This window comes from Sphingopyxis sp., assembly GCF_036261875.1.
Classification (GTDB): domain Bacteria; phylum Pseudomonadota; class Alphaproteobacteria; order Sphingomonadales; family Sphingomonadaceae; genus Sphingopyxis.
This window is the reverse complement of sequence record NZ_DATAJZ010000022.1, coordinates 1-57,671: the sequence shown is the minus strand read 5'-3', so window position 1 is coordinate 57,671 and position 57,671 is coordinate 1. Positions and strand designations below refer to the sequence as shown.

General features: G+C 65.6%; 50 protein-coding genes and 1 pseudogene. 34 read left to right on the top strand and 17 right to left on the bottom strand.

Translation table 11 applies throughout. The features are described from left to right. Positions 1-8: 8 nt before the first annotated feature. Positions 9-599, top strand: coding sequence for a GNAT family N-acetyltransferase (locus VHO04_RS09580; RefSeq protein ID WP_329628108.1), 591 nt, complete (start codon positions 9-11; stop codon positions 597-599). A 141-nt stretch (positions 600-740) separates the two neighbouring features. Here VHO04_RS09580 and VHO04_RS09575 read toward each other — a convergent pair whose 3' ends face one another. The 3 genes from VHO04_RS09575 to murI all read right to left on the bottom strand — a co-directional run bounded on the left by VHO04_RS09575 (position 741) and on the right by murI (position 3,566). Continuing rightward, entirely contained in the window at positions 741-1,430 is a 690-nt protein-coding gene (locus VHO04_RS09575; RefSeq protein ID WP_329628107.1) for a nitroreductase, read from the bottom strand. After that, complete coding sequence (hemA, locus tag VHO04_RS09570) at positions 1,427-2,647, bottom strand: 5-aminolevulinate synthase (protein ID WP_329628106.1); 1,221 nt, start codon at positions 2,645-2,647, stop codon at positions 1,427-1,429. Before hemA ends, VHO04_RS09575 begins: the two co-directional genes overlap by 4 nt. A gap of 112 nt (positions 2,648-2,759) precedes the next feature. Then, positions 2,760-3,566, bottom strand: coding sequence for a glutamate racemase (gene murI / locus VHO04_RS09565; protein ID WP_329628105.1), 807 nt, complete (start codon positions 3,564-3,566; stop codon positions 2,760-2,762). A gap of 288 nt (positions 3,567-3,854) precedes the next feature. Here murI and plsY point away from each other — a divergent pair, with 288 nt between their 5' ends. The 6 genes from plsY to VHO04_RS09535 all read left to right on the top strand — a co-directional run bounded on the left by plsY (position 3,855) and on the right by VHO04_RS09535 (position 12,181). Next, a complete protein-coding gene (gene plsY, locus VHO04_RS09560) occupies positions 3,855-4,454 on the top strand; it encodes a glycerol-3-phosphate 1-O-acyltransferase PlsY (RefSeq protein WP_329628104.1) in 600 nt (199 codons plus the stop codon). Next, the gene (gene dprA / locus VHO04_RS09555) at positions 4,451-5,536 is read left to right on the top strand and encodes a DNA-processing protein DprA (RefSeq protein WP_329628103.1); all 1,086 of its coding nucleotides are present in this window, start codon (positions 4,451-4,453) and stop codon (positions 5,534-5,536) included. Before plsY ends, dprA begins: the two co-directional genes overlap by 4 nt. 115 nt (positions 5,537-5,651) lie before the next feature. After that, positions 5,652-7,190 carry a VWA domain-containing protein gene (locus tag VHO04_RS09550; RefSeq protein WP_329628102.1) on the top strand — a complete coding sequence of 513 codons (1,539 nt, stop codon included), beginning with the start codon at positions 5,652-5,654 and terminating at the stop codon, positions 7,188-7,190. A gap of 114 nt (positions 7,191-7,304) precedes the next feature. After that, positions 7,305-8,297 carry a hypothetical protein gene (locus VHO04_RS09545; RefSeq protein WP_329628101.1) on the top strand — a complete coding sequence of 331 codons (993 nt, stop codon included), beginning with the start codon at positions 7,305-7,307 and terminating at the stop codon, positions 8,295-8,297. A gap of 97 nt (positions 8,298-8,394) precedes the next feature. Continuing rightward, positions 8,395-10,938 (top strand): type I DNA topoisomerase, encoded by a 2,544-nt coding sequence (topA, locus tag VHO04_RS09540; protein WP_329628100.1) that lies wholly within the window; start codon positions 8,395-8,397, stop codon positions 10,936-10,938. Between the two features lie 121 nt (positions 10,939-11,059). Next, positions 11,060-12,181 (top strand): alpha/beta fold hydrolase, encoded by a 1,122-nt coding sequence (locus VHO04_RS09535; RefSeq protein ID WP_329628099.1) that lies wholly within the window; start codon positions 11,060-11,062, stop codon positions 12,179-12,181. Between the two features lie 142 nt (positions 12,182-12,323). Here the strand turns inward: VHO04_RS09535 and VHO04_RS09530 are convergent, their stop codons facing one another. From VHO04_RS09530 to lepB, 4 genes are read right to left on the bottom strand one after another with little or no spacing between them, the layout of a single operon-like run. Next, entirely contained in the window at positions 12,324-12,662 is a 339-nt protein-coding gene (locus tag VHO04_RS09530) for a hypothetical protein (RefSeq protein WP_329628098.1), read from the bottom strand. Between the two features lie 11 nt (positions 12,663-12,673). Continuing rightward, the gene (gene era / locus VHO04_RS09525; protein ID WP_297665362.1) at positions 12,674-13,567 is read right to left on the bottom strand and encodes a GTPase Era; all 894 of its coding nucleotides are present in this window, start codon (positions 13,565-13,567) and stop codon (positions 12,674-12,676) included. Further along, positions 13,564-14,247 carry a ribonuclease III gene (gene rnc / locus VHO04_RS09520; RefSeq protein WP_329628097.1) on the bottom strand — a complete coding sequence of 228 codons (684 nt, stop codon included), beginning with the start codon at positions 14,245-14,247 and terminating at the stop codon, positions 13,564-13,566. The genes era and rnc overlap by 4 nt, the downstream gene beginning before the upstream one ends. Further along, on the bottom strand, positions 14,244-15,137 hold the full coding sequence (gene lepB, locus VHO04_RS09515; protein ID WP_329628096.1) for a signal peptidase I: 894 nt from the start codon (positions 15,135-15,137) through the stop codon (positions 14,244-14,246). The genes rnc and lepB overlap by 4 nt, the downstream gene beginning before the upstream one ends. A gap of 115 nt (positions 15,138-15,252) precedes the next feature. On the opposite strand from lepB, the gene pgi reads away from it, so the two are divergent. The 3 genes from pgi (at position 15,253) to VHO04_RS09500 (ending at position 19,493) form a co-directional block, all read left to right on the top strand. Continuing rightward, entirely contained in the window at positions 15,253-16,758 is a 1,506-nt protein-coding gene (pgi, locus tag VHO04_RS09510) for a glucose-6-phosphate isomerase (RefSeq protein ID WP_329628095.1), read from the top strand. 220 nt (positions 16,759-16,978) lie between these two features. Next, the gene (gor, locus tag VHO04_RS09505; RefSeq protein ID WP_329628094.1) at positions 16,979-18,325 is read left to right on the top strand and encodes a glutathione-disulfide reductase; all 1,347 of its coding nucleotides are present in this window, start codon (positions 16,979-16,981) and stop codon (positions 18,323-18,325) included. Positions 18,326-18,476: 151 nt separating this feature from the next. Further along, entirely contained in the window at positions 18,477-19,493 is a 1,017-nt protein-coding gene (locus VHO04_RS09500; protein ID WP_329628093.1) for an NAD-dependent epimerase/dehydratase family protein, read from the top strand. Positions 19,494-19,522: 29 nt separating this feature from the next. Here the strand turns inward: VHO04_RS09500 and VHO04_RS09495 are convergent, their stop codons facing one another. After that, complete coding sequence (locus VHO04_RS09495) at positions 19,523-20,308, bottom strand: SDR family oxidoreductase (RefSeq protein ID WP_329628092.1); 786 nt, start codon at positions 20,306-20,308, stop codon at positions 19,523-19,525. Between the two features lie 113 nt (positions 20,309-20,421). On the opposite strand from VHO04_RS09495, the gene VHO04_RS09490 reads away from it, so the two are divergent. Beyond that, positions 20,422-21,318: a LysR substrate-binding domain-containing protein gene (locus VHO04_RS09490; protein WP_329628091.1), complete on the top strand. Its 897-nt coding sequence runs from the start codon at positions 20,422-20,424 to the stop codon at positions 21,316-21,318. Here VHO04_RS09490 and VHO04_RS09485 read toward each other — a convergent pair. Next, positions 21,315-22,724 carry a helix-turn-helix domain-containing protein gene (locus tag VHO04_RS09485; protein ID WP_329628090.1) on the bottom strand — a complete coding sequence of 470 codons (1,410 nt, stop codon included), beginning with the start codon at positions 22,722-22,724 and terminating at the stop codon, positions 21,315-21,317. The genes VHO04_RS09490 and VHO04_RS09485 overlap by 4 nt on opposite strands. A gap of 247 nt (positions 22,725-22,971) precedes the next feature. On the opposite strand from VHO04_RS09485, the gene VHO04_RS09480 reads away from it, so the two are divergent. From VHO04_RS09480 to VHO04_RS09425, 12 genes are all read left to right on the top strand, one after another. Then, positions 22,972-24,504 carry an acyl-CoA carboxylase subunit beta gene (locus VHO04_RS09480; protein ID WP_329628089.1) on the top strand — a complete coding sequence of 511 codons (1,533 nt, stop codon included), beginning with the start codon at positions 22,972-22,974 and terminating at the stop codon, positions 24,502-24,504. 223 nt (positions 24,505-24,727) lie between these two features. Then, positions 24,728-25,450, top strand: a complete 723-nt coding sequence (locus VHO04_RS09475; RefSeq protein WP_329628088.1) for a hypothetical protein — start codon at positions 24,728-24,730, stop codon at positions 25,448-25,450. After that, a complete protein-coding gene (locus tag VHO04_RS09470; RefSeq protein WP_329628087.1) occupies positions 25,413-25,814 on the top strand; it encodes a contact-dependent growth inhibition system immunity protein in 402 nt (133 codons plus the stop codon). The genes VHO04_RS09475 and VHO04_RS09470 overlap by 38 nt, the downstream gene beginning before the upstream one ends. Then, positions 25,811-26,248, top strand: coding sequence for a methylmalonyl-CoA epimerase (mce, locus tag VHO04_RS09465; RefSeq protein ID WP_329628086.1), 438 nt, complete (start codon positions 25,811-25,813; stop codon positions 26,246-26,248). The genes VHO04_RS09470 and mce overlap by 4 nt, the downstream gene beginning before the upstream one ends. 192 nt (positions 26,249-26,440) lie before the next feature. Beyond that, a complete protein-coding gene (scpA, locus tag VHO04_RS09460; protein ID WP_329628085.1) occupies positions 26,441-28,588 on the top strand; it encodes a methylmalonyl-CoA mutase in 2,148 nt (715 codons plus the stop codon). Beyond that, the gene (locus VHO04_RS09455; RefSeq protein WP_257549883.1) at positions 28,585-28,950 is read left to right on the top strand and encodes a hypothetical protein; all 366 of its coding nucleotides are present in this window, start codon (positions 28,585-28,587) and stop codon (positions 28,948-28,950) included. Before scpA ends, VHO04_RS09455 begins: the two co-directional genes overlap by 4 nt. Continuing rightward, positions 28,947-30,227 carry an O-acetylhomoserine aminocarboxypropyltransferase gene (locus VHO04_RS09450; RefSeq protein ID WP_329628084.1) on the top strand — a complete coding sequence of 427 codons (1,281 nt, stop codon included), beginning with the start codon at positions 28,947-28,949 and terminating at the stop codon, positions 30,225-30,227. The genes VHO04_RS09455 and VHO04_RS09450 overlap by 4 nt, the downstream gene beginning before the upstream one ends. Next, the gene (locus VHO04_RS09445; protein WP_329628083.1) at positions 30,224-30,667 is read left to right on the top strand and encodes a hypothetical protein; all 444 of its coding nucleotides are present in this window, start codon (positions 30,224-30,226) and stop codon (positions 30,665-30,667) included. Before VHO04_RS09450 ends, VHO04_RS09445 begins: the two co-directional genes overlap by 4 nt. A gap of 14 nt (positions 30,668-30,681) precedes the next feature. Next, positions 30,682-31,698: a biotin synthase BioB gene (gene bioB, locus VHO04_RS09440; RefSeq protein ID WP_329628082.1), complete on the top strand. Its 1,017-nt coding sequence runs from the start codon at positions 30,682-30,684 to the stop codon at positions 31,696-31,698. Further along, positions 31,695-31,928: a hypothetical protein gene (locus VHO04_RS09435; protein WP_329628081.1), complete on the top strand. Its 234-nt coding sequence runs from the start codon at positions 31,695-31,697 to the stop codon at positions 31,926-31,928. Before bioB ends, VHO04_RS09435 begins: the two co-directional genes overlap by 4 nt. Next, the gene (locus VHO04_RS09430; RefSeq protein ID WP_329628080.1) at positions 31,921-33,942 is read left to right on the top strand and encodes an acetyl/propionyl/methylcrotonyl-CoA carboxylase subunit alpha; all 2,022 of its coding nucleotides are present in this window, start codon (positions 31,921-31,923) and stop codon (positions 33,940-33,942) included. The genes VHO04_RS09435 and VHO04_RS09430 overlap by 8 nt, the downstream gene beginning before the upstream one ends. 94 nt (positions 33,943-34,036) lie before the next feature. Next, complete coding sequence (locus VHO04_RS09425) at positions 34,037-34,408, top strand: tRNA-binding protein (RefSeq protein ID WP_329628079.1); 372 nt, start codon at positions 34,037-34,039, stop codon at positions 34,406-34,408. Positions 34,409-34,497: 89 nt separating this feature from the next. On the opposite strand, the gene VHO04_RS09420 is transcribed toward VHO04_RS09425, so the two are convergent. Both VHO04_RS09420 and VHO04_RS09415 read right to left on the bottom strand, forming a co-directional pair. Next, entirely contained in the window at positions 34,498-35,880 is a 1,383-nt protein-coding gene (locus VHO04_RS09420) for a peptide MFS transporter (protein WP_329628078.1), read from the bottom strand. 244 nt (positions 35,881-36,124) lie between these two features. Beyond that, positions 36,125-36,889 carry a cyclase family protein gene (locus VHO04_RS09415; RefSeq protein ID WP_329628077.1) on the bottom strand — a complete coding sequence of 255 codons (765 nt, stop codon included), beginning with the start codon at positions 36,887-36,889 and terminating at the stop codon, positions 36,125-36,127. A gap of 104 nt (positions 36,890-36,993) precedes the next feature. Between VHO04_RS09415 and VHO04_RS09410 the strand changes: the two genes are divergently transcribed. Together VHO04_RS09410 and alr are read left to right on the top strand one after the other, a co-directional pair. Continuing rightward, positions 36,994-38,622 (top strand): MFS transporter, encoded by a 1,629-nt coding sequence (locus VHO04_RS09410; RefSeq protein WP_329628076.1) that lies wholly within the window; start codon positions 36,994-36,996, stop codon positions 38,620-38,622. Positions 38,623-38,660: 38 nt separating this feature from the next. Beyond that, positions 38,661-39,716 carry an alanine racemase gene (gene alr / locus VHO04_RS09405; protein ID WP_329628075.1) on the top strand — a complete coding sequence of 352 codons (1,056 nt, stop codon included), beginning with the start codon at positions 38,661-38,663 and terminating at the stop codon, positions 39,714-39,716. A gap of 58 nt (positions 39,717-39,774) precedes the next feature. Here alr and VHO04_RS09400 read toward each other — a convergent pair whose 3' ends face one another. Beyond that, a complete protein-coding gene (locus VHO04_RS09400) occupies positions 39,775-42,915 on the bottom strand; it encodes a TonB-dependent receptor plug domain-containing protein (RefSeq protein WP_329628074.1) in 3,141 nt (1,046 codons plus the stop codon). A gap of 500 nt (positions 42,916-43,415) precedes the next feature. Between VHO04_RS09400 and phaR the strand changes: the two genes are divergently transcribed. The 3 genes from phaR to VHO04_RS09385 all read left to right on the top strand — a co-directional run bounded on the left by phaR (position 43,416) and on the right by VHO04_RS09385 (position 47,988). After that, entirely contained in the window at positions 43,416-43,955 is a 540-nt protein-coding gene (gene phaR, locus VHO04_RS09395) for a polyhydroxyalkanoate synthesis repressor PhaR (protein ID WP_329628073.1), read from the top strand. Positions 43,956-43,997: 42 nt separating this feature from the next. Next, positions 43,998-45,524 (top strand): proline--tRNA ligase, encoded by a 1,527-nt coding sequence (gene proS, locus VHO04_RS09390; protein WP_329628072.1) that lies wholly within the window; start codon positions 43,998-44,000, stop codon positions 45,522-45,524. 172 nt (positions 45,525-45,696) lie between these two features. Continuing rightward, positions 45,697-47,988 (top strand): VacB/RNase II family 3'-5' exoribonuclease, encoded by a 2,292-nt coding sequence (locus tag VHO04_RS09385; RefSeq protein WP_329628071.1) that lies wholly within the window; start codon positions 45,697-45,699, stop codon positions 47,986-47,988. 22 nt (positions 47,989-48,010) lie between these two features. Here VHO04_RS09385 and VHO04_RS09380 read toward each other — a convergent pair whose 3' ends face one another. Next, entirely contained in the window at positions 48,011-48,466 is a 456-nt protein-coding gene (locus VHO04_RS09380; protein ID WP_329628070.1) for a universal stress protein, read from the bottom strand. A 162-nt stretch (positions 48,467-48,628) separates the two neighbouring features. Here VHO04_RS09380 and VHO04_RS09375 point away from each other — a divergent pair, with 162 nt between their 5' ends. The 6 genes from VHO04_RS09375 to VHO04_RS09350 all read left to right on the top strand — a co-directional run bounded on the left by VHO04_RS09375 (position 48,629) and on the right by VHO04_RS09350 (position 54,434). Beyond that, positions 48,629-49,951 carry a pyruvate dehydrogenase complex dihydrolipoamide acetyltransferase gene (locus VHO04_RS09375; RefSeq protein ID WP_329628069.1) on the top strand — a complete coding sequence of 441 codons (1,323 nt, stop codon included), beginning with the start codon at positions 48,629-48,631 and terminating at the stop codon, positions 49,949-49,951. 91 nt (positions 49,952-50,042) lie between these two features. Then, a complete protein-coding gene (locus VHO04_RS09370; RefSeq protein WP_329628068.1) occupies positions 50,043-50,417 on the top strand; it encodes an endonuclease domain-containing protein in 375 nt (124 codons plus the stop codon). Beyond that, positions 50,410-51,807, top strand: a complete 1,398-nt coding sequence (gene lpdA, locus VHO04_RS09365) for a dihydrolipoyl dehydrogenase (RefSeq protein WP_329628067.1) — start codon at positions 50,410-50,412, stop codon at positions 51,805-51,807. The genes VHO04_RS09370 and lpdA overlap by 8 nt, the downstream gene beginning before the upstream one ends. Positions 51,808-51,813: 6 nt before the next feature. Further along, positions 51,814-52,407, top strand: a complete 594-nt coding sequence (locus tag VHO04_RS09360; RefSeq protein ID WP_329628066.1) for a hypothetical protein — start codon at positions 51,814-51,816, stop codon at positions 52,405-52,407. After that, positions 52,404-53,045 (top strand): phosphatase PAP2 family protein, encoded by a 642-nt coding sequence (locus VHO04_RS09355; protein WP_329628065.1) that lies wholly within the window; start codon positions 52,404-52,406, stop codon positions 53,043-53,045. Before VHO04_RS09360 ends, VHO04_RS09355 begins: the two co-directional genes overlap by 4 nt. A 54-nt stretch (positions 53,046-53,099) precedes the next feature. Next, complete coding sequence (locus tag VHO04_RS09350; protein WP_329628064.1) at positions 53,100-54,434, top strand: metal-dependent hydrolase family protein; 1,335 nt, start codon at positions 53,100-53,102, stop codon at positions 54,432-54,434. A gap of 104 nt (positions 54,435-54,538) precedes the next feature. Here the strand turns inward: VHO04_RS09350 and VHO04_RS09345 are convergent, their stop codons facing one another. From VHO04_RS09345 to VHO04_RS09330, 4 genes and pseudogenes are all read right to left on the bottom strand, one after another. Then, positions 54,539-55,324, bottom strand: coding sequence for a tyrosine-protein phosphatase (locus tag VHO04_RS09345; RefSeq protein WP_329628063.1), 786 nt, complete (start codon positions 55,322-55,324; stop codon positions 54,539-54,541). Positions 55,325-55,326: 2 nt separating this feature from the next. After that, positions 55,327-56,130 carry a crotonase/enoyl-CoA hydratase family protein gene (locus tag VHO04_RS09340; protein WP_329628062.1) on the bottom strand — a complete coding sequence of 268 codons (804 nt, stop codon included), beginning with the start codon at positions 56,128-56,130 and terminating at the stop codon, positions 55,327-55,329. A 102-nt stretch (positions 56,131-56,232) separates the two neighbouring features. Next, on the bottom strand, positions 56,233-57,363 hold the full coding sequence (locus tag VHO04_RS09335) for a CaiB/BaiF CoA-transferase family protein (RefSeq protein ID WP_329628061.1): 1,131 nt from the start codon (positions 57,361-57,363) through the stop codon (positions 56,233-56,235). Positions 57,364-57,439: 76 nt separating this feature from the next. Further along, positions 57,440-57,671, bottom strand: a pseudogene (locus VHO04_RS09330) (acetyl-CoA C-acyltransferase); the annotation flags it as partial.

Below are 57,671 nucleotides of genomic sequence, written 5' to 3'. Positions count from 1 at the left end.
GAAAGGGCATGAGCGGCATCGTAAAAGCGGAAGACGCCCATCAATCGGCGCTGATCGAGACGTTGGCGCAGGCGTTCCAGACCGATCCCGCGCTGTCGTGGATATTGCCCGACCCGGACCATCGCGCGCGTGCCTTGCGGAGCCTGTTCCGGGTGCTGGTGCCGGGTGACAGGCGCGCCGGTGTCGCGCTACGGTCTGAGGGCGATGAGGCGGCATCGCTGTGGCGGGCGCCAGGGCAGGCGCACAGCGGCACGCTCGAATTTCTGCGCACCGTCGTTCCGCTGGTCGCGACCTTCGGCACCGCCTTGCCGCGCGGGCTGAAGGTACAGGGCGGGATCGACGCGCACCGGCCGAAAGGGCGGTTCTGGTATCTCCACTATGTCGGGGTGCGGCCCGAACATCAGGGCAAGGGGCATGGCGGGCGGATCATCCGCGCGCAGACGGCTGTGGCCGACAGCGAAGGTATGCCATGCTGGCTGGAGACCGCGACGCCCGCGAACGTGCCGCTCTACGAACGGCTGGGGTTCGTGACGCAAGTCGAATGGGATGCGCCAGGCGGCGGGCCGCACTTCTGGGGGATGATGCGGCCGGCGCGTTGAAAGCTGGGCTATTCTTGATGGAATCGTCATCCCGGCGAAGGCCGGGATCTCGCCGGTGCGTCAGGCCGAGGCGGTGAGATCCCGGCCTTCGCTAGGATGACGAGAAGGAGGGGCAGCGTTTCGGTCGAACCTGATGACGCTCTAATCGCCGAACCCCACGAACCGCACCGCCTCGTCGACGCGTTTGCGGTTCGACACCACCGCATTCGCCGGAAACGCCTCATCGGGCCAACCCATCGCGACGCAGATCATGATGACCTGATCGTCGGGGATGTGCGCCTGTTCGCGCACGACCGGGCTTTGCATGATGCCCTGGCTGTTGATCACGCAGCCGAGCCCGCGCGACCATGCGGCGTTGACGAGCGCGTTGGTCACCGCGCCGCAGTCGAACGGCGCGATGTCGCCGCCGAGCAGGACGCGGTCATAGGTGACGACGATGCTGACCGGCGCGTCGAACTGGCGGAACCCGCGCAGCACCCAGTCCTGCCGCGCGTCCTTGTCGTCGCGCGCAATCCCCATCGCGCCGAACAATTGCTTCGCGATCTCGATCTGCCGGGCGCGATGGTCGTCGGCGATGCCGTCGAAGCGGCGGAATTCGCGGCTGTCGGGCTTGCCCGCCAATATGCCTTCGGTGTTCCCCTTGCGAATCGCCTCCAGCGGCGCGCCGGTGACGACCGAGAAATTCCAGCACTGGTTGTTGAAGGAGGAGGGCGCGCGCATCGCGACCCCGATCACCTCGGCGATCAGCTCCTTCGGAACGGGCTTGTCGAGGAAGCCGCGGATCGAGCGGCGCCCCAGAACGACCTCGTCGTAACGCGGTGCTTCGCTCACGCCGCTTTCTGGAGCTCCAGTTCGAGCCGGTCCCAAATCTCGACGAGCGCTTCGGTGAGCTCGCGCATCATTGCCTCGTCGTGCGTCGGGCCGGGGGTGAAGCGCAGGCGTTCGGTGCCGCGCGGCACGGTCGGGAAATTGATCGGCTGGACGTAAACGCCATATTCGGCGAGCAAAATGTCGCTGATCTTCTTTGCGCGCACCGGGTCGCCGACCATCAGCGGGACGATGTGCGTCGTCGAATCCATCACCGGCAGGCCCGCATCCCGGAAGCTCTGCTTGAGATAGGCCGCCGCCGCCTGCTGTGCGTCGCGCTCGACGCTCGACTGCTTGAGGTGGCGCACGCTGGCAAGCACGCCCGCGACGAGCACCGGCGACAGGCTGGTCGTGAAGATGAAGCCGGGCGCATAGCTGCGGATCACGTCGATGATATTCTTGTCGGCGGCGATGTAACCGCCCATCACGCCGAACGCCTTGCCGAGCGTGCCTTCGATGATGTCGACGCGGTGCGCCGCCTCATCGCGGTCGGTGATGCCGCCGCCGCGCGGGCCGTACATGCCGACGGCGTGAACCTCGTCGCAATAGGTCAGCGCGTTATATTTCTCGGCAAGGTCGCAGACCGCGTGGATCGGGGCGATGTCGCCGTCCATCGAATAGACGCTCTCGAACGCGATGACCTTCGCCGCCTGCGGATCGTCGGCGGCGAGCAGTTCTTCCAGATGGTCGAGGTCGTTGTGCCGCCACACGCGCTTTTCGCAGCCCGAATTGCGGATGCCCGCGATCATCGAGGCGTGGTTGAGTTCGTCCGAATAGATGATGCAGCCGGGCAGCAGCTTGCCGAGCGTGCCGAGCGTCGCCTCGTTCGAGATATAGCCCGAGGTGAAGAGCAGCGCGCCCTCCTTGCCGTGCAGGTCGGCGAGTTCGGCCTCGAGGTCGATGTGATAATGGGTGTTGCCCGCGATGTTGCGCGTGCCGCCGGCGCCCGCGCCGACGTCGTGCAGCGCCTCTTCCATCGCGGCGACGACCTTGGGGTGCTGGCCCATCGACAGATAGTCGTTCGAACACCAGACGGTGATCGGCTTCGGCCCGTTGTGGCCCGCGAAGCAGCGCGCGTTCGGAAAGGCGCCCTTGTTGCGCAGGATGTCGATGAAGACGCGATAGCGTCCCTCTTCGTGCAGCCGGTCGATCGCGCGCGCGAAAATATCGTTATAGTTCACGTCTCAGCCCCGCATGTTGGCTTTTGGCGTCGCTCCCTCCGGCGACGCAGTGGGGGACGCAATACCGCCGAAAAACCGCGAAGGCCAGTGCGAACGATTCGCAGCAGATAGGTCAAATTGTCTCAATGCGGCCGATGCCATAGGGCGCGAGCGCGGCGATCGGCGGCGGCGGATGGACGTCGCTGCGCGTAAAGACCGCAATGCCGGGCGCGGCTTCGGCGGGCCAGGGCTGGCCTTCGGTGAGGTGTGCGATGCGCCGCGCGATGCCCGCCGCCCCGTCGATCAGGCGCACGTCCGGCCCCGCCGCGGCCTGCAATTCGGCCGACAATAGCGGGAAATGGGTGCAGGCGAGGACGATCACGTCCATCGCTTCGCCGCCGGGCTGGCTGCGCAGCCCCGCGATGGCGCGCTCCGCCGCGGCCGCATCGACCGGGCGCCCATTGAGCTTGTTTTCGGCCGCGGCGACGAGCGCGGGGCTGCCGTGGCGGAGCACGGACTTGCCCCCGGCGAATTTCGCGCTGAGGTCGTCGACATAGGGCTGGCGCACCGTCGCTTCGGTGCCGAGGACGCCGATCACGCCGGTTTTCGTCATCTCGGCGGCGGGCTTGATCGCTGGGACGGTGCCGACGATCGGCAGATCGAGCGCGGCGCGGACATGGGCGAGGGCGATCGTCGAGGCGGTGTTGCACGCGATCACCGCGAGCCGCGGCTGATAGCGCTCGACGAGCCGCCCGAGCAGCGCGGGAACGCGCGCCGCGAGTTCGTCGTCGCTCTTCTCGCCATAGGGCAGGCCGGCATAATCGGCGGCGTAGACGATCGGCGCGGTCGGCAGCAACGCGCGCGTCGGACCGAGGACGGTGAGGCCACCGAGGCCGCTGTCGAAGAAGAGAATGGGGGCATCGGGAGCGGGGATGGTCATCCGCGCCGGTTAGCAGGCGGCGGGGCGGTGCTCAATCGCTCGCGTCATCTTCATGGAATCGTCATTGCGAGCGCAGCGAAGCAATCCAGAGTAGCGTAAACCGCTCTGGATTGCTTCGCGTAGTTTATCCTGAGCGCCTGCAAGGCAGTCGAAGGGTTCGCAATGACGGCGTGTGGGTGACGCGGTTAAATACAGATGGTTGATCCATTCTGGCGATCATCCATCTCGAACCCGTTGATTGCATCGCCCAACATCGCCACACTGTGCCCGAACGGAGCAGGGGGTTTCATGACGATAATTTTGCTGGTCCTCGGGGGCTATCTGCTCGGCTCGATCCCGTTCGGCGTCATCCTGACGCGCCTGTCCGGCGCGGGCGACCTCCGGCAGATCGGGTCGGGCAATATCGGCGCGACCAATGTGCTGCGCACCGGGCGCAAGGGGCTGGCCGCGGCGACGCTGATCCTCGACGGGGCGAAGGGCGCGGCCGCGGTGCTGCTTGCGCGGCATTTCGTGCCCGGGCTCGGCGCCGACGCCGCGATGATTGCGGGCGCGGCGGCGATGATCGGTCATTGCTATCCGGTGTGGCTGACATTCCGCGGCGGCAAGGGGGTCGCGACCCTGCTCGGCCTGTCGCTGGCGCTCGCCTGGCCGATCGGGGTGATCTTCGCGCTCGTCTGGCTTGGCACCGCGCTGCTCAGCCGCATCTCGTCGCTCGGCGGGATGGCGGGGGCGGTCGCGGCGCCGATCGCCGCGTTCGCGCTGGGGCAGCAGACTTATGCGGTCGGGCTTGCCGCGCTCGCGGTCGTGGTGCTGTGGCGGCATCGCGAGAATATCGCGCGTCTGCGCGCGGGGACCGAGCCGCGGATCGGCGGAAAGAAGGACGCATGACCCACGCCGAGCGGATCGCGCGGCTGCGCCTGATCCGCACGCCGAATATCGGCCCGGTGAGCTGGCGCCAACTCCTGCAGCGCTTCGGTTCGGGTGAGGCGGCGCTCGACGCGCTGCCTGACCTGGCGCTACGCGGCGGCCGCGCGACGCTGCGGATCGCGTCGGCCGAGGCAGCCGAGTGCGAATGCGATCGCGTCGCTGAGCTCGGCGCCCGGTATCTCTTCATCGACGACGCCGATTATTCGCCGCTGCTGCGCGCGGCCGAGGGCGCGCCGCCGGTGCTGATCGTGCGCGGCGATAGCGCGATGCTCGCGCGTCCGTGCGTTGCGATCGTCGGCGCGCGCAACGCCTCGGCCATCGCCTGCCGTTTCGCGCGCCAGCTCGCCGCCGACCTCGCGGCGCGCGGCGTCACCGTGGTCAGCGGGCTGGCGCGCGGGGTCGATACGGCGGCGCATGTCGGCGCGCTCGGCGGCGCGACGGCGGGCGTGATCGCGAGCGGGATCGACATCGCCTTTCCGCCTGAAAATGCGGCCTTGCAGGAAAAGCTGGCCAGCGATCATCTGCTGATCGCCGAACAGCCGCCGGGCACCGAGCCGCTCGCGCGGCATTTCCCCGCGCGCAACCGCATCATTGCCGGGCTCGCGCACGGCACGGTGGTGATCGAGGCGGCGCCGAAATCGGGATCGCTGATCACGGCGCGGCGCGCGGGCGATTATGGGCGCGAAGTGATGGCGGTGCCGGGCTCGCCGCTCGACCCGCGCGCGCAGGGTTGCAATCTGCTGATCCGTGAAGGCGCGACATTGATCCAGACTGTCGACGATGTGCTGGAGGCGGTCGGGCCGATCGACACGCGGATGGCAAGAGAGCCGCGGCGCGATTTCGTTCCGGCGGTCGCGGCCGAACCGATGGGCGACGGCGATCGCGACGCGGTGGCGGGTCTGCTCGGCCCGACGCCGGTGGCGGTCGACGAACTCGTCCGGCAGTCGGGCCGGCCCGCCGCCGCGGTGCAGCTCGTCCTGCTCGAACTCGAACTGGCGGGGCGGATCGAGCGGCACGCGGGCGCGCGGATTTCGCTGCTGTGATCGCCCGCACTGCCTGCCAAGCCCCGGTAATATAACGACTCGTCCCGGTTCAGCCATCGTTCAGCGGTGCGCCGACAGGTTGATGATATTGTATCTCATGCCGGGGAGATAGACGATGCGAAGCCGATATTTGACGGGTGTGACGATGGTCGCGGTGCTGGCCTCGGCGCCCGCTCCGCTGCCGGTGGCGATCGCGCAGGCGCGGGCCGCCGATGGCCAGCAGGGCTTTTGCCGCAACGCCGCCCCGCTGCCGCGCCTTGGCCCGGAAGTGGCGCCACGTCCGCAGCAGGACGACAGGCGATATGCGAGTGATCGCGTCGAGCGCGACCGCGCCGAGGTGGAGATCGATGCACCGCCTCCGCCGCCCCCTCCGCCGCCAGCGCCGCCTCCACCGCCGGTGATGGCGGCGCCCGTCGAAGCCGTTGCCGATGTCGCGGTCAGCGGATCGGCGGTCGGTGCAAGCGAACGCTCGGTCGTGCGCCCCGGTCCCTATCCGCCGCCGGTGCCGGGCCCCTATCCGCGCCCGCGGCCGCAATCGGGCATCCTCACCGCGGGCGAGCATGACGATCTGCTCAATCCCGAACTCTATGCCGCCTATGTGAACCGCAGCGGCGATCTGGGGCAGGAGGTTCGTGACCTGCCGCGCGTCGACACGATGCGTGTCGTCACCGTCAAGGTGAACGACCGCAGCGGCCAGCCGATCCCCTTCGCCGATGTCATCGTGACGTGCAGCGACGGCAACAGCATCACCATGGCGACGCAGGCCGACGGCAGCGCGGTCTTCTTTCCCGGCCTCGACCGGCTGAGCGATCGGATCACCGTGTCGGCGAAGCAGGCCGGGCGCACCATCGCCGATGCGCGGCCCGTGCTCGTCGCCGACGCGCCGGGCGGCCAGACGGTCGGGCTGACCGCGAACCAGACGGCCACGAAAGCGACGAAGCTCGACCTGATGCTCGTCGTCGACACCACGGGCAGCATGGGCGACGAGATCCGCTATCTTCAGTCCGAACTGCGCTCGATCATTTCGTCGATCACCGCCAAGCATCGCGACCTCGACATCCGCGTCGGCTTCGTCTTCTACCGCGACCTCGGCGACGACTATGTCACGCGCACCGTCGCTTTCGACCGCGATATCGGGCGCGCGCAGGGCGTGCTCGCGCAGCAGGACGCGAACGGCGGCGGCGACTATCCGGAAGCGATGGACCAGGCGATGATCCGCGCTGTCGGGCAGGACTGGCGCCCCGATGCGGTGAAATCGCTGCTGCTCGTCGCCGACGCGCCGCCGCACGACGACCTGTTCGGGCAGACGTGGGCGGCGGCCGAAGCGGCGCGCGCGAAACGCATCCACATCACCCCGGTCGCCGCGTCGGGCGTCGCCGACAAGGCCGAATATGCGATGCGCGCGATGGCGGCGGCGACCCAGTCGCGCTATCTGTTCCTGACCGACGACAGCGGCGTCGGCAATCCGCACGCGCCGCCGGCGATCGACTGCTACCTCGTCACCCGCCTCGACGCGCTCGTCCGCCGGGTGATCGACAGCCAGATCAGTGGCCGCCGTATCGAGCCGAACGATAAGGAGATCATCCGCAGCGTCGGCAAATATGACGCGGGCAAATGCATCCTGCCCGCTGATTTCCGGTGGCAGAACCAGTAGGGAATTGACTCGCCCCCGCATCTGACCGATGCGGGGGCGTGGGTTGCTTCGATTAACCTCTCGCTTCGGTTGGTAGGGTCGGCTGACAGGGGGAGGGGTCGGAGGATATGACCCATGAGAAAATTGCTGTCGGCCGCCGCCGCGCTGGCGCTGCTGGCCCAGCCCGCCATCACCTTCGCCAAGGACCGGGAGCCGGTCAAGATATCGGGCCCGGCGAACGCGAAGGGCGTCACCAGCGTCGCCATCGGCGCCTTCAACGTCGGCTTCATCTTCGAATCGATCGACCAGACCGCAGCGTCGGGTGGCCTGATGGGCGCGTTCGGTGGCACGACCAAGGCCAAGAGCGAACTGGTCGGCGTGACGCCCGAAATGATGCAGATGATCACCGACGCCGCCTATGCCGATTTCGTGTCGCAACTAACCGCGGGCGGCTATGCGGTGCAGCCCGCTGCCGACCTGTTCGGCCATGCGGCGCTCGCCAAGACCAAGTCGCAGGACGTGCCGCTCGACATCAACATCGCGCTCGAAAAGGGCAGCAAGGGCAAGGCGACCTATTTCAAGCCGACCGAACTGCCCTCGCTGTTGATGGTGCCAGGCGACTTCCTCGGATCGGGGATGAGCAGCATGGGGATCAACATGGCCGCGGGGCAGGCGAGCTATGCGCTGTCCAGCTATGCCAAGGACGCCGGGGTCGGGGTGATCGACGTCGTCTATCTGATCGATTTTTCGCAGCAGAAGCACCCCGGCGCGTTCAGTTTCGGCGGGTTGCAGGTCAACAGCGCGCTGTCGGTCAGCGCCGACTATTCGCGCATGACGCTGATCGCGCCGAGCGGCAAGCAGGCGGTGATCACCGTGAAGGCGCCGGTCGCGGTCGAAGGCGAATTCATCGAAAAGAGCGATGCGTCGAGCGGCACCGACAAGGCATTGCAGTCGGGCGCGAACGTCGCGGGCGGCGTCGCCGCGGCGATGGGCTTCGGCGGGCTCCGCTTCGGCAAGACGCGCAAGTTCGCCTTCACCGCCAAGCCCGGCAATTACGAGGAGGGCGCCGCGAAGGCCGCCAGCCTTGCGAGCGAGATGCTGTTGGGGCGGCTGAGCGCGCTGCGTTGACCTCGACGCGGGCGCTCCCTAAATCCGCTTGACGGAGGGCTGGAGCGCCCGCCACCCTCGCGCGTGTACGTGAGAGTAATCGGGGAACGAATTTTCAATGCAATTGGTGATTGTGGAATCGCCCGCCAAGGCGAAGACGATCGAGAAATATCTCGGCCGTGATTTCAAGGTGCTGGCAAGCTATGGCCACGTCCGTGACCTGCCGCCCAAGGACGGCTCGGTCGACCCGGACGACGGCTTTGCGATGCAGTGGCAGCTTTACCCCGACAAGGCGAAGCGGCTGAAGGATATTCAGGACGCGGCGAAGCAGGCCGACCGCCTGATCCTCGCGACCGACCCCGATCGCGAGGGTGAGGCGATCAGCTGGCATGTGCAGGAATTGCTGCGCAGCAAAAAGGCGCTGCCGCAAACCGTCGATCGCGTGACCTTCAACGCGATCACCAAGCAGGCGGTGACCGATGCGATGGCGCATCCGCGCGCGCTCGACGACGATCTGATCGACGCCTATCGCGCGCGCCGCGCGCTCGACTATCTCGTCGGTTTCACGCTGTCGCCGGTGTTGTGGCGCAAGCTGCCCGGCGCGAAATCGGCGGGCCGCGTCCAGTCGGTGACGCTGCGCATGATCGTCGAGCGCGAGCGCGAGATCGAGGCTTTTGTTGCGCAGCAATATTGGTCGGTGACCGGGCTGTTCGAGATGAGCGGCACCCCCTTCAAGGCGCGGCTCGCGCGCTGGCGCGGCGACAAGATCGAGCGGCTGTCGATCGGCACCGAGGCCGATGCGCGCGCCGCCGAAGCCGATGTGAAGGCCGGCCATTTCACCGTCGACACGGTCGAGACCAAGCCGCTGACGCGCAACCCGCCGCCACCGTTCACCACCTCGACCCTGCAACAGGAGGCCGCGCGCAAGCTCGGCTTCTCGGCCAGCCACACGATGCGCGTCGCGCAGGACCTCTATGAGGACGGCGCGATCACCTATATGCGAACCGATGGCGTCCAGATGGACGGCAGCGCGATCAGCGCCGCGCGCCGTGCGATCGCCGATCGCTACGACGGCGGCTATGTCCCCGACAAGCCGCGGCAATATCAGACCAAGGCGAAGAATGCGCAGGAAGCGCACGAGGCGATCCGCCCGACCGATTTCGGCAAGGACAAGGTCGGCGGCGGCGATCATGCGCGGCTCTACGAGCTGATCTGGAAGCGCGCGCTGGCGAGCCAGATGGCGTCGGCGCGGCTCGAACGCACCAGCGTCGACCTGTCGGACGGCACCGGCAAGACGGTGCTGCGCGCGACGGGGCAGGTGGTGAAATTCCCCGGCTTCCTCGCGCTCTACGACGAAGGCCGCGACGACGCTGAGGATGAGGATGCGCGCCTGCTTCCCGCGATGAGCAAGGGCGACGCGCCCGCGAAGACCGGCGTCGAGGTCGAAAAGCACGAAACCCAGCCGCCGCCGCGCTATTCGGAAGCGAGCCTCGTCAAGAAGATGGAGGAGCTCGGCATCGGGCGCCCGTCGACCTATGCCTCCATCCTGCAGGTTCTCAAGGACCGCGCCTATGTGCGCGTCGAGAAGAACCGCTTTCTTCCCGAGGAGAGCGGACGGCTGCTGACTGCGTTTCTCGAACGCTTCTTCAATCGCTACGTCGAATATGATTTCACCGCCGGGCTCGAGGAAGAGCTCGACGACGTATCGGGTGGCCGTGCGCAATGGCAGGCGGTACTCGAGAGCTTCTGGCGCGACTTCAAGCCGCGCACCGGCGAGGTGATGGAGCAGAAGCCGTCGGAGATCACCGCGGCGCTCGATGAGTTCCTTGGCCCTTATCTCTTCCCGGACAAGGGCGACGGCAGCGACCCCAGGCTCTGCCCCAATTGCGGCACCGGGCGGCTCGCGCTGCGCGGCGGCAAGTTCGGGCCGTTCATCGCGTGCAGCAATTATCCCGAGTGCAAATATACGCGCAAATTCGCGCAGCCGGGCGGCAATGGCGAGGCCGACACCGGGCCGGAGACGATGGGCACCGACCCCGAAAGCGGGCTGGAGGTGACAAAGCGCAGCGGCCGTTTCGGGCCCTATATCCAGCTCGGCGAGGGCAAGGAGGCGAAGCGCTCGTCGATCCCCAAGGACATTCCGGCCGAGGATTTCGATCTCGATTATGCGCTGCGGCTGCTGAGCCTGCCGCGCGAGGTCGGGGTGCATCCCGAAAGCGGCAAGCCGATCCTCGCGGGACTGGGGCGCTATGGCCCCTATCTGTTGCATGACGGCAAATATGGCAAGCTGACGGGCACCGCCGAAATCTTCGACATCGGGATGAATGCCGCGGTCGTCCGCATCGCCGAAGCGGCAAACGGCGGCGGGCGCGGGCGGGCCAAGGTCGAACCGCTCAAGACCTTCGGCGCGCATCCGACGAGCGGCGGCGAGATGAAGCTGATGGCCGGGCGCTTCGGCCCCTATGTGACCGACGGCACGACCAATGCGACGCTGCCCAAGACGATCGAACCCGATGCGCTGACCGAAGAGGAAGCGGTCGCGCTGATCGACGCGCGCGCGGCCAAGGGGCCGGCCAAGGGCAAGAAGAAGGCGGCGCCGAAGAAGAAGGCCGCCGCCAAGAAGGCGCCGGCGAAGAAGAAGGCGGCGGCAAAGAAGGAATAGGTCATCCCGGCGAAGGCCGGGATCTCGATGCGGCATTGTGACGCACCGGCGAGATCCCGGCCTTCGCCGGGATGACGATTATATCTTGGCATGTTAGGGTGACGCACCGGGAGGTATTTCGATGCGTCATCTGCTTGCCTTGTCGCTCGCCCTTCTTTCAAGTCCCGCCGCCGCGCAGCAGGTCGGGACGCTCGTTTCCGCAGATCCCGTCGCCGAGACGCCGCCCGGCACGCAGGCGTGGCGTATCCGCTACTGGACCGCGAACCAGGACGGCCAGCGGCAGGAGGTGACCGGCATGATCGTCGCACCGCGCGAGGCGGTGCCCGCGCAGCCGCGCCGCGTTATCGCCTGGGCGCATGGCACCTCGGGGGTAGCGCAGAAATGCGCGCCGTCGAACAATCCCGCTTTCTTCGCTTCGAACCCGATGGTCGAGGCGATGGCGCGGCGCGGCTATGTCGTCGCGGCGCCCGACTATCCGGGGCTCGGCAGCGCGATGCCGCATCCCTATCTGGTCGGCGCCGATACCGCCCATTCGGTGCTCGATGCGGTGCGTGCGGCGCGGGCGATTCCGGGCGCGGCGGCGGGCACGCGCTTCGCGGTCTGGGGCGAATCGCAGGGCGGTCATGCCGCGCTGTGGACCGCGATTTCGGCGCGCGACTATGCGCCCGACCTGACGCTGATCGGCACCGCGGCCGCCGTTCCGCCGACCGATCTCGCCGCCAATATGCGGCAGGCGAGCGATCCCAATGCGCGCGCCCTGCTGCTCGCCTTCACGCTGCATAGCTGGTCCGAGCGCTTCGGCTACTCGCTCGATGCTTTCACCAATAAGGCGACGCAGGGCGTCATCCACCGCCTTGCCGAAAACAACTGTATCGATGTCGATAATAAGCCGAAACTTGGTACGATCCTCGGCATGTTGGCGGTGCGACAGGCGGTCCAGAAGAAGGATGTGACCCGGATGGAGCCGTTCGCCAGGGCGATGCGCGCGAACAGCATCGACCCGGCGCGCGTTCCGGGGCCGCTGCTGATCTCGCAGGGAAGCAAGGATACGCTGGTCGCGCCGGCGGTGACGCGCGCCTTCGCGAAGGCGGTGTGCAAGCGCCGCACGGCCGTCCGCTGGATCGAGATTCCCGGTGGCAGCCACATCGACGGCGCGCGTGGTCCGCGAACCGACGAGACGCTCGACTGGATCGACGCCCGCTTTGCAGGACAGGCGCCGCCGGACGATTGCCGGCGGATTTAGAGCGACGAGCCTTTAATCTGACCCAACGTCCCGTTCGTGTCGAGCGTAGTCGAGACACCCATCGGTGTAACGCAAGGTCGATGGGTGTCTCGACTACGCTCGACACGAACGGAATTGAGGCTGTGCTATTTCGCCCGGTATCCTATCCCGCGCAGGGCGGATCGGCGGGGCGGAAATCATGCTGGCTCACATTGTCGTGGCGGACGAGGCGGATTTTCGAACCGGGGTGGCAGGGCGTGCCGCTCGGCAGCACGACCACGGCCTCCTGCGCTTCGCCAAGGCGCACGGTCGCGCGCGGCTTGCCGTTCGCGGTGTCGATGCGCTCGACCTCGCCGCTCACCAGATGGTCCTTGTTTTCGCGCGCGATCAGATTGCGTTCGGTGAGGACGATCAGCACCGCGGCGATCGCCAGATACCACATCCAATATTTGAGGACGCCGCGCAGGCGGTCGGCGGGGGTGTTGAACGGATCGTGCGCCATCTTGCTTCCCCTCAATCGACCCAGTCGAGACCCATGTCGCGATAAACGCCGCGGTCCTCGTCCCAGTTTTCCTTGACCTTCACGTGCAGGAACAGGTGGACCTTGCGACCCATCAGCTCGGTCAGCTCGGCGCGCGCGCGGGCGCCGATTTCCTTGATCCGGCTGCCGCCCTTGCCAAGCACGATCGCGCGCTGGTTGTCGCGCGCGACGAATATCTGCTGGTGGATTTCGGCGCTGCCGTCGGGGCGCGTCTTGAACAGCTCGGTCTCGACCGTCGACTGATAGGGGAGTTCCTCGTGAAGCTGGCGGTAAAGCTGCTCGCGGGTGATCTCGGCCGCGAGCATCCGCTCGGGCGCGTCGCTGACCTCGTCCTCGGGGAAATGCCACGGCCCCTCGGGCATCAGCGCGGCGAGATGCGCCTTGAGTTCGGGCACCCCGTCGCCGCTGCTCGCGGCGATGAAGAAGGTCTCGTCGAACGCCAGCCGCGCGTTGAGCTCGGTCGCGATGGTGAGCAGTTTGTCCTTGCGGGTCAGGTCGACCTTGTTGAGGACGAGGAATTTCTTCTCGGGCCGGTTCGCGACGCCTTCGAGCACGCGCTCGACGCGGCCCGTCAGCTTTGCCGCGGCGTCGACCATGACGAGGATCGCCTCGGCCTCCTCGAGGCTCCCCCACGCGGCGGCGACCATCGCGCGGTCGAGGCGGCGCGTCGGTGCGAAGATGCCCGGCGTGTCGATCAGGACGATCTGTGCGTCGTCCGCCATCGCGACGCCCATCAGCCGGGTGCGCGTCGTTTGCGCCTTGGGGCTGACGATCGCGACCTTTTGGCCGACGAGCGCGTTGACGAGCGTCGACTTGCCCGCGTTGGGGGCGCCGACGACGGCCACGAAACCGCAGCGCTGGGTCATTTCGCTTCTTCCTGTATCAATCGTTCGAGCAGCGCGGTCGCGGCGGCCTTTTCGGCCGCTTGCTTCGACGCGCCTTCGCCTTCGGCCTCGGCGAGCTTGCCCACCGCCACCGCGACGCGAAAGCGCGGGGCATGGTCGGGGCCTTCGCGGCGGACGAGGCGATATTCGGGGGGCTTGCGCTTGCGAGCGAGCGCCCATTCCTGAAGCGCCGCCTTGGGATGCTTGGGTGCGGCGACCTGGCCGTCGATCATGTCGCCCCATTTGGCGACGATGAAAGCCCGCGCGGCTTCCTCGCCGAGATCGAGCCAGATCGCGCCAAGCAACGCCTCCAGAACATCGGCGGCGATATTGTCGCTGTGCCGCCCGCCGTCGCCGATCGCCTGGCTGCCGAAATGGACGTGCGCGTTGAGGTCGAGCCGCTGCGCGATCGCCGCGCAGGTTTCCCCCGACGCCAGTGCATGCAGCCGCGACGACAGTTCGCCTTCGGCGGCTTTCGGGAAGCGGCGGAAGAGTTCGGACGCGATCACCAGCCCGAGCACGCGGTCGCCGAGGAATTCGAGCCGCTGATAATCGCCCGCGCCGCTGCTGCCGTGGGTCAGCGCCTCATGGTAAAGCGCGAGGTTGCGGGGGTCGGCGCCGGTCAGGGCCGCGATCGTCGCCGCGGACGGCCGTTCGCTCAAAAGCCGTCCCCGATCCGGCTCCACCGCGCGGCGGTGAACCAGCTTATCGGATTGAACCAGCTTGCCGACCCGTCGGTCGAAAACATGCCGACAAGCGCGTGGCCGACGAGATTCTTTTCGGGGACGAGACCGATGCCGCCATTTTCCTCCGCGGGGAAACGGCTGTCGGCGCTGCGGTCGCGGTTGTCGCCCATCAGGAACAGATGCCCCTCGGGCACGGTGACCAGGGGGGTGTTGTCCTGCGCGATCGACGTGATGTCGAGGATCGCATAGCTTTTGCCGCTGGGCAGCGTTTCCTTGAACTGCGGGTAGCGGCATTCGCGCTGGCCAGCCGCGGTGACTTCCTCGAACTGCGGGGCGTAGCAGGGCAGGGTGCCGGTGGTGCGCGACGCGTCGATCATATTCTGCGTCACCGGGATGACGAAATCGGCCATCGGCTCGCGCTTCAGCGGCTTGCCGTTCAGCCAGACGATGCCGTCGCGGACCTGGACCGTGTCGCCGGGAAGCCCGATCACGCGCTTGATATAGTCGTTGTCGTTGACCGGCGGCGCCTTGAACACGACGACGTCGCCGCGATCGGGCGTGCGCGCGAAAATGCGGCCCGGAATCAGCGGAACGCTGAACGGCAGGCTGTATTTCGAATAGCCATAGGCCATCTTGTTCACGAGCAGATAGTCGCCGATGAGCAGGCGCGGCTGCATCGATTCCGACGGAATGTTGAAGGGCGACAGGAAAAAGCTGCGGAAAATCAGCACCGCAACCGCGAGCAGCGCAAGAAAGCGGATCGTGTCGACCGCCTCTTCCTTGGCCGAGAGGGGCGTGGGTTCGGGCTTGGCCGGGCTGGGGTCGGCCGCGGGCGAATTATCGGCGGTAAAGCTGGCGTCGGTCATGCCGCGCATTGGCGACGAATAGGTCTGCACGTCAAGCGAATATCGGCGGATGGCGCTGGCGCGGGGACCGCGGCGGGCTTATGAAAGTCCCGATCAAGGACATAAGGAAGCACCGATGACCACCCCATCCGAAGCGTGGCAAGCGCTCGCCGACTGGCAGCCGCAAACCCTCTCCGATCTCGTCGCCGCCGATCCCGAGGCGCGGCTCGATGCACTGGTGCGGAGCGTCGCCGACATCCGGTTCGACTTCGCCAAGACCCATCTCGACGATCGCGCGGTTGCGATTCTGGCTGGCCTTGCGGTGGCGCAGGATTTCGCGGGCCGCCGCAAGACGCTGTTTTCGGGCGGCATCGCCAATCCGACCGAAGATCGCGCCGCCGAACATAGCGCCGAGCGCGGCGAAGGGGCGCCTGAATCCGTCCATATCGCGCAGGCGCTGCACCAGCGGATGCGGATGATGATCGACGCGATCGAGGCGGGTGCTTTCGGCGAAATCCGCCACCTGCTGCATATCGGCATCGGCGGCTCGGCGCTCGGCCCCGACCTGCTCGTCGATGCGCTGGGGCGGCACAGCGGGCGCTATGACGTCGCAGTCGTCTCCAACGTCGATGGCGCGGCGCTGGCCGAAGCCTTCGCGAAGTTCGACCCCCAATATACGCTCGTCGCGGTCGCGTCGAAGACCTTCACCACCACCGAGACCTTGCTCAACGCCAATTCGGCGCTGCAATGGCTGGACGAGGCGGGCGTCGACGATCCGCTCGGCCGCTTCGTCGCGCTCACCGCCAATCCCGACAAGGCGATGGAGTGGGGGATCGACGAGACGCGTATCCTGCCGTTCAGCGAGACGGTCGGCGGGCGCTATTCGCTCTGGTCGTCGATCGGCTTTCCCGCGGCGCTCGCGCTCGGCTGGGACGCCTTCGCCGACCTGCTCGAGGGGGCGGCCGAGATGGACCGGCATTTCCGGCTGACCGATGGCGCGGACAATATCTGCCTGCTCGCGGCCTTCGCCGATCAGCTTTATGCCAACCGGCTCGGTTGTCAGACGCGCGCGGTCTTCGCCTATGACGAACGGCTGCGGCTGCTGCCCGCCTATCTGCAACAGCTCGAAATGGAATCGAACGGCAAGTCGGTGACGCTGGATGGCGCGCCGCTCGGCCGCCTGAGCGCCGCGATCACCTGGGGCGGGGTCGGCACCGACGCGCAACACGCGGTGTTCCAGCTGCTCCATCAGGGCACGCACCTGACCCCGGTCGAATTCGTCGTCGCGCGCGAGCCTGACCATTTGCTCGACGATGCGCATCATGAAACGCTCGTCGCCAACTGCATCGCGCAGGGCGCGGCGCTGATGACGGGCCGCGCGAGCGACGACGGCGCGCGCGCCTATCCGGGAAATCGTCCCTCGACGACGATCCTGCTCGATCAGGTCAGCCCACGCAGCCTGGGCGCGCTGATCGCCTTCTACGAGCATCGCGTCTTTGCCAACGCCGTGCTGCTCGGCATCAACCCGTTCGACCAGTTCGGCGTCGAGCTGGGCAAGGAGATGGCGAAAGGGCTGGCCGAGGGAACGGTGGAGTTCGACCCCGCGACGCAGGCGCTGATGCAGGCGGCGCTGGGGGAATAGCCCTACATCCGTCATTGCGAGGAGCCGAAGGCGACGCGGCAATCTCCAGCCATCGGCCTTGCGCAAGACCGATGGCTGGAGATTGCTTCCCCCGGCTTTCGCCGGGGTCGCAATGACGCTGTGGTTCACGCTGAACGCAAAATTCGATTGGCAAGCTGCCGCCGCGTAACCACATAGGCGACCGTCGCGAATAGCGGCCTGTCCATGTCAGGGGTAATCCATGAGCGATTTCGACTACGACCTTTTCGTCATCGGCGCCGGATCTGGCGGCGTCCGCGCCTCGCGCGTCGCGGCATCGCACGGCGCGCGTGTCGCGGTGGCGGAGGAGTATCGGGTCGGCGGCACCTGCGTCATCCGCGGCTGCGTGCCCAAGAAATTGCTCGTCTATGGCGCGCATTTCGCCGAGGATATCCACGACGCGCGCAAGTTCGGCTGGGACGTGTCCGACTGCACCTTCGACTGGCGGGTTCTGCGCGACAATGTGCTCGCCGAGGTCAACCGGCTCGAAGGGCTTTACGGCCAGACGCTCGACAACCACAAGGTCACGCTGTTCCGCACGCGCGCGACCGTGATCGGCCCGCAAAAGGTGCGGCTCGCCGACGGGCAAGAACTGACCGCCGAGCGCATATTGATTGCGACCGGTGGCTGGCCGCACGTTCCTGAATTTCCGGGCAGCGACCATGCGATCACCTCGAACGAGGTCTTTCACCTCGACACGCTGCCGAAGCGGATCGTGATCGCGGGGGGCGGCTATATCGCCAACGAGTTCGCGGGCATCTTCAACGAATTCGGCAGCAAGGTCACGATCGTCAATCGCGGCGACACCATCCTGCGCGGCTATGACGAGCAGATCCGCGACCGCCTGCTCCAGATTTCGATGACCAAGGGCATCGACTTCAAATTCAACGCGCCGTTCCGGTCGATCGAAAAGAGTGAGGACGGTTCGCTCACCGTTCACCTCGACAATTGCGAGCCGATCGAGGCCGATGCGGTGCTGATGGCGACCGGCCGCGTGCCGAACACGAACGGGCTCGGACTGGAAGCGATCGGCGTGGAGCTCGACGCACAGGGCGCGATCAAGGTCGATGCGGCGAACCAGTCGTCGGTGCCGAGCCTCTATGCGGTCGGCGACGTCACCAACCGCATCCAGCTCACCCCGGTGGCAATCCGTGAGGGACAGGCCTTTGCGGACTCGGTGTTCGGCGGCAAGCCGACGCGCGTCGATTACGCGAACGTCCCGAGCGCGGTGTTCAGCCATCCGCCGATCGGCGCTGTGGGCATGACCGAAGCGCAGGCGCGCAATGAGCTGGGCTCGGTGCGCATCTACACCAGCGATTTTCGCGCGATGAAGAATGTCCTCGCCGGGCGCAACGAGCGTGCACTCTACAAGATGGTGGTCAATGAAGCGACCGATCAGGTCGTCGGCCTCCACATGATCGGCCCCGACGCGCCCGAGATATTGCAGGCGGCCGCAATCGCGGTGAAGGCCGGGCTGACCAAGGCCGATTTCGATGCGACGGTCGCGCTGCATCCCAGCATGGCCGAAGAACTGGTGCTGATGAAGTAAAGCCACAGGTACGTCATCCCGGCGAAGGCCGGGATCTCGCCGTCGCGTCGTTCCGCAAGGGTGGGATCCCGGCCTTCGCCGGGATGACGAATGGAGCGTGTGGGTGAGCAATCCATCTGCTATGCTGCTCCCATTGCAGGGGAGCGGACAGATGGCAGGCACGGCACTGGTCACCGGCGGCAGCGGCTATATCGCAGGCTTCCTGATCCGGCAGTTGGTCGAGAATGGCTGGACGGTCCACATGACCGTCCGCAGCCTTATGCGCGAAAGCGAGGTTCGCGGGTGGCTGAACGTCCCCGCCGATAAACTCCGCTTCTTCGCTGCCGATCTCGAACAGGATGCCGGCTGGGCCGAGGCGATGGCGGGGTGCAGCCATGTCGCGCATGTCGCGTCGCCCTTTCCGCTCGGGGTGCCGAAGCACGCCGACGAGCTGATCGTGCCCGCGCGCGAGGGAGCGCTCCGCGCGCTGCGCTTCGCCAAGGCGGCAGGGGTGACGCGGTTCGTCCTCACCTCCTCGATGGCGGCGATCGCTTATGGTCACGGCGACGGCGGCGGCATCTATAGCGAAGTCGACTGGACCAACCTCGATAACCCCGGCGTCATGCCCTATCCGCGCTCGAAGACGGTCGCCGAGCGCGCCGCGCGCGACTGGGTGGCGACCGAGGGCGGCGCTATGGAATTCGCCTCGGTCAACCCCGCCGCGGTGTTCGGACCGCTGCTGTCGGACGATCTGTCGACCTCGATCGAGCTGGTGAAGCAGCTTCTGGAAGGCAAGGTGCCGATGTGCCCCGACATCGGTTTCGGCATCATCGACGTGCGCGACGTCGCCGACCTTCACTATCGCGCGCTGACCGCGCCTGGCATCCGCGACGAGCGCTATGTCTGCTCGGGCCCGTTCCTGAAGATGATCGACGTCGCGAACATCCTCAGCGCGAACCTCGGCGAACAGGCAAGGAAGGTGCCGACGCGCCGGATGCCCGATTGGCTGCTCAAGCTGTTCGCGCTGGTGCGCCCCGAACTCAAGCAGCTCGTCGCCGAACTCGGCAATGTCCGCGGCGGCGACAGCCGCCATGCGATGGATACGCTCGGCTGGACGATGCGTCCGCCCGAGGAGGCGATCCTCGCGACGGCGCACAGTCTGATCGAGCGGGGGATCGTGAAAGGGTGATTTCCCTCCCGCGAGCGGGAGGGAAAACGTTATGCGATCGTCGGAATAATGCCGCCTTCGGCGCGGATCGCGGCGCCGTTGGTGACCGCGGCCAGCGGGCTCGCGAGGTAGGTCACCAGCGCCCCGATCTCGTCGGCCTCGATCAGGCGGCGGATCAGAGACAGCGGACGCATTTCGTCAAAGAACGCCTTTTCGCGTTCGGCTTCGGAGGCATCGGGGTTCGACACGACCGACCGAATGAAATCGACGATCCCTTCGGAGCGCGTCGGGCCGGGCATCACGGTGTTGACGGTGACGTCCGTCCCGCGCGTCTGTTCGGCAAGACCGCGCGCGATCGCGAGCTGGGCGGTCTTGGTCGTCCCGTAATGCACCATCTCGGCAGGCGGCAGCAGACCGCTCTCGCTGGCAATGAAGATCACGCGGCCCCAGTTGTTCTCGAGCATCTTGGGAAAATAGTGGCGTGCCAGACGCGCGCCGCTCACGACATTGACCTCGAAAATATGGTGCCAGTCGGCGTCGCTGATCTCGGTGAAAGGCTTGGCTTCATAGATGCCGAGATTGTTGACGAGAATATCGACTGCGGGAACCGCAGCGATCAGCGTTTCGGCGCCTTCTGCGGTGGCCGGATCGGCAAGGACGGCGCTAATTTTACCCGAAGCGGCCAGTTCGGCGGCCGCTTCGTCGAGTTTCTGTCGATTGCGTCCGGTGATGACGACCTCCACGCCTTCCTCGGCGAGGTGCCTGGCGATCGCGAAACCGATACCGGCGGTCGATCCGGTAACGAGAGCGGTCTTGCCCTTGAGTTTCAGATCCATGGGAAATCCTTTCGTGTCTGCTGCTGTTCGATGGGCCGAAGATAGCGTTGCGCGCCATTGTTGATTAGAATGTGCGTCATCATTTCAGTGATGATCCAAAATCAGGAATGGCGATGGACAACCGATTCGGCGATATCGAGACCTTTCTGGCGGTAGCGAACGGCGGCAGCCTTGCCGCGGCGGCGAAGGCGCTGCGGTTAACCCCATCGGCGGTCAGCCGCAGCATCGCGCGGCTTGAACAGCGCCTCGGCATCACGCTGATGCGCCGGACCACGCGATCGCTGGCGCTGACCACCGAAGGACAGGTATATCGCGAGCGGATGAGCGTGTTGCTCGCCGACATGGCGTCGGTCGAGGCGGGGCTGGGGCAGGAGGGGCAGGGGCCGCGCGGACTGCTGCGGATCAATGCCTCGCCATCGATCGGTGCGATGGGGTTGCTGCCGATCCTGCCGCGCTTTGCCGAGCGCTATCCCGCCATCGTCATCGATCTCACCCTGTCCGACGCGATCGTCGACCTGGTCGAGGAACGCGCCGATGTTGCGATCCGTATCGGCCCCTTGCGCGATACGCGGCTGCGCGCGAAGAAGCTCGGACACAGCCGGATGCTGCTGGTCGCAAGCCCCGACTATCTCGCGCGGCGCGGAACCCCGCAAACGCCCGACGATCTCGACAGGCACGATTGCTTGCGGTTCAGCTTTCGCCGTTCGATCGACACTTGGCCCTTTCGGATCGCCGGCAGGATCGTGCATCGACCCGTTCATGGCAGCTTCTTCGGCAATTCTGGCGAGGTCGTGCGGCAGATGGCGGTCGCCGGCGGCGGGATCGCCCGACACGGGCATTTTCACGTCGCGCCGGACATCGCCGCTGGGCGGCTCGTCGAGGTGCTGCCCGGCTACAGCTCCGGCGATGGCGAGGATATACACGCGCTCTACGCGCCGGAGGACCGCGCCGCCGCGCGTATCCGCGCCTTCCTCGATTTCCTCGATACCGAGCTGGTGATCGCGCCCTAACCGATGCGGTAAGGCACCACCCCGCGCCGGTCGGGGTCGACCAGGATCGGGCGGTCGCTCGGCGGGAAAGCGCGCTGGTCGCAATCGTCGCGCGGGCAAATGCGGCACGACAGGCCGATGCGCGCCGCTGCCTGCGGCGCATCGACATCGACCCCATCGGCATAGACGAAATCACCGGCATATTGCGCCTCGCACCCCAAGGCGACGGCATAGCGGCGCGGGCTCCGCGCATAGCTGCCCGACGGCTTCACCAGCCCCTTCGCCATTGACACATAGCGCAGGCCGTCGGGCGTTTCGGCAAGCTGGAACAGGATGCGGTCGGGGATCGCCGCCGCCTCGTGGACGACCCACAAGGGGCAGGCGCCGCCGAAGCGCGCGAATTGCAGGCGCGTGGCGCTGTGGCGCTTGGTGATGTTGCCCGCCATGTCGACGCGGCAGAAGAACATCGGGATGCCGCGCGCGCCGGGACGCTGGAGCGTCGAGAGGCGATGACACGCCTGTTCGAAGCTGACGCCATATTCGAGCCGCAGCCGGTCGATATCGTGGCGCACCGCGCGCGCACTGGCGCGGAACGGGCCATAGGGCATCAGCACCGCGCCCGCGGCATAGTTGGCGAGCCCGACATGCAGGAGCTGCCTTGCCGCCGCGGTGCGCAGCGGCGACGCCTCGACCACCGTCGCGATCTCGCCCGCGAGCGCGAGCGCCGCGAGTTGGTGCGCGAGCTGGAAGCGGCGGCTTTCGGATGGCTGCGACGGATCGATGACGAGGTGGCGCATCGTCGCGTCATAGTCGCGCAAGGCCTGCGCCTGATTATAGACGATCGAGATGCCGAGCGCATCGCGCAGCCGCCGTTCGATCGTTTCGATCGCGGGCGAGGATGCGCCGCCGCGCAGGCCCTTTGCCAGCGTTTCTGCAGCGCGGTCGATGCTGTCGACATAATTGCCCGCATCGTGGAACCAGTCGCGCACCTCCTCCCACGGCAGGCGGCTGCCTTCGGCGGTGCCGCCGGTCAGCGCTTCGTCGATGATCTGGAGCCGCTGTCCCGCGCGGCGGTAGGCGGCGTGGAGCGCGACGAACTGGTCGGCAAGATGCGGCTGCTGCAGTGCCGCGCGTTCGAGCTGCTCGGGCGCCAGCGGCGATGCCGCGAACAGCGGATCGGCCGCGGCCTCGCGCAGCGCCCCGGCGCGGCGGTCGCCGGCGTCGGCGGCGACCTCCTCCCATTCAAGGGGGAAAAGCTTTTGCAAGCGGTCGAGCAGCGCCGGGGTCAGCGGGCGGTCGTCATGCTCGATCTGGCTGAGATAGGAAGTCGAGATGCCGAGCGTCACGGCGAAATCGGCCTGGCGGAGGCCGCGGTCGTGGCGAAGCTGGCGCAAGCGGCTTCCGGCAAAGATGCGTTGGCGGGTCAAAACCTTCTCCTCTCTCCTTGCGGGAGAGGATATGGAGGCTTGGCGGCGAAGCCGCCTAGCCGGAGTTGGAGAGGGGAGCCCCCTCTCAAGACTTGCTAGGCGACAAGTCGCCAAGCCAAGCCTTTCTCTCCCGCAAGGGGAGAGAGCTATTAATTTGCAAACTTATACTTTGCAACTTTGCAAATTCACATTTGCATCGGCGGCATAATGCGGGCAGGCGACGGTCGAATATCTGTTGGAGAGCCGCATGTCCGCCAATATCACCGAAATGGAAGCCCGCCGCGCCGCCGCTGCCCTTGGGGGCGGACAAAAGCGCATCGACGCGCAGCACGCCAAGGGCAAGCTGACCGCGCGCGAGCGGCTCGATGTGCTGCTCGATCATGGCTCGTTCGAGGAACTCGACACCTATGTCGAGCATGATTGCGTCGATTTCGGGATGCAGGATCAGAAAATTCCGGGCGATGGCGTCGTCACCGGATCGGGGACGATCAACGGCCGCCTCGTCTATGTCTTCAGTCAGGATTTCACCGTCTTCGGCGGCTCGCTGTCGAAGCGCCATGCCGAGAAAATCTGCAAGGTGATGGAAAAGGCGATGCTGGTCGGCGCGCCGGTGATCGGCCTCAACGACAGCGGCGGCGCGCGCATCCAGGAAGGCGTCGCGTCGCTCGGCGGCTATGCCGACGTGTTCCAGCGCAACGTGCTCGCGAGCGGCGTCGTGCCGCAGATCAGCCTGATCATGGGGCCGTGCGCGGGCGGTGCGGTCTATTCGCCCGCGATGACCGACTTCATCTTCATGGTGAAGGATAGCAGCTATATGTTCGTCACCGGCCCCGATGTCGTGAAGACCGTGACCAACGAGGTGGTGACGCAGGAGGAACTCGGCGGCGCGATCACCCACACGACGAAAAGCTCGGTCGCCGATCTGGCGTTCGAGAACGATATCGAGGCGCTGCTCGCGGCGCGCGATTTCTTCGATTATCTGCCCGAGAACAACCGCAGCGGCGTCCCGGCCCGACCGACGAGCGATCCTTACGACCGCGCCGAAATGAGTCTCGACACGCTGATCCCGCCGAACGCGAACCAGCCCTATGACATGCACGAGCTGATCCGCAAGACGGTCGACGAGGGCGATTTCTTCGAGGTGCAGCCGGCGCACGCGGGCAACATCATCTGTGGTTTCGGGCGCATCGAGGGGCGCACGGTCGGCATCGTCGCCAACCAGCCGCTGGTGCTCGCGGGCGTGCTCGACATCAATTCGTCGAAGAAGGCGGCGCGCTTCGTCCGCTTCTGTGACGCGTTCGAGATTCCGATCATCACCTTCGTCGACGTCCCGGGCTTCCTGCCCGGCACCGCGCAGGAATATAACGGCATCATCAAGCATGGCGCGAAGCTGCTGTTCGCCTATGCCGAGGCGACGGTGCCCAAAATCACGGTGATCACGCGCAAGGCCTATGGCGGCGCATACGACGTGATGGCGTCGAAGCATCTGCGCGGCGATTTGAACTATGCGTGGCCGACCGCCGAAATCGCGGTGATGGGCGCGAAGGGCGCGGTCGAGATCATCTTCCGCAGCGACATCGGCGACCCCGAAAAGATCGCCGAGCGGACGAAGGAATATGAGGACCGCTTCGCCAACCCGTTTGTGGCGGCGCAGCGCGGTTATATCGACGAGGTGATCTATCCGCACTCGACGCGGCGGCGGATCGCGCTGGGCTTGCGGAAGCTGCGGAACAAGCAGCTCGAAAACCCGTGGAAGAAGCACGATAATATTCCACTGTGATCCCTGTCGTCACCCCGGACTTGATCCGGGGTCCATTCTCCCGGCGCCGGAGGAATGGATGCCGGATCAAGTCCGGCATGACGAAGCCGGCGAGTTCGATTGTGACGACCGGCACATCCGATGCGCCGGGCTGGAGGCAAGAGCAGCAAGCGGCTAGGTTGCCGCGATGGTCTTGATTTTCCAATGAGGTTTGAAAATGCGTAACGCCTTTCTCGCTCTTCTGATGGCTCCGGCCCTGCTGGCCGCGCCCGCCGCATCGGCGTTCGATCCCGACACGCCGGTCGGGGCGACAAAGGAAGCGTTTCCGGTCGTGCTCGGCGATGACGAGGATACGACGATCGACGCCGCGTTCCGCGCTGCCTTCGCGCTTCCGAAAGGCGCCAAGGCGGAGGCCGAGCGGATGATCGACGATCGCACCTATCATTTCCGTCCCGTCGCGATCCATCTGCTCGAAGATAATACCGGCGTGCTGCTGAGCGTCGGCGGGCTCGACGATGCGGGGCATAGCGAGGGCGGGCTCAACGCGATCCATTATCTGAAATCGAGCCCGACGGGCTGGGTCAAGCAGGGCGAATGGATCGACGTCGGCGCGGTCGGCACCGTGGGGAATGGCGCGACGAGCTGGGCCTTTACCAGCCTGCTCGGCCGCAACCTCTATCTGGTCACCGAAGGCGGCGGCGTGTGGCAGGGCTGCGCGATCGGCACGGCGGTCGTGACCGAACTGACCCCCGATGGCCCCGTCGATCGCGGCGGTTTCACCGATTCGATGAGTTCGGGCGCCGGGATCGGTCAGACCGAACAGACCTATGACGGGCAGATCGCCGCCGCCGTTCCCGACAAGAGCTTTACCGTCGCCTACACCGGTACGCGGTCGTTCAAGCAGCAATATGTGCTGAAGGATGGCAAATATGCGCTGGTCGGCAAGGACCAGGTTGCGGGTTGCTGAGGCGGACATGGGACGGGCCACGCGACAACGCCGTATCGATGCGCAGGAGCGTTGGCCCGATCTGTATCAATTTCTTGCGGCCTATCTGCATCAGGATTGGCCAGATGATAGTGGAACGTCCGAAGCCGCCGTCGATTTGGCCATTTCCGAGCATGGCTTGGAACAGCGCCAATCGATCGCGCGCCAATGGTGGAATTGGAATGGAGTCGAGGGAAGCAATGCCGATCCGCGTCCGGCGATCAACGATGGGTTGGGGGTCGAAGTCTCGTTCGATACGCCAAGGGAAGGACGCGATTTCATGAACTCGGTTTATGACAAGCTGATCGTGTCGATCAGACAGGAAGTGAAGGATTGGAAGCCGTGAAACTAGGCCGCCTCAACCATATCGGCGTCGCGACGTCGTCGATCGCCGACAGCATCGTTTTTTACCGCGACGTGATGGGCGCGACGAAAATTCACGAGCCGTTCGACCTGCCCGATCAGGGCGTCAAAGTCTGCTTCGTCGATACGCCCGGCGCCGATGGCGCTTTGAACGGCACGCAGATCGAGCTGGTCGAGCCGTTGCCGGGCAACACGTCGATCGCGGGCTTCCTCGAAAAGAACCCGGCGGGGGGGCAGCATCATATGTGCTATGAAGTGCCCGACATTCACGCCGCCAAGGCCGCGTTCGAGGGACAAGGAAAGCGCGTGCTGGGCGAACCGCGGATCGGGGCGCATGGGACGCTGATCTTCTTCGTCCATCCGCGCGACATGGGCGGGGTGCTGACCGAGATCATGGAGACGCCGAAGGGACACTGATTTTTCTCCTCTCCCCTTGAGGGAGAGGAAAGAGGAGGTTGGGGACTTGTCCCCTACCGGAACTTGGAGAGGGGTCGATGGGCGAGCCTACGGCTCGCGACCCCTCTCCCAGCTACGACTAGGCGGCAAAGCCGCCAAGTCTTCGCATCCCTCTCCCTCAAGGGGAGAGGGAAAAGGAACAAGAGACTGCATATGACCGACAAACCGACCCTCGACCAATGGGCCGCCGCCGCCGAGAAGGAAGTGAAGGGCAAGGACCTCAGCTGGCACACGCCCGAGGGGATCGACGTCAAGCCGCTCTACACGGCCGAGGACGTGGCCGCCGACCCCGGCCTGCCCGGTTTCGCGCCGTTCACCCGCGGCGTGCGCGCGTCGATGTATGCGGGGCGGCCGTGGACGATCCGGCAATATGCGGGCTTTTCGACCGCCGAGGAATCGAATGCCTTCTATCGCCGCAACCTCGCGGCGGGGCAGAAGGGCCTGTCTGTCGCTTTCGACCTTGCTACCCACCGCGGTTATGACAGCGACCACCCGCGCGTCGTCGGCGACGTGGGGAAGGCGGGGGTCGCGATCGACAGCGTCGAGGATATGAAGATCCTCTTTGACGGCATCCCGCTCGACCAGATGTCGGTCAGCATGACGATGAACGGCGCGGTGATCCCGATCCTCGCCTTCTTCATCGTCGCGGGCGAGGAGCAGGGGGTCGAGCGCAAATTGCTCGACGGGACCATTCAGAACGACATCCTCAAGGAGTTCATGGTCCGCAACACCTATATCTATCCGCCCGAACCCTCGATGCGGATCATCTCGGACATTTTCGGCTACACGTCGCGCGAGATGCCCAAGTTCAACAGCATCTCCATCTCCGGCTATCATATGCAGGAAGCCGGCGCGACGCAGGTGCAGGAGCTGGCCTTTACCATCGCCGACGGCGCTGAATATGTACGCTACGGCGTCGCCTCGGGCCTCGATATCGACAAGTTCGCCGGGCGCCTGTCCTTCTTCTTCGCGATCGGCATGAATTTCTTCATGGAGATCGCCAAGTTGCGCGCCGCGCGCGTGCTGTGGCACCGGGTGATGACCAACCTCGGCGCCAAGGACGAGCGGTCGAAGATGCTGCGCACCCACTGCCAGACCTCGGGTGTCTCGCTGACCGAGCAGGATCCCTACAACAATGTCATGCGCACGACGATCGAGGCGATGGCGGCGATGCTGGGTGGCACCCAGTCGCTACACACCAACGCGCTCGATGAGGCGATCGCACTGCCGACCGATTTCTCGGCCCGCATCGCGCGCAACACCCAGATCGTCATCCAGGAAGAAACCGGGATGACCAAGGTCGTCGATCCGCTCGGCGGCTCCTACTATGTCGAGGCGCTGACGCAGGAACTGGTCGACAAGGCGTGGGAGATCATCGAGCGCGTCGAAAAGGAAGGCGGCATGGCGAAGGCCGTCGCCGCGGGCTGGCCCAAGGCGATGATCGAGACCGCCGCCGCCGCGCGGCAGGCGCGTGTCGATCGCGGCGACGATGTGATCGTGGGCGTGAACAAATATCGCCTCGCCAACGAGGATTTGCTCGAAACTCTCGAAGTCGACAACACCAAGGTTCGCGAAGCGCAGATCGCCCGCATCAACAAGATGAAGGCAAGCCGCGACGAGGCGGCGTGCCAGGCGGCGCTCGACGCGCTGCGCAAGGCGGCGGCGGGCGAGCAGTCGATCGAGAACAATCTGCTCGCGCACGCCGTTGAAGCCGCGCGTGCCCGCGCGACGCTCGGCGAGATTTCGTCGGCGATGGAAGAAAGCTTCGACCGCTACGGCACCCAGCCGACCCCGGTGAAGGGCGTCTATGCCGCGCCTTATGCGGGCGATCCGCGCTGGCAGGCGGTGATCGACGGCGTCGCGGCGGTCGAGCGGCGCATGGGGCGCAAGCCTAAGCTGCTCGTCGCCAAGATGGGGCAGGATGGTCACGACCGCGGTGCCAACGTCATCGCCTCGGCCTTCGGCGACATGGGCTTCGACGTCGTGTCCGGGCCGTTGTTCCAGACACCTGAGGAAACCGTCGTGCTCGCGCTGGATAGCGGCGTCGACGTCGTCGGCGCATCGAGCCTCGCGGCTGGGCACAAGACGCTGATCCCCGAACTCATCGCCAAGCTCCGCGAGGCGGGCCGCACCGACATCAAGGTCATCGCGGGCGGCGTCATCCCGCCGCAGGACTATGATTATCTTCGCGACGCGGGGGTGCAGGGCATCTATGGCCCCGGCAGCAACGTGGTCGAATGCGCCGCCGACGTGCTGCGCCTGCTCGGCCATAATATGCCGCCGCTGGAGGATGCCGCGTGAGCGACGATATCGATGAGGGGAAGGTTGCGGTGGTGCCGGAACTCCACGACAGTTCGGCCTATCTCTACGATTATTTCAAGCATCTGACCTCGCTGTCGATCCTGACGCTGGGCGGGGTGCTTGCGATCTCGACGGCGGCTGGCGAGGCCAAGGCTTCGAAGGAATCGATGATCGCCGTCGTTGCGCTGGTCGGCATCGCCGCGCTGCTCGCCTTCAGCGGGACCAGTGAAATCGTCCGCCAAAAGGCGACGGGAGAGATCAAGGCCAAATGGCTGACCTTCTATCGCGTGGGCGCCCCGATCGCGCTGTCGCTTGGCGTTGGCGCATTTCTCTATCTTTTCCTGAAAGGCCTTCCCGCATGACCGGACAAAAGCCCGAAACGCTGACCATCCACGCCGGGACCGCGCCCGATCCGACGACCAAGGCGCGGATCACCCCGATCTATCAGACCTCCTCCTATGTCTTCGACAGTGTCGAACATGCCTCGCGCCTGTTCAATCTGGAAGAGTTCGGGAATATCTATACCCGGATCATGAACCCGACCAACGGCGCGCTCGAGGGCAAGATTGCAGCGCTGGAGGGCGGGCAGGCGGCGCTGGCGGTGGCGTCGGGCCACGCTGCGCAGTTCCTCGCGTTTCACACGCTGATGGAGCCGGGCTGCGAGATCGTTGCGGCGCGCAAGCTCTATGGCGGGTCGCAGAACCAGCTCGGCCAGAGCTTTCGCAAGATGGCGTGGACGACGCATTTCGTCGATGCTGACGACGCAGACAATGTCGCGGCGGCGATCAACGAGAACACCCGCGCGGTGTTCATCGAAAGCCTCGCCAACCCCGGCGGTGTCGTGCAGGATATCGAGGCGATCGCGAAGGTCGCGCATGATGCCGGGGTGCCGCTGATCGTCGACAACACGATGGCGACCCCGATGCTGTGCCGCCCGATCGAGCATGGCGCCGACATCGTCGTCCATTCGACGACCAAATTCCTCAACGGCCATGGCAATGCGATCGGCGGGGTGATCGTCGATGCAGGATCGTTCGATTGGGCGAAGGGCGGAAAATATCCGACGCTGAGCGAACCCAATGCATCCTATCACGGGCTCAAATATACCGAGGCGTTCGGGCCGCTCGCCTTCATCCTTGCCGCGCGCACGCTTGGCCTGCGCGACCTGGGGCCGGCGCTCGCGCCGATGAACGCGTTCCTCGCGCTCACCGGCATGGAGACGCTGGCGCTGCGTATGGACCGGCATTGCGACAATGCGCTGGCGCTCGCGAAATGGCTGCGCGCGCACCCGAAGGTCGATTGGGTTTCCTATGCCGGGCTGGAGGACGATCCCTATCATGCGCTCGCCAAACGCTACCTCGGCGGCCGCGGTGGCGCGGTGTTCACTTTCGGGCTGAAGGGCGGGTATGACGCGGGGGTCAAGCTCGTCTCGTCGGTCAAGCTGTTCAGTCATCTCGCCAATCTCGGCGACACGCGCTCGCTGATCATCCACCCCGCCTCGACCACGCACAGCCAACTTTCGGAGGTCGATCTGATCGAAACCGGCGCCGGCCCCGACGTGGTGCGCGTGTCGGTGGGCATCGAACATATCGACGACATCATCGCCGATCTGGCGCAGGCACTGGAGGCCGCCGCGTGAGCCTGCGTTCGGCCCTCGTCGCGCTGGCGGTCCTCGCAGCCGCATCGCCCGCACTTGCGAAGGATGCGGGGCAGCCGAGCGAATATCGTCCGGGCATCACGGTCGAACGGCTCTACACGCAGCAATTCGACGACGTCTATTACACCACCTGGCTCGGCCGCCTCGAAAAGTCCGATGGCGGCTGGCGCGACGTCTATGTCGAGACGGCCGAGAAATATGTGAACAAGGGGCTGATCAGCTTCAATTGCGTCGATCCGAAGGCGGACATCGGCCTCATTCTCTATGACGTCGGAACCTACGGCGACGCGGCCGACCGGCGCGTCGTGCGTGTCCGCTTCGCCGACCGCAAGGCGTGGGCCGGGGAAAGGTTCGAGCCGCTCTATGGCGAAACCCCGCCCTATCAACTCTATCTCGCGGCGCGCCAGCGCTTCTGCAAATGACGAAGGGACCGAGCATGAACTTTGCCATCGATGACGAGGCGCCGCGCACCGACTGGACGCGCGAGGAGATCGCCGCGCTGTTCGACATGCCGTTCGACGAATTGATGTGGGAGGCGCAGGGCGTCCATCGCCGCCACCACGCGCGCGGGGAGGTTCAGCTTTGCACCTTGCTCAGCATCAAGACCGGCGGCTGCGCCGAGGATTGCGGTTATTGCTCGCAGTCGGCGCACGCCGAGACGGGGCTCAAGGCGACCAAGCTGATGGACGTGCGCGCGGTGCTGCAGGCGGCGGCCGAGGCGAAGGATGCGGGCTCGCAGCGTTTCTGCATGGGCGCGGCGTGGCGCAACCCCAAGGACCGCGACATGCCCGCGATCGTCGAGATGATCGAGGGCGTGCGCCAAATGGGCATGGAAACCTGCATGACGCTGGGGATGCTCACCAAGGAGCAGGCGCAGACGCTCGCGGTCGCGGGGCTCGACTATTACAACCATAATATCGACACGAGCCCGGAGAATTACGGCAATATCATCTCGACCCGCACCTTTCAGGACCGGCTCGACACGCTGGAGGAAGTGCGCGCGGCGGGGATCAACGTCTGCTCGGGCGGGATCGTCGGCATGGGCGAGACGCGCGAAGATCGCGTCGGCTTCGTCCACGCGCTCGCGACGCTGCCGGAGCATCCGGGCAGCGTTCCGATCAACGCGCTGGTTCCGGTGAAGGGGACGGTGCTTGGCGACATGCTGGCCGACACGCCGCTGGCGAAGATCGACGACATCGAATTCGTCCGCACCGTCGCGGTCGCGCGCATCACCATGCCGAAGTCGATGGTCCGCCTGTCGGCGGGCCGCGAGAGCATGTCGGAAGCGACGCAGGCGCTCTGCTTCATGGCGGGCGCGAACAGCATCTTCACCGGCGACAAGCTGCTGACCACGGGCAACCGGGGAGACGGCGCCGACGCCGCGCTGTTCGCGAAGCTGGGGCTGCGGCCGATGGAGAGCGAGGAGCCGATGCGGATGGAGGCGGCGGAGTGACATGGAAGCGGGCCGCGTTGTTACGCATTGCCTCCGCGGTAACGGTTACGGCGATCATGCTGCTGTTGACCCTGTTGGCGGCCGCCTTCCTTTTGAGAGGAAGCGATGGCGATGAAGAAGTGACGCTTTGGACGATTTGGCCGGCGATCGTACTTTGGGTGGTGATCACACCTTTCGTCGAACGAGCGTTTCACCGTTTTCTTTTGAAGAAGTGGGGTTCTAGTGTTTAAGAAAATCCTGATCGCCAATCGTGGCGAAATCGCCTGCCGCGTCATCAAGACCGCGCGCCGCATGGGCATCGCGACCGTCGCCGTCTATTCGGACGCCGACGCGCGCGCGCCCTTCGTGCGGATGGCCGACGAAGCGGTGCATATCGGACCGTCGCCCGCGTCCGAATCCTATCTGATCGCCGACAAGATCATCGAAGCCTGCAAGGCGACGGGCGCCGAGGCTGTGCATCCGGGCTATGGCTTCCTGTCGGAGCGCACCAGCTTCGCCGAGGCGCTGGCCAAGGAAAATATCGCCTTCATCGGCCCGCCGGTGAACGCGATCGCCGCGATGGGCGACAAGATCGAGTCGAAGAAGCTCGCCAAGGAAGCAGGCGTCAACGTCGTCCCCGGCTTCGTCGGCGAAATCCGCGACACCGAGCATGCCGTCGAGATTTCCAACGAGATCGGCTATCCGGTGATGATGAAGGCGTCGGCAGGCGGCGGCGGCAAGGGGATGCGCCTCGCCTATGACGAGAAGGACGTCCGCGAAGGCTTCGAGAGCGTCAAGCGCGAGGGGCTGAACAGTTTCGGTGACGACCGCGTCTTCATCGAGAAGTTCATCCTCAACCCGCGCCACATCGAGATCCAGATCCTTGGCGACCAGCACGGCAACATCCTTTACCTCAACGAGCGCGAATGCTCGATCCAGCGCCGCCACCAGAAGGTGGTCGAGGAAGCGCCGTCGCCCTTCGTCACCGAAAAGATGCGCAAGGCGATGGGCGAGCAGTGCGTCGCGCTGTCGAAGGCGGTCGGCTATTACAGCGCGGGCACGGTCGAACTGATCGTCTCGGGCGCCGATCCGACGGGCGAGAGCTTCTACTTCCTCGAAATGAACACCAGGCTTCAGGTCGAGCATCCGGTGACCGAAGCGATCACCGGCATCGATCTGGTCGAACAGATGATCCGCGTCGCGGCGGGCGAAAAGCTGCCCATGTCGCAGGACGATATCAAGATCGACGGCTGGGCGATCGAGAACCGCGTCTATGCCGAGGACCCCTATCGCGGCTTCCTGCCCTCGACGGGGCGGCTGACGCGCTACAAGCCGCCGGTGCCGGGCTGGACCGACGACGGCGCCGAGAACGGGCGCCGCGGGGTCGACGGCGTGCGCGTCGATGACGGCGTCTATGACGGCGGCGAGGTGTCGATCTTCTACGACCCGATGATCGCCAAGCTGATCACCTGGGGCAAGACGCGCGACGAGGCGGCCGACCTGCAGGTCGCGGCGCTCGACCGCTTCGAACTCGAAGGGCTCGGCCACAATATCGATTTCGTCTCGGCGATCATGCAGCATCCGCGTTTCCGCTCGGGCGAGCTGACGACGGGCTTCATCGCCGAAGAATATCCGGAAGGCTTCCACGGCGCGCCGACCGACGAAGCGGTGACGCGCACGCTCGCGGCCATCGCGGGCTTCATGGCAAGCGCTGAGGCCGACCGCGCGCGGCGCACCGACGGCCAGCTCGGCGACCGGCTCGACCCGCCCGCGAAATGGCAGGTGACGATCGGCGGCGCGAGCCACAAGGTGAAGCTGGGCCACAAGCATATTAAGGTCGATGGCGAAAAGATCGACATCGCGCTCGAATATACGCCGGGCGACCGGCTGGTGGTCGCGGAGATCGACGGTAGCGAGCTGGCGGTGAAGGTCGCGAAGACGCGCACCGGCTGGCGCATGACGACGCGCGGGGCCATCCATGATGTGCGCGTGCTGCCGTGGCACGTCGCGCCGCTCGCGACGCACATGATCGAGAAGATCCCGCCTGATCTGTCGAAGTTCCTCATCTGCCCGATGCCGGGGCTGCTCGTCGCGCTGCATGTCGGCGAAGGCGACGCGGTCGAGGCGGGTCAGCCGCTCGCGACGGTCGAGGCGATGAAGATGGAGAATATCCTCCGCGCCGAAAAGACGGGCGTGGTGAAGACTGTCAACGCGGCGCAGGGCGACAGCCTGGCGGTCGACGCGGTGATCTTGGAGATGGAATAACCCACTTTCGTCATTCCCGCGCAGGCGGGAATCCAGCTAAGGCAGCGACGTTGAAGCTGGATTCCCGCCTGCGCGGGAATGACGGAGAGTTGGAATGCACCTGAATCACGACGCCGCAGCCCCTGCGGCCGACCCCATCGCCTTCGACGATTTCCTCCGCGTCGACATCCGCATCGGCACGATCGTCGAGGCCGAACCCTTTCCCGAGGCACGCAAGCCGGCGTTCAAGCTGAAGATTGACTTCGGCCCGGCGATCGGCGTCAGGAAGAGCAGCGCACAGATCGTCGCGCGCTATGGCCTTGCGGAATTGCCGGGGCGGCAGGTCGCGGCGGTGGTCAATTTCCCGCCGCACCAGATCGGCAAATTCATGTCGGAGGTGCTGACCCTCGGCTTCGCGGACGAGGCGGGCGAGGTGATCCTCTTCGCGCCCGACCGCGTGGTGCCCAACGGGTCGCGATTGTTCTAGCCATCGTCACCCCGGACTTGATCCGGGGTCCCGCTGATGATCGTCCGCGACAAGAAGCGGGATGCCGGATCAAGCCCGGCATGACGAAATCAGGTGACAGTCTCCGCCTTCCCCATCAACCGCTTCGCCAGGAACAGCTTGAACAGGATGAACGCGACCAGCCCGACCGCGGCGGTCGCGACGTGGAACAGCCAGAAGCTGGTCGTCGGCATCGACGAATACCAGGTGCCGACCTCGCCGACGACCTTGTTCGCGCCGAAGAAGGCCAGATAATAGATGCCGACGATCGTCGCGTTGAGCGCCTTCGGCGCCAGCTTGGTGAAGAGCGCGAGGCTCACCGGCAGGATGTGCGCAAAGCCGATGCTGTTGAGCAGATGGAACATCACCGGCCAGAACAGCCCGATCTTGCCGCCGCCCTGCGTCGCCGCCGCCATGACCAGACAGAGCCCGCCGGCGATGGTGAAGACGCTGCCGATGATCATCTTGCCAAGCTCGTCGGGCTCGCGGTGGCGCTTGCCGTACCAGACATAGAAAGCGGCGACCGCGGCGAGCATCGAGAAGCTGGCGGCGGCGTCGATCGTGATCATCCAGCTCGTCGGCAGGGTGGTGCCGAAGAAGGTGAGCTGGAAATGCTGGTCGGCCCAGACCAGATAGGCGTTGAAGATCTCCTGATTGGTGAGCAGCGCGACCGCCATCACCGGCACCAGCACGATCACGGCGAGGACGCGCAGCCCGTCCTGCCGCGTCATCGGTTCGGCGGCCTTCGCCTCGGTGTTTTTCCCGGGCCGATTATCGGCGGGCAGCCACGGTCCCGCCATGATGTAGAGGATCAGGCCGAGCACCATCACCACGCCCGCGGTGCCGAAACCCCAGTGCCAGCCGACCTTTTCACCGAGCGTGCCCGAGATCAGCGGCGCAGCGATCACGCTGACGTTGATCGCGATATAGAAGATCTGGAACGCCATCGCGCGGCGGAGGTCGCTCGGCCCATAGAGCTCGCCGACTTGGCTCGCGATATTGCCCTTGAACAGCCCGACCCCGACGATCAGCGCGAGCAGGGCGAAGAGGAAGGCGCCCTCGAATGCCATCAGGAAATGGCCTGCCGCCATGAACAGGCCGCCGAGGATCAGCGTCGTCCGCCGCCCGAGCCAGCGGTCGGCGATCAGCCCGCCGAGGATCGGGGTCAGATAGACGAGCGAGGTATAGTCGCCGAAAATCTTCGACGCGAAGGGCTGACCGTCGATCCCGCCATACCAGCCGCGCAGGGCTTCGAGCCCGACCACGCCGCCCGCATGTTCGGGCAGCAGCAGATATTTGACCATGTAGAGGACGAGCAATGTCTGCATCGAATAATAGGAAAAGCGCTCGCACCCCTCGACGAAGGCGAGATAGCCGAGCCCTTTCGGATGGCCCAGAAAGGCGCGGTCGCTGCGGTCCGCCTCGAAATCGGGCGTCGCTTCGGCAATGGTCATGGATAGTCCCCCGGTGATCGGTTCTGTTGCCGCGACCCTAAGGTTTCAGATGCAACTTTCCAGTGGCAATCGACGAACGGCGCCGCTGGGGACTGGCGGGTTTCGAGCGAATTCCGTCATCCCGGCGAAGGCCGGGATCTCGCCGGTGCGTCATACCAATAGGGTGAGATCCCGGCCTTCGCCGGGATGACGAGATTGGTGAAGCGGTGCAGTCCCAAAAAGCCCACGCAACTGGCGGCGCATTTTATGCTACCAGCGCCACCGCCCGGATCCACCCCGCGCTGGCGCGTTCGATCTTCACCGGGAAGCAGGAGAGCGTCCAGCCGGTGGGCGGCAACGCCGCAAGGTTGGTCAGCTTTTCGATCTGGTAATAGGGCCTGATCCGCCCCGCTTTGTGGCCTTCCCAGATGATCGACGGGTCGTGCGTCTCGGCCCAGCGCTTTGCGGTGTGGCTGAACGGCGCGTCCCAACTCCACGCGTCGGTGCCGACGACCTTTACCCCGCGCTCCGTCAGGTAAAGCGTCGCCTCGGCGCCCATGCCGCAGCCCTGGTCGGTGAAATATTCGGTGCCATAGACCGCGCCCGACTGGACGAGCACGATGTCGAGCGGCTGGAGCGCGTGCCCGATGCGCGCGAGTTCGGCCTCGACCTCGGCACCGCTCACGACATGGCCCGCGGGGCGATCCGAGAAATCGAGCTTCACGCCGGGGCGGAAAAAGAGGTCGAGCGGCGCCTCGTCGATGCTCGGCGCCGCACTCGCGCCGCTGTCGGTCGTCGAATGGAAATGCCACGGCGCGTCCATGTGCGTGCCGTTATGGGTGCTGAGCGTCAGGCTTTCGACCGCCCAGCCCTCGCCGTCGGGAAGGTCGTCCTTCGTCAGCCCGGGGAAGAACATCGCGATCTGCTCCCACGTGTTTTCGTGGGTCATGTAGGTGATCTGCGGACGCATCACCGGCGGGTCGGAAACGACGTCGTTGGTGATCGGGATCGAGAGGTCGATGAACTGCATGGCCCCAGTCTGCCACCGTTGTGCCGCCGCGCCAAGAAGGCTTGCGCGATGCCATGCGCGGGTTAGAGATGACGCAAAGCCCGAACCGGGGCAGGGGAGAGTGTATGACCGACGCAGCCGCCGTCGCCGATCACGGCGCGGGCTATCAGCCGACCGCGCAGGATATTCGCCTGGTCATCGCCGCTTCCTCGGCGGGGACGATCTTCGAATGGTATGATTTCTTCATCTACGGCACGCTGGCGGCGATCATCGGCAAGGCGTTTTTCCCCAGCGACAATGCGACGCTCGAGGTGCTGCTCGTCTGGGCGGGGTTCGCGGTCGGGTTCGGTTTCCGGCCGCTGGGCGCGGTGCTGTTCGGCTTTCTGGGCGATCGGCTGGGGCGCAAATATACCTTCCTGATCACCGTCACCCTGATGGGGATCGCGACCGCGGGCGTCGGCATGATCCCGTCGGCGGCGACGATCGGCATCGCGGCGCCGATCATCGTCATCGCCCTGCGCATCCTGCAGGGGCTCGCGCTCGGCGGCGAATATGGCGGCGCCGCGATCTACGTCGCCGAACATTCGCCGCCCGAAAAGCGCGGTTTCTATACCAGCTTCATCCAGGCGAGCGTCGTCGGCGGTTTCGTGCTCAGCCTGATCATCGTGCTCGGCTGTAAGGCCGCGATGTCCGACGCGCTCTGGGAAAGCTGGGGCTGGCGCGTGCCCTTCCTCCTGTCGCTGGTGCTGCTCGCGGTTTCGCTGTGGATGCGGCTCAAGCTGTCGGAAAGTCCGGTGTTCCGCGCGATGAAGGCCGAGGGCGAACTCGCGAGGAATCCGCTCAAGGAGAGCTTCACCTATCCCGGCAATCCGAAGCGCATCCTCGTCGCGATGATCGGCATCGCCGCGGGGCTGACGGTGATCTGGTACACCGCGATGTTTTCCGGCCTGTCCTTCCTCAAGGGGCCGATGAAGGTCGAGGAGACCGCCGCAGAGATCATCGTCGGCGTGGCGGCGGCGCTCGGCATGGGCTTTTTCCTGCTGGCGGGGCGCTTGTCGGATCGGATCGGGCGCAAGAAGCCGATCGTCTGGGGCTATGGCGTCACGCTGGTGCTGCTCTTCCCGCTGTTCTGGTGGATGGGCAGCGTCGCCAATCCCGCGCTCGAAGCGGCGGCAGCGCGCGCGCCGGTCGTCGTCACCGGATCGCAGTGCAGCTTCGACCCCTTCGCCAAGGAACAGGCGACCGCGTGCGGCAGGACACTCGGCGAGCTGACGAAGCTGGGGGTGCCCTACAAGGTCGCAGCGAGCGGCAGCGGCTTCGACAGCGTCGCGATCCATATCGGCGGCAAACAGGTCGCGAGCGACGACCCGGCGCTGCTGAAGCCCGCGCTCGAGGCGATGGGCTACAGCTTCGAGCCGCAGGTTCCCGGCGCGCTCGGCATCGCCGTCATCCTCATCGCGCTGCTCGGGCTGAGCGCCTTGTCGGGCTTCACCTACGGCCCCGTCGCCGCGCTCCTCTCCGAAATGTTTCCGCCGCACGTCCGTTATTCGTCGCTGTCGATCCCCTATCATCTCGGCTGCGGCTATTTCGGCGGCTTCCTGCCGCTGATTGCGAGCTTTATCGTCGCCAAGACGGGCAATGCCTATGCCGGCCTCTGGTATACCTGGGGCGTCGTACTCGTCGCCTTCCTGCTCACCGCCTTCATGCTGGAGGAGCCGGTCGAGGGCCAGTGGGACAAGCCGAACCCCGGCTGACCATTGGCGGCACTGGCAAAGGCGTATAGGTCGGGCGCATGATCGACATCGCCTCTCCGCTCCGCCTTCGCCTCGATTCCACCGCGCTCGTTCGGAACTGGCAATGGCTGGCGGCGCGAAGCCCCGGCGCGTGCGGAGCGGCGATCAAGGCCGATGGCTATGGACTGGGTGCCGCGAAGGTCATGCGTCACCTCGCTGCCGCCGGATGCCGCGATTTTTTCGTCGCCACCTGGGCCGAAGCCGCCGCGCTGATGCCGCTCGCCGGCGATGTGTCGCTGTCGGTCTTTCATGGCGTGGGCGACGCCGACATGGTCGCCGCCCGGACGCTGCCCGCGCGTCCGGTCCTGAACAGCGTCGAACAGGTCCGGCGCTGGCGCGCGGCGGGCGAGGGGCGCCCGTGCGACATCATGGTCGATACTGGCATGAACCGCCTCGGCCTGCGCGTCGAGGAAGCGATCGGCGGCGCGCTGGGCGGGCTGGCGATCGACACTTTGCTCAGCCACCTCGCCTCGGCCGACGAGGACAGCGAGCAGAATGCCCGGCAGCTCGCGGCCTTCCGCACCGTGCGTCAGGCCGTTCCCGCACGGCGCTACAGCCTGGCGAACAGCGCGGGCATCTGCCTGGGCCCCGATTATGGCTTCGACCTGACGCGCCCCGGGCTGGCGCTCTACGGCGGCGTGCCGCGCCGCGAGGCCGCGGGGCATATCCGCCAGGTCGCTTTCCCCGAAGCCCGGGTGCTGCAGGTGCGCGAGGTCCGCAAGGGAGAGCCCGTCGGCTATGGCGCCACCTGGGTCGCGCCGGCGGAAGGCCGCGTTGCGATCGCCAATATGGGCTATGCCGACGGCTATCTGCGCTGCCATGCCGGACAGGGCGGTGCGGCGTGGCGCGCGCGCGATCTGCCGCTCGTCGGCCGCGTGTCGATGGACCTGATCGCCTTCGACGCGAGCGCGGCCGACGGCCTGGCCGAAGGCGACTGGCTGGCGCTCGATTACGACCTGCCGTCGACCGCGGTGCGCAGCGGACTGTCGCAATATGAACTGCTGACGGGGCTGGGGACGCGGTTCGATCGATGCTGGATTAGCAAGGAACCGTAGCCCACGAAAAAGGGACGGCAAATTGCTTTGCCGTCCCTGCTTTCGCTTGTCGCGGAGGTTAGAAGTTGCCGCGGATATTCACGAAGATGCGGCGACCCATATAATCATATTGAGTGCCGAAGGCCGGAGCCTGACCGATCGCGGTGATACCCGACAGGACGGTCGAGGCGCGCGGCGGTGCCGTGTCGAAGAGGTTTGCGACACCCAGCGTGATCGCGAACTTGTCTGCGACTTCGCGCGTGACCGACATCGAGTGATAGAAGGTCGGCGACAGGCGGACATCCTGGCAGAAAGCGCCGCCGGGACGGAAGATCGACGTGCGGCACGGCTGGCCGCCCTGGGTGTCGAGCAGGTCCTGGAGGTTCGAGGTGCCGCCGGTGACGTCGAGACCATAGAAAAGCGTCCACGGTCCCTTGTTCCACGACAGGTTGAAATCGCCGACCCACTTGGGATCGCCGGCTTCGCCATTGTCGTTGACCACAGTGCCCTCGAACAGGCCGACCTTGTCCTCGATCTGCCAGGTCATCTGGGCGCCGAAGGTCAGGCTGCCGAGATTGCCGAGATCCTGATCGATCCGCAGCGTAACGTCGATGCCCCGATTGCGCTGGCGGTTGATGTTCACATAGGTGTCGAGAACCTGCGTGATGTTCATCGCGGCGGGATCCCCCGCCGGAGCGCGCGTAATCAGGTCGCAGAGCGGTTCATCGGGATAGAATTGCGAATTATAGCAACCCGTCACGATGTTCGATGCGCCGAGCGTAGTAATCTCGTCGCGAATCTTGATGTCGAAATAATCGACCGCAAGGCTCGTCCGCAGGCCGCCCCACAGCAGGCCGCTCAGATTGGGCGTCAGGATGACACTTGCGGTTTTCGCAGTCGACGTTTCAGGCTTCAACTGGCCGATGCCGCCGCCGGAAACAACCGTTGCCGACCCCGTGGCACCCTGGAAGTTGCCCGGAATGCCAGCCGCGGTGCAGTTGTCGAAGATGCGCTGGTTGATATTGCCCTGTTCCAGGTTCCGCGTCGTGTTGATGCAGATGTCGATGTCCTGCTGTGCCTGGAAGCCGGTCTGGTTTTCCAGGAACAGTTCGAACAACGCCGGCGCACGGAACGACGTGCCCCACGTGCCACGGAAACGCAGCCAGTCGTTGACTTCCCAATCGAGGCCGGCCTTCCAGGTCGTGTCGCTGAAGCTGTCCTGGACGCCGTCGCGGCGGGTTGCCTTGACGTCGGTGTAGCGCGCGGCACCCGACAGCGTCAGACGCTGGATCAGCGGTGTGTCGTGAATCAGCGGAACCTGGATTTCGCCGAAGATTTCCTTGCTGATCGTCCGGCCCGCGGTGATCCCGGACGAGGTGCGCAGCGCGGCGTTGCCGGCCAGCGTGTATTCGCCTGGCGTGTCGCGGATTTCGTCGCGGCGAATCTGGGCACCCAATGCCACGCCGACCGAGCCCGCGGGCAGGTCGAACAGATTGCCCGACACCGTCGCTTCGGCCGATGCCTGCTTGAAGACAGTGTTACCCGTCTCCTTGCCGAACAGGAAGGCGCGTTCCTGCGGCGTGAAGTCGCCGCGCAGGACGCGCGGATCGGTGAAATCGATGTCCATGCAGGGCAGGCCATTGATCCGCGTGGTCAGGCCGACGCACGAACGCGTGCGGAAGCTCTGCGAGTCCAGCGAGTCCTGGAAGATCACGTCCTGCGTATAGTCGGCATCCGACTTGCTGTACTGGCCATAGATGTCCCAGTTCCAGCCGCCGCCGAAATCGCCGCGGAAGCCCAGAACGCCGCGATAATAATCGACATCCGTGCTGAAGTCGGACTTGGCGAGGATCAGAGGACGGAGCAGGAAGTTGCCGCCAAATTCGGTGTTGAGCGGATCGCCGGCATCTCCCGGGCTACAATTGTCGCCGTCAAGCGGATTGGATGTTTCCGAAGGTGAACAGAAGAATGCGGGCAAATCCGAATTGCCCGTGAACTGAAATACGTTCAACTGCTGGAAGCCATTGTTGTATGACTTGCGATTGTTGAACAGCAGCTCGGTGTATACCTCGACATTATTGGTAATTTCGTAGGAGCCGTCGAGATAGGCCGTGATGCGCGATACCTTCGAAAAGACATCCGACGCCTGTTCGAGCGGTTCGAACTGGTTGAGCGCGCCCGTCGAGGGGCCGTCGAAGTTCAGGCCAAAGAAATCCGCCGGTGCATAGACGCCCCGATCGGCATAGTCGTTGAAAGAAATGCCGACCTGCCCCAGATTCGAACCATATTGACCGATGAACAACTGCTGGCCGTTCGGTGCGATGAGGCCCTGCGAGAAGCCCGGACCTGTGAAGTCGTTGTTAGTGAGGATCAGGTTGCCGATCGTGCCGTTACAGGCGGGCTTGCCAGTGCGGAAGTCGACGATGTCGGCTCGAGTGCCGTCCTCGCGCGTCAGATATTCCTCTTGGCAGAAAAGGAACTTGCGGTCGCGGCGACGCAGGTTCTGCTGCTGGAAATAATCGACGGTCGCAAGAATGTGGCCGCGTTCGAACCGCTTTCCATAGGTCAGGTTGAGATCATAGGTCTCGCCGCCGCCATGCTGCGGTATCGAGGTGAAGCCGCCGACCTGAAAGCCATCCGCATCCTCTTTGGTCAGGATGTTGACGACGCCCGCGACCGCGTCGGAGCCATAGATCGACGATGCGCCGGTCTTCAGCACTTCGACCTGGCGGACGATCGACAGCGGCAGGACGTTGAGGTCAAATGAAGCGACCGCGCCGCGAACGCCCGCGGGGCCGGCGCGACGGCCGTTGAGCAGCACCAGCGTGCGTTCGGCGCCGAGACCACGCAGCGAGATGGTCTGGGCATCGGCACCGCCGTTGGTGACGAAGCCGTTCGAGATCGACGAGGTGATCTGGATCGACCCCTGCGCGATCGGCGAAGATTGCAGCAGGTCGGCGAGCTGGTTCTGCCCCTGCTTCTGGCCGATGTCGGGGCTGATGACCTGGATCGGATCGGGGCTGTTAAACTCGCTCTTGCGGATACGCGAGCCGGTGACGACGATCCCGTCGCCCGAGCTTTCGCTGCCGTCGCAGACGCCGTCCCCATTGGCATCGGTGCAGCTGATGCTGTCGGCGGTGTCCTGGGCGAAAACTGGCTGGCTGACGGATATCGCCACTGCAAAGGCAGCGGCACCCTTAAGCAGGTGCGACTTATTCATATGGAACTCCCCGGTTGCCCGTTCAAAAATTGGTGACGAACGGCTCTATTCAGAAAAGACCTAAAAAAATCCCTGCACAAGCCTCAGATGGCTATTTATGTCGCGTTTCCGATTATGCGGGCCTCATTGTGTCATTTTTGCAACAGGGGCGGGCATTGCGACGGACTCTGTCGCGGACAATATGCTTGTTCTCCAGCGACATGATCCTGATGAAAAAGGTTTTTTGACGCCTTAAATTTTCATCTTTCCGGTTACCAGTGAAACTAAATTACGAGAATGGCGTTGGAGAGACTGGTTGACATGACGGGTGCCGGGCTCACCATGCCTCCAAAGGCGATCGGTCAGGTCGGCGGAGCATGTGGGGCGGCAAGCGATTCCGAATCGCCCGCGGGCTTCCTTGCAGCGCGCATGTTGCGGCGCATCAATCTTTGGTGTTAAGGTCCGCTGGCCGGGAACCATCCGGCGGCGATCGGATGCGATCGACAGGAGCAGAGGGCAGCATGGCAAAGTCGAAGACGGCCGCAGACGGCGATGTCGTCACCATCAAGAAATATGCCAACCGGCGCCTCTATGACACCGAACGCAGTTGCTATATTACGCTCGACGATCTGGGCGCGATGGTCCGTGACGGACGCGATTTTCGCGTCGTCGATGCAAAGAGCGGCGAGGACATCACGCACAATGTGCTCACCCAGATCATCATGGATACCGAAACGCGCGGCGAGACGCTGCTGCCGGTCAATTTCCTGCGTCACCTGATCGGGCTTTACGGCGACAAGATGCAGTCGATGGTGCCGCAATATCTCGAAGCGTCGATGACCGCGTTCCGCAAGAACCAGCAGGACGTCCGTGCCGCCTTCGAGGGCGCGCTCGGGTCAAACCCGCTCGCCGAACTGACGCGCCGCAATTTGGAGATGTTCCAGCAGGCCGCGGGCGCGTTCATGCCAGGTGCGGCCGCCGGCAAGGGCAAGGATGCCGAGATCGCCGCGCTCAAGGCGGAAATCGCCGAACTCAAGGCCGAACTCGCCAAACAGAAATAATGTGGGGCGTGTTTCGCTCCCCCAGCACAGAAAACAGGACAGATGATCAAACATGCGCTCAGCGTAACGCGTCAGGCCGACTTCGCGGCCTGGTATCAGGACGTCATTGCCGAAGCCGACCTCGCCGAGGAGTCGGGCGTGCGCGGCTGCATGGTGATCAAGCCGTGGGGCTATGGCATCTGGGAGCGCATCCAGACGGTGATGGATGCCGCGATCAAGGATGCCGGTGTCCAGAACGCCTATTTCCCGCTCTTCATCCCCTTGAGCTTCTTTGAGAAGGAAGCCGACCATGTCGATGGTTTTGCAAAGGAAATGGCGGTCGTTACGCATCACCGGCTGATCGCCGACGGAAAGGGCAAGCTGGTGCCCGATCCCGAGGCGAAGCTGGAGGAGCCGCTGATCGTCCGCCCGACGTCCGAAACGGTGATCGGATCGGCGATGAGCCGCTGGGTGCAGAGCTGGCGCGACCTGCCGCTGAAGGTCAACCAGTGGGCGAATGTCGTGCGCTGGGAAATGCGCACGCGCATGTTCCTGCGCACCAGCGAATTCCTGTGGCAGGAAGGCCATACCGCGCACGCCGACAAGGACGATGCGATGGCGGAAACGCTGCGTGCGCTCGAAATGTATCGCGCCTTTGCCGAGGATGTCCTCGCGATGCCGGTGATCGCGGGCGAGAAGCCCGAGAATGAGCGCTTCCCCGGTGCCGTCGCGACCTATTCGATTGAGGCGATGATGCAGGACGGCAAGGCGCTGCAGGCCGGCACTTCGCACTATCTCGGCACCGGCTTCGCCGAGGCCGCGAACATCCGCTATCAAGACAAGGAAGGCGGCCACAGCCTCTGCCACACGACGAGCTGGGGCACGTCGACGCGGATGATCGGCGGCGTGATCATGACGCACGGCGACGACGATGGCCTGCGCTGCCCGCCGCGCATCGCACCGCACCAGATCGTCATCGTGCCGATGCTGCGCGACAATGAGGAGGATGCCGCGATCCTCGACTATTGCCGCGCTCTCGAAAGCGAGCTGAAGGCGCTCGATGCCTTTCGCGAGCCGGTGCGCGTGCTGCTCGATGCGACCGCCAACAAGGCGCAGACCAAGCGCTGGGGCTGGGTCAAGAAGGGCGCACCGATCATCCTCGAGATCGGCCCGCGCGACGTCGCCGGCGGCAATGTCGCGGTGATCCGACGCGACCGGCTCTATCAGGAGAGCGGCAAGCTGAACACGGCCTTCGTCGCGAAGGCTGATTTCGCCGCAGGAGCGGTGGCGATGCTGGAGGAGATTCAGACGAATCTCCACGCCGAGGCGAAGGAGCGGCTGCATTCGAACATCCGCCGCGACGTGACCGACCTCGCGGCGCATTTCGGCGGCGACGACAAGTTCGTCGGCTGGGTCGAGGTGCAATGGTCGCGCCCGACCGGCACCGTGCTCGAAGGGATCGTCGAGACGCTCAAGGCGCTCAAGCTGACGATGCGCAACACGCCGCTCGACGCAGCACCGGCCGATGGCGCCTGCTTCTTCACCGGCGAGCCCGCGGTCGAGCGCGTGTTGATAGGACGAACCTATTGATTTATTTCACGCGAAGACGCGAAGACGCGAAGAAGAAGGCTCGGGCCGACAGGCCCCGTCCTCCTTCCGATGATGCGGCATGGCGCGGCGCCGGGGAGGGAAAGCCGCTTCGCGGCAGGCGCGACCTCTTCGCGTCTTCGCGTCTTCGCGTGAATCAATTGGACGATCCGCGATGAAAAAGCCCAAGCCGCAACCCGGACTCCCCTCACGCGAACAGATTCTCCGCCTCATTCAGGACAGCCCCGGCGCGATCGGGAAGCGGGAGATCGCCAAACATTTCGGGCTCCACGGCGCCGACAAGATCGCGCTGAAGGCGCTGCTCAAGGATATGACCGACGAGGGGCTTGTCGACATGGCGCCCGGGCGGGCGTTTCACAAACATGGCGGATTGCCGCGCGTCACCGTGCTGCGCGTTGCGGCGGTCGAGGGCGATGCGGTGTGGGCGGTTCCCGATCGCTGGGAAGGTAGCGGTCCCGCGCCGCGCCTCCGCGTGATGGAAAAGGGGCGCAAGAGCGCGCTCGGCATCGGCGACCGCATCCTCGCGCGCACCGAGGAGCGCGGCAGCGGCCATGTCGCCCACCCGATGAAAAAGTTGCAGGCGGGCGGCGAGACGGTCATCGGCGTGCTCGTCGCCGATACCGGCCCCGGCGGCAAGCCGATGACGTGGCTGCGCCCTGCCGACAAGCGCGCGCGCTTCGATTTCGCGGTCGCCGACATGGGCGATGCGAGTATCGGCGATCTCGTCCGCGCCGAACTCTCGGGGCGTGGCCCGGCGACCAAGGCGCGCGTGGTCGATCGCATCGGCGATCCCTTCGCGCCACGTTCGCTCAGCATGATCGCGATCGCGCGGCACGAGATTCCGCATGTCTTCGGCGAGGAGGTGCTGGCGGAGGCCGAACGCGCCGCGAAGCTGCCGCTGACTCCGGATGGGCGCGAGGATTTGCGCGACCTGCCGATCGTCGCGATCGACCCCGTGGACGCGCGCGATCATGACGATGCCGTCTGGGCGACCCCCGACACGGATGAAAAGAACAAGGGCGGATATCGCGCGATCGTCGCGATCGCCGATGTCAGCTTTTATGTCCGCGCCGATGGCGCGCTCGACCGCGAGGCGCGGCGGCGCGGCAACAGCGTCTATTTCCCCGATCAGGTCGTGCCGATGCTGCCCGAAACGCTGTCGGCGGGCGTCTGCTCGCTGAAGGCGGGGCAGGATCGCGCCGCGATGGCGTGCCACCTCACCGTCGACAAGCACGGCAAGGTGACGTCATGGCGTTTCACGCGCGCGCTGGTGCGGCTGCGCGCGAACATCGCCTATGAAGATGCGCAGGCGGCCTATGACGCCGATAGGCCCAAGGAGGGGTGGGACGAGGATGTCCTGCCCGCGCTCAGTTATTTGTGGGCCTGCTGGAAATTGCTCGCCAAGGCGCGCGATGCCCGCGCGCCGCTCGACCTCGATTTGCCCGAACGGCAGGTGATCCTCGACGAGCAGGGCGGCATCACCGAGATTCGGGTGCGCGAGCGGCTCGACGCGCACCGGCTGATCGAGGATTATATGATCGCGGCGAACGTCGCCGCGGCGAAGGCGCTCGAGGCGAAGAAGTCGCCCGTCATGTACCGCATCCACGAGCCGCCGAGCCGCGAGAAACTCGTCAGCCTGAAGGACTATCTCGAAACCTTCGACCAGAGCTTCGCGCTGGGGCAGGTCATCACCCCCGCGGTGTTCAACCGGCTGATCGACGGCTTTTCGGAAGACGACCGCCTGCCCGAGATCATGCAGGCGATCCTGCGCAGCCAGACGCAGGCCTATTATGGCCCGGCCAATGCGGGGCATTTCGGGCTCGCGCTCGGCTCCTACGCGCATTTTACTTCGCCGATCCGGCGCTATGCCGACCTGATCGTCCACCGCGCGCTCGTCGACAGCTATCGCCTCGAAGTGCCCGGCAAGCCCAAGGGGCTTCCCGAGCGCACCGGGCTGGGCGAAGCCGACCGCAAGGGGCTGTCGCGCATCGGCGAAGCGATCAGCGCGCTCGAGCGCCGCGCGATGGAGGCCGAGCGCGAGACGATTGACCGCTATGTCGCGGCGTATCTGGCGACGAAGACGGGCGAGATCGTCGCGGCGCGGATCACCGGGGTGCAGCCGTTCGGCTTCTTCGCGACCGTCGACGGACTCGGCGGCGACGGGCTGGTGCCGGTATCGACGCTGGGGAGCGAGCGCTTCTTCTATGACGAGGCGGCGCGGACGCTCGACAGCGAGCATGGCCGCGTCAGCTATTCGGTTGGGCAGCGGCTCGATCTTCGATTGATGGAGGCGAATCCGATCAGTGGCGCGCTTCGCTTCGAGCTTCCCGACGCCGAGGGCGGTCCACCCGCCAAACGCCCGCCGCGCCGGGACGGGAAAGGCAAGCACGTCGTCGGCAAGCGCGGGCGGCCTGCGAATATTCGCCACCAGGGGCGGCGGCGCTGACCGTCGTCATTGCGAGATAGGATCAACTCAACGCATCGAGCCGGGCGATGTCGATGCCGCCGGGCACGAGCATCACCGGGCAGGGGAGGGTTCCCGCATCCTGTCCGGTGAAATAGCTCACCAGCGGCCCGGGGGCGCCGCTGGCCGCCGTCGCCAGCACCAGCGCCGATATCTCCTCATTCTCGCGGATCACGTCGCACACGGCTTCGGTCGGCTTGCCCGATTTGACCAGCGTCTGCGCGACGATGTTGGCTTCCTGCATCACCGCGTCGGCGGCCGCCCCGATCAACCGCTCGGCATGTTCGCGCGCTTCGGCCTCGATCGTCGCCTGGACGCCGCCGAAGGCGACGAAATCCTGCTTTGGAAGGATTGCGAGCACGACGATGCCGCCCCCGGTCCGCGCCGCGCGCCGCGCCGCGAAGCGCAACGCGAGGCTCGCCTCCGGGCTGTCATCGATCACCACCAGATATGTCCGCATCGCCCCGACCCCCGCTATGCATTTTGCGAGGCGAGAGTGCGTCACATTCGTATGAAAGGCAAGGTTGCCGCGCTGGACCTTGACCGGCCCAGCGCTTATGGCGAGGAACAATCCGTAGCGGCAGGCCCCGCCTGCGAGACTCTTCGAGGGACGAAACCGACGATGCCGATCGAACTCAAAATGCCCGCCCTTTCGCCGACGATGGAGGAAGGGACGCTTGCGAAGTGGCTGGTGAAGGAAGGCGATACGGTCCAGTCGGGCGACCTGCTCGCCGAAATCGAAACCGACAAGGCGACGATGGAATATGAGGCGATCGACGATGGCGTGATCAGCCAGATTCTGGTCCCCGAGGGCAGCGAGAATGTGAAGGTCGGCACCGTGATCGCAGTGATCGCGGGCGAGGGCGAGGATGCCAGCGCCGCCAAGGCCGCGCCGGCGCCTGCTGCGGCTCCCGAAAAGAATGACGTCGCCCCCGCGAAGGCGGGGGCCGCTAGCGGTAGTGCGCCGACCCCAGCGGCCCCCGCCTCCGCGGAGGCGACGGACAAAGCTGCTCCCGCCGTGTCGGGCGACCGCATCAAGGCCAGCCCGCTCGCCAAGCGCATCGCGGCGGAGAAGGGCATCGACCTGTCGACGATCACCGGCACCGGCCCCGGCGGCCGCATCGTCAAGGACGACCTCGAAGGCGTTTCGGCCAGCGCCCCGGCGGCAGCCGCGCCGGCTCCCGCCGCGACGGCCGCTCCCGCTCCCGCTGCGGCACCGGCCCCCGCCACCGCCGGCCCGATCCCCGATTTCGGCATTCCGCACGAGGACGAGAAATTGTCGGGGATGCGCAAGACGATCGCGCGCCGCCTGACGCAGTCGATGCAGGAAGCGCCGCATATCTATCTGACCGTCGACATCCGTCTCGACGCGCTGCTCAAGCTGCGCGGCGAACTTAACGCCAGCCTCGAAAGCCGCGGCGTCAAGCTCAGCGTCAACGACATGCTGATCAAGGCGCTCGCGGTCGCGCTCGAACGCGTGCCGGCGTGCAACGTCAGTTTCGGCGGCGATGTCATGCGCAAATACAGCCGCGCCGACATCTCGGTCGCGGTCAGCATTCCGGGCGGCCTGATCACCCCGATCATCACCGACGCGGGCGGCAAGTCGATGTCGAAAATCTCGACCGAAATGTCCGAGCTCGCGGCGAAGGCCAAGGAAGGCAAGCTCCAGCCCAACGAGTATCAGGGCGGCACCGCCTCGATCTCGAACATGGGCATGATGGGGATCAAGCAGTTCACCGCGGTGATCAACCCGCCGCAGGCGATGATCATGGCGATCGGCGCGGGCGAGAAGCGGCCCTATGTGGTCGACGATGCGCTCGCGATCGCGACGGTGATGTCGGCGACCGGCAGCTTCGACCACCGCGCGATCGACGGGGCGGACGGCGCGCTGCTGATGAAGACCTTCAAGGAACTGGTGGAGAACCCGCTGGGGCTGGTGGCGTAAAATGCCCGAGGGGCCGCAAAGCCCCTCTCCCCTTGCGGGAGAGGGGTTGGGGAGAGGGGGGCGGCCTGTCGCACTCGCCAGAGCGAAGCGCATGCGATCTGAACCTACTGACGCCGAACGGGCTTTATGGCACCTTCTGCGTGCCAAACGATTCTCGGGCTACAAGTTCAAACGCCAGGTTCCGATCGATCGCTACATCGCCGATTTCGTCTGTTTTGCGCATCGTCTGATCATCGAGGCGGACGGTTCCCAGCATGCGGAAAGTGACTACGATGCAGAACGCGATGCCTATCTTGCCGGGCAGGGCTTTCGCGTCATCCGCTTTTGGAACAATGACATTCTGACCAACATCGAGGGTGTGAGCGCAGCCGTCTGGACGGCGCTTCAGGACGAGACGTCCACCCCCTCTCCCCAACCCCTCTCCCGCAAGGGGAGAGGGGCTTTTGAAGGAGCCCATAATGGCTGACACCAATTACGACCTCATCGTCCTCGGCTCGGGCCCCGGCGGCTATGTCGCGGCGATCCGCGCGGCGCAGCTTGGGCTTAAGACCGCGATCGTCGAGCGCGAGCTGCTCGGCGGCATCTGCCTCAACTGGGGCTGCATTCCGACCAAGGCGCTACTGCGCTCGGCCGAAATCTATCATTATATGCAGCACGCGGGCGACTATGGGTTGAAGGCCGCGCAGATCAGCGCCGACATCGATGCGGTCGTGAAGCGGTCGCGCGGGGTCGCGAAGCAGCTCAATCAGGGCGTTGCGCACCTGATGAAGAAGCACAAGATCACCGTCCATATGGGCACCGGCAAGCTCACCGCGCCGGGCAAGCTCGAGGTCGCGGGCGAAAAGGGCACCGAGACCCTTTCCGCGAAGAACATCATCGTCGCGACCGGCGCCCGCGCCCGCGACCTGCTCTTCGCGCCGGCCGACGGCAAGCGCATCTGGACCTATCGCCACGCGCTCGTTCCGCCTGAAATGCCGAAAAAATTGCTCGTCATCGGATCGGGCGCGATCGGGATCGAATTCGCGAGCTTCTACAAGGACATGGGCGCCGAAGTGACCGTCGTCGAAATGCTCGACCGCCTCGTTCCCGTTGAGGATGCCGACGTATCGGCCTTCCTCGAAAAGGCACTCAAGAAACAGGGAATGACGATCCTCACCGGCGCCGGGGTCGAGGAACTCAAGGCGACCGCGACCGGCGTCACCGCGAAGATCAAGACGAAGGACGGCAAGGTCGAGCAGGGCGAGTTCACCCACGCGATCGTCGCGATCGGCATCGTTCCGAATACCGAGAATATCGGGCTCGAAGTGCTCGGCGTGAAGACGACGAAGGGTCATATCGACACCGACGCGATGTGCCGCACCAATGTTCCCGGCCTGTGGGCGATCGGCGACGTCACCGCGCCGCCGTGGCTCGCGCACAAGGCGATGCACGAATCGATCATCGCGGTCGAAGCGATCGCGGGCAATCATCCACACGCGATGGACCCGCGCAATATCCCCGGCTGCACCTACTGCCGCCCGCAGATCGCCAGCGTCGGTCTGACCGAAGCGAAGGCGAAGGAGCTCGGTTACGAGGTCAAGGCCGGCACCTTTCCCTTCATCGGCAACGGCAAGGCGATTGCGCTCGGCGAATCCGAAGGCTTCACCAAGACAGTGTTCGATGCGAAAACCGGCGAACTTCTTGGCGCGCACATGATCGGCGCTGAAGTCACCGAGCTGATCCAGGGCTATACGATCGGCAAGACCGCCGAGCTGGTCGAGGATGATTTCATCGGCACCGTCTTCCCGCACCCGACGCTCAGCGAGACGATGCACGAAGGCGTGCTCGCCGCGTTCGGGCGGCCGCTGCATATCTAGGCGCGCTTGAACCCTGCGATCCTTCATTTTTCCCGGACGGGCAGCGTCGTCAAGGCGCTGTTCTTTCTGGGCGTCGCGGCGATTGCGTTCGCCGTGGCGGGGCTGATGCACGCCGACCGCGTGGCGCCGCCGCCGGTCGCCGCTGGCGTGCCGGACCTGACGCTGCCCGCACCGGCGCCGCATCGCGACCCGCTGGCACCGTTCAAGATACCGCTTCTCGTCATCGCGGGGGTCACCTGCCTTTTCTACGCCGGGCGGCACGGTCTGCGCGCACTGACGCGGCAGACGGCGGTCCGGATCGAAGGGGGGCGGCTCCATTTCCATTCGAGCTATGGCGCCGACCCGAACCCCTTGCCCGCGGCGGATATCATGGAGGCCATCTGCGATCGCGCCGACCGGCTGCCGGGCGAGATGTCGGAATCGGTCAGGTTCGGCGCGCGCGCACGGCACGGCCTCTATCTACGCTACCGCGCCGACGGATCGAGCCGCGAACTGCGTCTGATCGACAATGACGTCGATGGCGGCATCGAGCAATTGCGCCGCTTCGCGGCACAGGTCGACGCCTGGCGCCGGTCGGCGGCGGCAAAGGCAGAGCGATGATCGGCAAGCCAAAAGCTATTCTTGCGGCGATCATGCTCATCGTCTCGGTGATCCTGCTCGGCTTGATCGTCAGCGCGGGCTGGACCGTCGCCGCCGACCTTCGCATTTCGAACGCGCTGTCGCTGCGCGTCGGGCAGAGCGATCCGGGGCTCATCGCCTTCATGCAGGGGGCGAGCTGGATCGGCGGGGGCACGCCGCGCTGGATCATCGTCATCCTGCTCTCGGCGCTCGTCTGGCGCTGGTGCGGGCGGCGCTGCGCGGTGGCGCTCGCAGGGGCGTCGCTGCTGGCGAATCTCGCCTCGAACGCGCTCAAATTCGCGTTCGACCGCGCGCGGCCCGACATCATCGCGCATCTCGATCATGTGAACAGCGCCTCCTATCCGAGCGGCCATGCGACGAGCGCTGCGGTTGTCTATCTGCTGCTCGCCTGGCTCGCGCCGCCGCGCTGGCGGCCGTTCGCCTGGACGCTAGCCACCGCGATGATCCTGCTCAACACAGCCTCGCGCATCATGCTCGGCGTTCATTGGGCGAGCGACATCGCGGGCGGCACGCTGCTCGGCGGCGCCTTCGCGCTGCTCGGGACATGGTGGGTGTCGCGGCCTGAAAGATCGTCCGGGCCGAAAATTCCGCTGTCCTAAAAAGTCTCGTTTTGCCATCTATCGGACAGGCAACAACAACAGACGGGGCGGGATATGCAATCCAGTGTGAAGTTCGGCGGTTTTCTGCGGGGAATCGCTTTCGGCGCGAGCGCGCTTTTCGCGGCGGCCACGCTGCCGGCGACGGCGCAGGACGGGGCGGCGCAGGACGGGTCTGGGCAGACGGTGATCACCGCCGCGCGCTATCTCGACGTGCAGAGCGGCAAGATGGTCGAGCATCCGGCGATCTTCGTCGGCGCCGACGGACGCATCGCGAGCATCGCCGACGCGCGCACGGTGCGCTGGGGCGCCGGGGTCAAGCATATCGACCTGGGCGAGCGCACCCTGCTTCCCGGCCTGATCGACATGCACGTCCATCTGACCTCGCTGGCCGAGGTCGGCGGCTATCAGGGGCTGCGCTATACCGACAGCTTCTGGACCGTGATGGGCGTCGTCAACGCGAAAAAGACGCTCGACGCAGGCTTCACCACGGTGCGCAACGTCGGGTCGGCCGATTTCGGCGACGTTGGGCTGAAGCAGGCGATCGAGGGTGGCTATGTCCAAGGGCCGCGGATCATTCCCGCGGGCTATGCGATCGGCGCGACCGGGGGGCATTGCGACGAGGGTGGTTTGCCGCCGTCGATGGATCACAAGGGGCCGTCGGTGGTCGACAGCCCGCAGGAAGCGCGCGCCAAGGTGCGCTGGCTGCACAAATATGGCGCGCGCGTCATCAAGATCTGCGCGACCGGCGGCGTCTTCTCGCTCGGCGACAGCGTCGGCGCGCAGCAGCTCAGCTTCGACGAGATGAAGGCGATCGCCGACGAGGCGCATATGCTGGGGCTCAAGGTCGCGGCGCACGCGCACGGCGACGACGGGATCAAGACCGCGATCCTCGCCGGGATCGACACGATCGAGCATTGCAGCCTTGCGAGCGACGAGGCGATCAAGCTCGCGATCGCGCACAACACCTGGTTCGACATGGATATCTACAACGACGATTATATCCTCGCGACCGGGACTGCGAACGGCACCGAGCAGGAAAGCCTCGACAAGGAAAAGGCGATTGGCCTCGCGCAGCGCCAGACCTTTCAGCGCGCGGTCAAGGCGGGCGTGCACATGATCTTCGGAACCGACGCGGGCGTCTATCCGCACGGCGACAATGGCCGGCAGTTCGCGAAGATGGTCGAATGGGGCATGACCCCGCTGCAGGCGATCCGCGCCGCGACGCTGAACGGCGCCGAGGCGCTGAGCATGACCGGCGACGTCGGCACGATTGCGGTCGGCCGCTATGCCGACCTCATCGCGATCGACGGCGATCCGCTGGCGGACGTGCGGCAGCTCGAGCATGTCGACGCGGTGGTGAAGGGCGGGGTGCTGGTGAAGGAACTCTGATCGTCATTGCGAGCGGAGCGAAGCAATCTCCAGCCGACGACCATCGGCGACGATAACTGGAGATTGCTTCGTCGCCTGCGGCTCCTCGCAATGACGATTTGAATTCAGACCACCAACCGGTCGATCATCGCCTCGCGCATCGCGGGCGTCAGGTTGAGCACCGCTTCGGCATAGGTCGGGATGTCGCCATGGTCGCGCCGCACCGTGGCGAGCGCGGCCTCCAGATAGACGGGGTTCACCGACATCAGCGCGCGCACCGCGTCGTCGCTGATCGCAGCGCCGTGGCGCGCGCGAATATGCTGGGCGCCCTGCGCAATCCGCTCCTCGATCCGCCCGGCGGTATTGGTGAGCAGATAGTCCTGGATCAGGTCGTCCTCGTGCACCCCGAGCAGCCGGTGGACGATCGCGACCGCGAAGCCGGTGCGGTCCTTGCCCGCGACACAGTGGACGAGGCTCGGCGTATCATATTCGGCGAGCGCGGCGAGATAGAGGCGCAGCGTCGCGACGAGCGCGGGACGGTAGGGCATTCCCGCATAGGTGTCGATCATCCGCGCCCGCGCGGTCTCGAAATCGATCGCGCCGCCTGCGGCGGCGGCCTGCAGGTGCGGGGCGAGGCCCGCGGTGACGCCGCCCGCGAACAGCACGCGGCCCGCGAAATTTCCTGATCGGCGGCACGGGTGCACCTCGCGCTCGTCGTCGCCGCGCAGGTCGATGATCGTGTCGAGGCCGAGTCCGTCGATCGCGGTCAGATCCTCGTCGGTCGCCGCCTCGTGCTGCGCCGACCGCCAGAGCATTCCGTCCCGCAGCCGCCCGCCGCCTTCGACGGCATAGCCGCCATAGTCGCGGAAATTGTGGACGCCCGACAGGGGCAGGACGCGTTCGGCCTGCATCGTCATTCTCCCGTGAACACCGGCGGCCGTTTCTCGACGAAGGCGTTGATCGCCTCGCGGTTGTCGGCGGTTTCGTGAACGATCGCCTGATAGGCGGCGCTGAGTTCGAGGATGTCGCTCATCCGGCTGTGCTGCGCCTCGCGGAGCAGCCGCTTGGTCAGCCGCAGCGCGCGCGGCGGGTTACAGACGATGCGCTCGGCAATCGCGACGGCGCGGTTCAGCAGTTCGGCGTCGGGCACCACCTCGGTGACGAGGCCATAGTCCTTCGCCGCCTGCGCATCGAAGCGGTCGCCGGTCAGGAACAGTTCGGCGGCGCGCGGATAGCCGAGCACGCGCTGGAGCAGCCAGGCGCCGCCGTCGCCGGGGACGATCCCGACCTTGATGAAGCTGCACGCGAATTTGGCGCTTTCCGCCGCGATGCGGATGTCGCAGGTGCAGGCGAGGTCGCAGCCGAGCCCGATCGCATGGCCGTTGACCGCAGCGATCATCGGGATTTCGCAGTCCATCAGCGCGCGGATCACCGCCTGCACCCCGCGGCGATAATTGGCGCGGGTCGAATCGGGCTGGTCGAGGACGCCGATGCCCTGGCGCTCCTGCATCGACTTGAGGTTGCCGCCCGCGCTGAACGCCTTGCCGCTGCCGGTCAGGATGATCGCGCTGACGCTGCGATCCTCGCCCAGCGTGCGGAGCGTGTCGATGATATCGTCGCAGTCCGCATGGGTGCCGATCGCGTTCATGCTCTCGGGCTTGATCATCGTCAGGATCGCGATCTTGCCCCGCCGCTCGACACTCAGAAATTCACCCATGAATATTCTCCCGATGCGCGGACAGGCTATGCCTCGCGCACGCTGGTTGCAAGCCAATGACGATGGCGCCGGACGCGCGGGCGCGCCCGGTCGCCGCGATGATCAGCGGACCGCGCCGCCGTCCCGAAGCACCGCGATCCGCGCCGCGTCGTAACCGAGCGCGGCGAGCACCGCATCACCGTCGGCACCGACCGCCGGGGCCGGGCGCGGAACATCGGTCACGCTTGCCGAATAGCGCGGCGCGGGGGCGGGCTGGGTAACACCGCCGACGGTCAGGAAGGTTTCGCGCGCGACGTTATGCGGATGCTGCGGCGCTTCGTTCAGCGAGAGCACCGGGGCGAAACAGACGTCGGTCATCTCCATGATCGCGCACCATTCGTCGCGCGTCTTGGTCGCGAACAAAGCGGTCAGCTTGTCCTTGAGCGGTCCCCAACTGGCGGGGTCCATCTGCGCGTCGAAGGCCGGATCGGCGTCGAGCCCGGTCTTCTCACGCAGCAGGGCATAGAATTGCGGCTCGATCGACCCGATCGAGATGAATTTACCGTCCGCACAGGCATAGGTGTCATAGAAATGGGCGCCGGTGTCGAGCATGTTGGTGCCCGGCGCGTCGTTCAGCCGACCCATGGCGAGGAAGCCCCAGCTCATCCCGGCGAGCAGCGCCGATCCGTCGGTCATCGCGCAATCGATCACCTGGCCCTGGCCGGTCTTCGCGGCGTGGAGCAGCGCGCTCGCCATGCCGAACGCCAGCATCATGCCGCCGCCGCCGAAATCGCCGACATAATTGACCGGCGGCACCGGCTTCTCGCCCGCGCGGCCGACGGTGTGGAGGACGCCCGACAACGCGATGTAATTGATGTCGTGTCCGGCGGCTTGCGAATAGGGGCCGAACTGGCCCCAGCCGGTCATGCGCCCATAGACGAGCTTCGGATTGTCGGCGAGCAGCACATCGGGGCCGAGCCCCAGCCGCTCCATCACGCCGGGGCGATAACCCTCGATGATCCCGTCGGCGCTCTTGCAGAGATCGCGCGCGATCTGGACAGCCTCGGGATTCTTCATGTCGAGCGCGATCGAGGTGCGGTTTCGCGACAGCGGGTCGCGCGGATCCATGAACCCGCCGGGGCGGTCGATGCGGATCACCTCGGCGCCATGGTCCGCGAGCATCATGCCGCAATAGGGGCCGGGTCCGATCCCCGCGAATTCGATGATCCTGATGCCGCTGAGCGGTCCCGCCATGTCGTGTCTCCCGAAAGATGCGGGGGCGGCCGTTGCGCCGCCCCCGGATATTGCTTCGCCCAGAGGGGCGCCGTGGTCAGATGCGTTCGATGATGATCGCGGGCGCCATGCCGCCCGCGGCACACATGGTGACGAGGCCGTAGCGGCCGCCCGAACGTTCGAGTTCGTCGAGCGCGGTGCCGATCAGGATCGAGCCGGTGGCGCCGATCGGGTGGCCGAGCGCCATCGCGCCGCCGTTGATGTTCACCTTCTCGCGGTCGAGATCGAGGTCGCGGATGAACTTTTCCGCGACGACCGAGAAAGCCTCG

Excerpts from the sequence above, each read along its gene's own strand:
- VHO04_RS09580 (WP_329628108.1), top strand. The coding sequence starts at position 9 with ATGAGCGGCATCGTAAAAGCGGAAGACGCCCATCAATCGGCGCTGATC.
- murI (WP_329628105.1), bottom strand. The coding sequence starts at position 3,566 with ATGACCATCCCCGCTCCCGATGCCCCCATTCTCTTCTTCGACAGCGGC.
- plsY (WP_329628104.1), top strand. The coding sequence starts at position 3,855 with ATGACGATAATTTTGCTGGTCCTCGGGGGCTATCTGCTCGGCTCGATC.
- dprA (WP_329628103.1), top strand. The coding sequence starts at position 4,451 with ATGACCCACGCCGAGCGGATCGCGCGGCTGCGCCTGATCCGCACGCCG.
- VHO04_RS09550 (WP_329628102.1), top strand. The coding sequence starts at position 5,652 with ATGCGAAGCCGATATTTGACGGGTGTGACGATGGTCGCGGTGCTGGCC.
- VHO04_RS09545 (WP_329628101.1), top strand. The coding sequence starts at position 7,305 with ATGAGAAAATTGCTGTCGGCCGCCGCCGCGCTGGCGCTGCTGGCCCAG.
- topA (WP_329628100.1), top strand. The coding sequence starts at position 8,395 with ATGCAATTGGTGATTGTGGAATCGCCCGCCAAGGCGAAGACGATCGAG.
- VHO04_RS09535 (WP_329628099.1), top strand. The coding sequence starts at position 11,060 with ATGCGTCATCTGCTTGCCTTGTCGCTCGCCCTTCTTTCAAGTCCCGCC.
- VHO04_RS09530 (WP_329628098.1), bottom strand. The coding sequence starts at position 12,662 with ATGGCGCACGATCCGTTCAACACCCCCGCCGACCGCCTGCGCGGCGTC.
- era (WP_297665362.1), bottom strand. The coding sequence starts at position 13,567 with ATGACCCAGCGCTGCGGTTTCGTGGCCGTCGTCGGCGCCCCCAACGCG.
- lepB (WP_329628096.1), bottom strand. The coding sequence starts at position 15,137 with ATGACCGACGCCAGCTTTACCGCCGATAATTCGCCCGCGGCCGACCCC.
- pgi (WP_329628095.1), top strand. The coding sequence starts at position 15,253 with ATGACCACCCCATCCGAAGCGTGGCAAGCGCTCGCCGACTGGCAGCCG.
- gor (WP_329628094.1), top strand. The coding sequence starts at position 16,979 with ATGAGCGATTTCGACTACGACCTTTTCGTCATCGGCGCCGGATCTGGC.
- VHO04_RS09500 (WP_329628093.1), top strand. The coding sequence starts at position 18,477 with ATGGCAGGCACGGCACTGGTCACCGGCGGCAGCGGCTATATCGCAGGC.
- VHO04_RS09495 (WP_329628092.1), bottom strand. The coding sequence starts at position 20,308 with ATGGATCTGAAACTCAAGGGCAAGACCGCTCTCGTTACCGGATCGACC.
- VHO04_RS09490 (WP_329628091.1), top strand. The coding sequence starts at position 20,422 with ATGGACAACCGATTCGGCGATATCGAGACCTTTCTGGCGGTAGCGAAC.
- VHO04_RS09480 (WP_329628089.1), top strand. The coding sequence starts at position 22,972 with ATGTCCGCCAATATCACCGAAATGGAAGCCCGCCGCGCCGCCGCTGCC.
- VHO04_RS09475 (WP_329628088.1), top strand. The coding sequence starts at position 24,728 with ATGGCTCCGGCCCTGCTGGCCGCGCCCGCCGCATCGGCGTTCGATCCC.
- VHO04_RS09470 (WP_329628087.1), top strand. The coding sequence starts at position 25,413 with ATGCGCTGGTCGGCAAGGACCAGGTTGCGGGTTGCTGAGGCGGACATG.
- scpA (WP_329628085.1), top strand. The coding sequence starts at position 26,441 with ATGACCGACAAACCGACCCTCGACCAATGGGCCGCCGCCGCCGAGAAG.
- VHO04_RS09450 (WP_329628084.1), top strand. The coding sequence starts at position 28,947 with ATGACCGGACAAAAGCCCGAAACGCTGACCATCCACGCCGGGACCGCG.
- bioB (WP_329628082.1), top strand. The coding sequence starts at position 30,682 with ATGAACTTTGCCATCGATGACGAGGCGCCGCGCACCGACTGGACGCGC.
- VHO04_RS09425 (WP_329628079.1), top strand. The coding sequence starts at position 34,037 with ATGCACCTGAATCACGACGCCGCAGCCCCTGCGGCCGACCCCATCGCC.
- VHO04_RS09420 (WP_329628078.1), bottom strand. The coding sequence starts at position 35,880 with ATGACCATTGCCGAAGCGACGCCCGATTTCGAGGCGGACCGCAGCGAC.
- VHO04_RS09415 (WP_329628077.1), bottom strand. The coding sequence starts at position 36,889 with ATGCAGTTCATCGACCTCTCGATCCCGATCACCAACGACGTCGTTTCC.
- VHO04_RS09410 (WP_329628076.1), top strand. The coding sequence starts at position 36,994 with ATGACCGACGCAGCCGCCGTCGCCGATCACGGCGCGGGCTATCAGCCG.
- alr (WP_329628075.1), top strand. The coding sequence starts at position 38,661 with ATGATCGACATCGCCTCTCCGCTCCGCCTTCGCCTCGATTCCACCGCG.
- VHO04_RS09400 (WP_329628074.1), bottom strand. The coding sequence starts at position 42,915 with ATGAATAAGTCGCACCTGCTTAAGGGTGCCGCTGCCTTTGCAGTGGCG.
- phaR (WP_329628073.1), top strand. The coding sequence starts at position 43,416 with ATGGCAAAGTCGAAGACGGCCGCAGACGGCGATGTCGTCACCATCAAG.
- proS (WP_329628072.1), top strand. The coding sequence starts at position 43,998 with ATGATCAAACATGCGCTCAGCGTAACGCGTCAGGCCGACTTCGCGGCC.
- VHO04_RS09385 (WP_329628071.1), top strand. The coding sequence starts at position 45,697 with ATGAAAAAGCCCAAGCCGCAACCCGGACTCCCCTCACGCGAACAGATT.
- VHO04_RS09380 (WP_329628070.1), bottom strand. The coding sequence starts at position 48,466 with ATGCGGACATATCTGGTGGTGATCGATGACAGCCCGGAGGCGAGCCTC.
- VHO04_RS09375 (WP_329628069.1), top strand. The coding sequence starts at position 48,629 with ATGCCGATCGAACTCAAAATGCCCGCCCTTTCGCCGACGATGGAGGAA.
- VHO04_RS09370 (WP_329628068.1), top strand. The coding sequence starts at position 50,043 with ATGCGATCTGAACCTACTGACGCCGAACGGGCTTTATGGCACCTTCTG.
- lpdA (WP_329628067.1), top strand. The coding sequence starts at position 50,410 with ATGGCTGACACCAATTACGACCTCATCGTCCTCGGCTCGGGCCCCGGC.
- VHO04_RS09355 (WP_329628065.1), top strand. The coding sequence starts at position 52,404 with ATGATCGGCAAGCCAAAAGCTATTCTTGCGGCGATCATGCTCATCGTC.
- VHO04_RS09350 (WP_329628064.1), top strand. The coding sequence starts at position 53,100 with ATGCAATCCAGTGTGAAGTTCGGCGGTTTTCTGCGGGGAATCGCTTTC.
- VHO04_RS09345 (WP_329628063.1), bottom strand. The coding sequence starts at position 55,324 with ATGCAGGCCGAACGCGTCCTGCCCCTGTCGGGCGTCCACAATTTCCGC.
- VHO04_RS09340 (WP_329628062.1), bottom strand. The coding sequence starts at position 56,130 with ATGGGTGAATTTCTGAGTGTCGAGCGGCGGGGCAAGATCGCGATCCTG.
- VHO04_RS09335 (WP_329628061.1), bottom strand. The coding sequence starts at position 57,363 with ATGGCGGGACCGCTCAGCGGCATCAGGATCATCGAATTCGCGGGGATC.